The following is a 57,671-nucleotide window of genomic DNA, read 5'->3' as shown; positions in this document are numbered from 1 at the left end:
ACTTTCAGAAAAACCAATCAGATGGATTTTGGATGATGCACGAGTCTTCGTGCATCGAGAAATAAAACGAGGGAACAAGTATGATGCTATTATTATGGACCCTCCGGCATTTGGTCATGGGGCAGATAAAGAAGTTTGGAAAATTGAAGATGATTTACTTCCTTTGCTTGAAGAATGTAAACAAATCTTATCTGATCAACCGTTGTTTTTTATCATAAACGGATATGCTTCAGGATACTCAGCTATTGCATATAAGAATAATTTGGATGAGTTGATGAAAGCGTGGAAGGGTAAAATTGAGATAGGAGAACTCACTATTCAAGAAACTTCATCACAAAAGCTATTACCATCAGGAATTTTTGCTCGATGGTCAGCATAGATGGATACTGTTGACTTTGCTTAAAGACGTGGTAGGGTGTACACTTACTACCAAGACAATAAATATACATATTGTGACACCTAGTGCTGAAAAAACAAATGAATTCATAAAGCTGTATGACGAAATGGCCGATCAGCTATTTCGACATTGCTTTTTTAAGGTATCCAATCGAGAATTGGCCCTAGACCTCGTACAAGAGACTTTTGCACGAACATGGGAATATCTATCTTCAGGTAAAGAAGTAAACAATATTAAGGGCTTTCTCTTTAAAGTTGCCAATAATATGATCATTGATGAATACCGCAAGAAAAAAGTGGTATCTCTTGAGGCACTTCAGGAAGCTAGTGGATTTGATGCTCCAGTTCAAGACCATAAAAAAACTATTTTTAATGTAGAAGTAGATACAATGCTTTCACATATCAATAAGCTTGATGACAAATATAAAGAAGTTATTCTCATGAGATATGTAAAAGATTATTCTCCAAAAGAGATTGCAAGTATGCTTGGTGAATCTGAAAATGCAGTCTCTGTACGAATCAACCGAGGAATCAAAAAGGTTCAAGAAATGCTCAACTTAGCGACACCTTAAATATTAATTATGAATAGACGGTACTCATTACAAAAAGATGAAAAACAAGCAATTCGTGCATCACTCTTAGAATTTATGGAGCAGCATCCAGTGCAGGAAAAAAGCTCTAGATTAAATAAAAAGCGAACACTAGTGAATACTTCTTTTTTCGTAATAGCTACAGTTTTTAGTATTGTTATATTTGGGGGAGCGATTGTATATACAGCTTTCAGTGGACCTGGAGATATGCTCTATCCATTAAAATCTAATATGGCATCTATTTTTGAAGCGCTACAATAAGTTTTTTATAGTATAATTGCGCTTATATGCGCATCCGTTTATGGTTTTACAGTGCCCTCATATCATGCATTCTTTTTGCTGCTATAGCAGTTGCCGTAAATAGTGGTGGAGAAGTGACAGAAGCTATTCATTCATATGATGAATCAATTCGAAATTCTGTTATTTCTCATGCGTCACCCGAGCTCACTAAAATCGCGCTTTTCTTTACCTACTTAGCAAATCCAGAAGTTGTCGCTGCTGTTTTTATATTCCTTTTGATTCTTTTATTTATCGTACATGAATTTCAAATAATCATTTTCTTTTTGTTTGGACTTGCGGTAGGTGAGGGTGTTATTAGATTATTTAAAATTACCTTTGGAAGATTACGACCTGAAGATTTCCTCGCCATTACTCAGGGTGGCTATGCATTTCCTAGTGGACATGCATTTGCTGCTGCAATGTTTTATGGGTTTGTGGGTCACGGGCTTTTCCACCTATGTAAAACAACATGGCAGCGTGTGCTTGTGATTCTTGTTACAGCTGAACTCATTATTTTTATTGGTCTCTCACGTATTGTTCTTGGTGTTCATTGGCCAACAGATGTTCTTGCTGGCTGGCTTTTAGGTGTCGCATTCTTATCAAGTTCTATTGGTTTATTTCACTATTTTCGCAATAAAAATGGGCATAAAAAGGCGATATTTCAAAATAAAAACTATATACGTATTGGCATCATTTTTACACTCCTCATATTTTTTATTGGTTATTATTACGTTACTCAGTCCACTGAGCTGCGTAGTATAGGTAACAGCGAGGTAAAACAACAATAATTTATTTTTATGAACAATAATTCATGGCAGAGACCGTTGGTGATTGGTGGTGGTGTGTTTTTAGCGCTAGCCTCACTTTTCCTTTTAGTACTTACCGTAGGTACTGTTCGTGGATGGCAAGAAAATGATCTTTCTGCTGATGCAAAGCCTCAAATCACCGTAACAGGAGAAGGAGAAATGACTGCAGTACCTGATGTAGCAAGTTTTACGTTTACGGTAATTGAAACAGGGGCAACCCCAAAAATTGCTCAGGATAAAGCAACTGAAAAAACAAATAAAGCTCTCGCATACTTGAAGGATGCAAAGATAGAAGAAAAAGATATTAAAACTACTTCTTATAACATCAATCCACAATACGAATACCGACAGGCATCAGCATGTGTATCTGGATACTGTGCGCCAGGAAAGCAGGTACTTATTGGATATGAAGTATTACAGTCAGTGCTCGTGAAAGTAAAAGACACAGCACAAGCGGGAACTATCTTGGGTGGAATTGGAGAAGTAGGAGTACAGAATGTTTCTGGACTTCAAATGACATTCAACGATGATGAAGCTATCATGCGAGAAGCTCGAAAGGCAGCTATCGAAGATGCAAAAGCAAAGGCTGAAATTCTCGCAAATGATCTTGGAGTAAGACTTGTACGAATCACAAGCTTCGTTGAATCAGGATCAGGAATGCCATACCCAATGCCAGCAGCATACGAATCAAAGGTTATGAATCAGGCAATGGATGCACGAGGTGCAGCGCCATCACTTCCAGCAGGAGAGAATAAAGTAAATACTGTTGTAACTATTACCTACGAAATAAGATAAGGTAAGAAGTGGTTCTTGACAAAACTATCAAATAGAGTATTATATTAAAGATCGCCACCCGGCGGTTTTTAATTACCGGAATTTGAGATATAATCAATCCACTATGTCATTATTTAGCTACATCAGAGAAACACGAGGGGAATTAAAGCATGTAACGTGGCCTACACGACGCCAGGCTACAGTTTTCACCCTTGTAGTTATCCTTCTTTCACTCGGCCTTGCTATCATTCTTGGATTTTTCGATTATATCTTCTCAATGGGGCTTCAATATCTCATCAATAACTTTTAATATACATGTCAAAACAAAAAATTGACGAAGGACGAAATTGGTATGTGATCCACACCTATGCGGGATACGAAAATGCTGTTGCTCGAAATCTTCGACAGCGAATCGAATCTCTTGGAATGGAGAACAAAATTTTCCAAGTTGTTGTTCCTACTGAAAAGAAAATTAAGGTAAAAGGAGGCAAGCGAATTGAAGAAGAAGAAAAAGTATACCCGGGTTATATTCTCGTAGATATGATCGTTACTGACGATTCATGGTATGTAGTTCGAAACACTCCTCGTGTAACTGGATTCGTAGGTTCTGGAGTATATCCTGTACCTATAAACAAGCATGAAATTGATGCTCTTATGGGACGAATGGAAAATGATACACCTAAGCACAACATTGATCTTGAAGTAGAAGATCATGTTCAGATTGCTGACGGTCCATTTAAGGATCTTGAAGGTAAGGTAAACAAGGTTGATCAGGAACGAGGTAAGGTAGAAGTGCTTGTAAACATGTTCGGCCGAGAAACTCCAGTAGAGCTAGATTTCTTGCAAATTCGCAAGATTTAAGCTAAAGTCTTAGCACTGTTACGCTTCACACTAATATATATCTAAACAATAATTCGATGGCAAAGAAAGTTACAAAAATTCTAAAGATGCAAATTCCTGGAGGTAAGGCCGTTCCAGGTCAGGCTCTTGGTCCAGTACTTGGAGGCGCCGGAATCAACATTGGTGAATTCGTAAAGCGATTCAACGATGAAACGAAGGCACGAGTTGGGGAAATTGTTCCTACTGTTGTTGAAGTGTACGATGACCGAACCTACAAGCTTTTTTATAAGACTGAGCCTGCAAGTCAGCTCATCCTAAAAGCGATTGGAAAGGAAAAGGGATCAGGTAAGCCAAACACAGCAAAAATTGGTACTATCACAAAAGCTCAAATTAAAACTATTGCTGAAAAGAAACTCGTTGATCTAAATGCTGCTGATATCAATGCCGCAATGAAGATTATCGAAGGTTCAGCTCGATCAATGGGCGTAGATGTTAAATAATCTCTTTTAGATTACATAAACCAAAAAATCCCTCGCATTGCGTAGGGATTTTTTGTATACTTATTTTATTAAAAACTAGATATAACCTAATGAACGACGACCAAAATCAGAATCACAACGATGATGCTCAGCCCGTAGATGCTGGACCAATTTCAGATTTAGATGGCATTGAAATTCAAACATTACGACCTGCTTCTTTTGAAGCCGATGAAAGTACTGATACACCAGCAGATGATTCATCAAATGATGATGGAGGAAGTGTGGATGGAGATGATGATGAAAGCATGTCATAACTATTAAAAAACACCCTGAGATTAATCTCAGGGTGTTTTTTAGTAGGGAATTATTTAGAAGGTCTATCAGATAGTACTCCAATTTTCCGAGCAATATAAGGCGTGAGTGGAGGCTCAATAACAAGTGTAAGGAGAATTACCCACATACCAATCGCGATAACAAACTGTGAAGTGATGATACTGAATGTTGCGGCAATGATGAGAAGAATAGCTGCGATAATTCCAGTCTCTCGAATAAAACTTAGGAAAAGTAAATCTGAGAACGTAAACTGTTTGATCCAAGGTAATAGGGAAATAAATACAACGAGCGGACGAATGACAAACATAAATACGAATGCTGAAAGGATTCCAATTGGTGCTAGATCAAGCAATGTTGCTACTGGCACTAATGCACCAAGCATTATGAAAATAAATGGTTTGATGAGGTGATTCAAAAGACTTTCTGTAAATCTTGATGCCTGACGCAATCCAAGGCCAATATCAGAAAAGAGTCCAGCCATAAATGCAGCAAGGAATCCTGCACCTCCCAATACGTTTCCAAGTACAAAAGTAAATATTGGCACTGAGACTAGAAGTGCTGGATCGGCTTCTTTGTGGCCAGTTGAATGAGTCCCATTTTCTGAATAGAAGCGCTTGATGAGCATAAAGCCAATATAACCAACAATTATCCCGGTGAGGATCTGAAGTGCAAGAGCATCATAGGTAGTCTTATTAATGAGTGGGGTGAAATAGCTAAACAAACCAGTATGTGTGCTTGCAGCTGCACCAAGCATGGCTAAAAGTAGGAATCGTGTGAGAATACTTCCACTCACGTCAGTAAGAGCACTTTCTGAAATTGCAATTTGTTTGATATAGCTTCGCTTAAATCGGAGCGTAGCAAGGGTTGGAATAATTGCTGTAGGATCGGTAGATGCAAGCGCTGCACTTAATATAACTATAGATGGTAGTAATTCAGGTGTGAGAAGTCCAAACCAGCTCGCAATGTAGCTTAATGCAACTGCAAAAAAGACAGATGATAAGATCACTCCAACTAATGAGAGAGATGCAATAGGGAAGAACCATTTTTTAAAGTTCTTAAACGGAATATCAAGTCCTCCAGAAAAGAGGATAATAGCAGCAAAAACTTCCATTAAGATTTTTACGCTATTAAGTTCGCTTGTATAGGTAGCGAGCATTGGTTGCATTGCCATACCAGCAAAGATTGCCCATACAAAAGAAGGAATTGCAGTATGTGGCGCAATCCGGTTTATGTAGTATCCAATAAAAAGAACTCCTCCTAATACCAACAGTTGAAGATCGATATCGTGAATGAGTGACGGTGCGTAACCAAATGCCCACTGACCTAATGATGAAATAATTACTAAAAATATAATAAGTGTTGCGTAGGGTAGAAACTTTTTCATATTAATAGTATATCAACTCATGCATTATTTGCCCTGTGCATAATAATTTTCATTGCAGAGAAATTTTTTTCTGATACAGTGGCGGCAGGGGGTAACCTTTTTGAGGATTGTTTTATGACGACTGTTTATGTTGGTTGTGCACTCACGTTTGCATCCCAGGCCTACCGGGACAGCATCACTGCTCTTAAGTCGTTGTTGCGGGAACGCGGCTACGAGGTGCTCGAATTCCTCGACATGACGAAGGGCACATGCCACGACGTTTGGGTTCAGGACATGAAGGTGTGCGTTGCCAACTGCAAAATCCTGCTTGCTGTGGGCGACTTCGCTTCAACCGGCCTTGGCATCGAGATTGGCTTGGCCATCGGCCGACACAAGACGCCAGTGCTCATCGTCGCGCAGGACGAACTACTCGTCACTCGGGCCATCCAGGATCCCGACGAGGAGAATGTGTGGTTCAAGCGCTACACCGATCTCCTTACGGATGTCCCGAGGCTACTCGACGAGACAGTGAGAGATCTTAAGGCTCGCCATATCCTGACGTAATTGCCCAGCATGCGTCGGGTTTTTTTATGCATATAAATTGATCACTTGCCTAGCTTTGCATTTTCATTAAGAGGACGTATCATTAAGCTACATGAACAGCAGAAATTCAGAGAAAAAGGGAGCATTACCTAGTCAGTCTATTTTAGAACTAATAAGTGCCGGATTTATTAAAGGAGCTAAGGAAGCCAATGTCCGACCATCGTCATTGGATCTTTCTATTTCAGATGAAATTTATAGCGTCGAGGGGATTTTTCAACCAAAGAAAAATGAAACCGTTCGACAAGTTTTGGATATCATCAAGAAGAAAAAACATTCTCTCACCAAACCTCTAGAGCGAGATTGCATGTATATGATCCGTCTTAATGAAACGATGGAGCTCCCTGAATCTGTCTACGGTTTCTGCAACCCAAAATCTACTTCGGGACGAATTGATGCCCATGTTCGTCTGATTGCTGACGGCGTCTCACGATACGATTCAGTAAATCCTGGATGGAAAGGTGAACTCTGGATTTCGATTGTGCCAAAAACATTTCCTATTAAATTATATGAAGGTGTGAGTTTAAACCAACTGCGATTTTTCAATGAAGACAAACGCTTGAATGATGCCGAGCTTGAGATTGCAATGAAAAAGTACAAGCTTTTATGGCGACAACGAGATAATACTCCGTATGAATATTCGGATCTAAAAGTACGTGATCAGGATAGTTCTGTTATTCTTACTCTGGATCTTGCTGGAGAAATTCTTGGCTATGAAGGTGTGGTTTCAGACAATGTCGTAGATCTCGAAAAGATAAACTTTTATGATTACAAGAAATTCTTCAAGCCTATAAAAAAGAAAGGTAATTATGTGTACTTAAAAAAGAATGCTTTCTATATTCTTTCAACTCACGAAGCTATTCGTGTGCCTCCAGAACTCGCATGTGAAATGGTGCCTATGGATGAACGCTCTGGAGAATTCCGTTCACACTACGCAGGTTTTATTGACCCAGGATGGGGGTGGGGAATGGAAGGTGAAGGTAAGGGCCGTCCGCTTACGCTTGAGGTACGACCCTTTGAGGATTTAATTGTGCGTCAGGGTCAACCAATTGGTAAGATAAAGTTTGAAAAAATCACTGAAAATCCAGACCTACCATACGACGCATACAATTCAAATTATATTAAACAGACAGGTCCAAAATTGGCAAAACACTTTAAGCAAAAATAATAAATACCCATGAAAACATTCATCTACGACGAGTTTAGTCCCGAAGATATGGCAATGATGCAGGCTTTGTATTCTCGAAGTGCCTCGTCGGTAGAAGAACATGCAAAGAAAGTGCGCGAAGTAGGTTCTGGAAAATTTATGGAACGCTACTATGTAGGGTATGGCCATGCTTCTATTGCAGATTGCGGATCTACTACTGTGTTTATCGAAGGAGTATCAATGCTTGTAGCAAAAGCCGTCCAAGACTGGCCGCTCTACTCAGGACAAGAAACAAGTTCTCGCTACATTGATATGTCAAAGCAGGAAATTATTGATCCTGTAAAAACAAAAGCTTCAAAGGCTATTATGCAAAAGTGGATGGACTTCTATTTGGGAAGTCAGCCTGCACTTGAAGAACACCTTCGAGGTAAGTATCCAAGAAAAGCAACAGAAGACGAAGCTGTATATACACGTGCGATCAAAGCTCGTGTCTTTGATATCCTACGAGGATTTTTGCCAGCAGGAGTGACAACACAGCTTTCATGGCACACAAATTTACGCCAGGCTCATGACAAGCTTTCACTTTTGAAATATTTCCCATTGCCTGAAGTTCAAAAGGTTGCGAAAGAAATGAATGATAAGCTCTTAGAAAAATATGCTCATAGCTTTGGGCATAAGACCTATCCAGAACAGGAAGCATACCGAAAGCTTTCAGTAGAGAAGTATTCATATTATACAGAAGCTCCTAAGACAAAAGGATTTTCAACATTCACTACTATTAAGAATGATATGTTGAAGCCATACAAAGATTTGATTAAGAAGCGCCCAGTAAAAACCAATCTCCCTCATTTCCTTACTGAACTTGGAAGAATTACCTTTGAATTCTTAATGGATTTCGGATCATTCAGAGACATTCAGCGACATCGAAACGGAGTATGCCGCATGCCGTTGCTCACTACAAAATTTGGTTTTCATGAATGGTACATAGAACAGCTCCCAGCAGATCTTCAGAAGCAAGCAAAGCAACTTATCAAAGAACAAGTTGCAGCTATTAAAGCGCTCAAAGCCACAAAAGAAATTACTCAGTATTATGTAGCCATGGGCTTTAATGTATCATGTAAAGTAACCTATGGGCTTCCAGCAGCTGTGTACACAATGGAACTTCGTTCTGGAAAACTTGTGCATGCAACCCTTCGAGAAGTGGCGCACAAAATGTATACCGGTATGAAAAAGGTTCTCCCTGATTTAGTGCTTCACCCTGATCTTGATAAAGATGATTGGGATGTTCGCCGAGGATTGCAGGATATTAAAGAAAAGAAATAATTCTACATACCAATGAAAGATACAGAAATAAAAAAGCTTATAGAAGGGGAAAAGAAGCGTCAGAAAGAAGTGACCAATCTTATTGCCTCTGAAAACTATGTGTCAGCTGATGTGCTTAAAGCTCTTGGCTCTGAGCTTACTAATAAATATGCAGAGGGATACTCAGGTAAGAGATATTATGGTGGGCAAAAGTTTGTAGATAAAATTGAAGATCTTGCTCAAAAGCGAGCCCTCAAGCTTTTTAAGTTAAAGCCTACGCAGTGGCATGTAAACGTTCAGCCTCTTTCTGGTTCTCCTGCAAACGTTGCTGTGTATTCTGCTATCGTTCCCAAGGATGGAAAAATTATGGGCATGGCACTCGATAATGGAGGTCACCTTACTCACGGACATAAAGTATCTATTACTGGAAAATTTTGGCTTCAAGTGCCATACGGAGTTCATGCAGAAACTGAGCAGCTAGATTATGAAGAAATAACAAAGATTGCAGTAGAAAATAAACCAGTGCTTATTGTTGCTGGTTTTACTGCGTATCCACGAAAAATTGATTTCAAAAAGTTTAGAGATATAGCTGATGCCGCAGGTGCAATGCTTATGGTAGATATGTCTCACTTTGCAGGGCTTGTTGCTGGCGAAGCGTATCCATCACCATTTGAATATGCAGATGTTGTCACTACAACTGTACACAAAACATTGCGTGGCCCTAGAAGCGCAATGATTTTCTCACGACTTGATAAAACTATTGCTAATGCAAAAGGTGAGCAAAAAAATATTTCAGAACTTATTGATAAATCAGTATTCCCAGGTATGCAGGGTGGTCCTCATGTAAATCAAATTGCAGCAGTAGCTGTTGCACTTAAAGAAGCTGATACTCCAGCATTTAAAAAATATGCAAAGCAGGTAGTGAAAAATGCACAGGTTCTTGCAGATGAATTGCGAAAGCGAGGATGGAGAATTGTATCTGATGGAACAGATAGTCATATGGTGCTTGTTGATACATGGCTTGGTGGAAAGGGAGTGGGAGGTAAAGATGCAAGTGATCGTTTAGAAAAAGCAGGAATCATTGTAAATAAAAATACTATTCCAGGAGAAACACGAAGTGCTATGGATCCATCGGGTGTTCGATTGGGAACTGCTGCAGAAACTACTCGAGGACGCACTGAAAAGCATATGATTCAAATTGCTGAGAAAATAGATAAGACCCTAAGAAAGAAAAAGAAATAATCATATGCCAACAACCAAAGGAAAATTTATTGTTATAGATGGTATTGATGGATCAGGAAAGGCTACACAGGTAGGGCTACTAAAAAAACGACTCTTAAAAGAGAAAGTAAAAGTGAAGACTATAGATTTTCCTCGTTACTACAACAACTTTTTTGGAAAATTAATTGGAGAATATCTTTCTGGAAAGTATGGAGACTTTATCGAGGTAGATCCTCGTATTGCCTCAGTGCTCTATGCCGCTGATCGACTTGAATCAAGCAAGGATATTAAAAAGTGGCTCGATGAAGGATATGTAGTAATTGCTGATCGCTATGTGAGTGCCAACCAAATTCACCAAGCTGGTAAAGTTGAAAATCTAAAAGAGCGGCAAGAATTTTTAAAATGGCTCGATACTATGGAATATAAAGTATTTGGTATTCCAAAGCCAGATAAAGTTATTTATCTCGATGTTCCCTATGAAGTGAGTAAAGAGTGGCTACAGAAAAAAGTGAGTCTGCGAAAAAAGAAGTATTTAGATGGAGGTAATAAAGATGTTGCTGAAGACAATCTTATTCATCTAAAAAATTCACGGGCTAGTGCGCTTTTATTGGCTGAAAGTAATAAAAACTGGACTCGTATTGAATGCTGCGACGGTATGGTATGTATGTTGCCTGAACAGGTAAATGATGAAGTATACAAAGTAGTTAAAAAAATCATTAAGAAATAATATATTTAAATATTAGTATGGCAAAAGAAGTAGATCTCAAATCAAGTGCAGGAAGTCAGGGGAAAACCACAACCCAGATTGTTACCTTTATGGGTGGAACAAAAAAGACTATTAAAGGTGTGATTTCATCTACCATTATGCAAGGCCAGTTTACGAAATTTAATACTACTGACGGCCGCCTTATTATGGTTAATGATCCTAATGTACTTTGTATTGAAGTATTTAAAGAAGAGTAATGAAAATATATTTTGCAGGATCAATACGTGGCGGACGTGATGATAAAGAACTCTATTTGGAGCTCATAAAAAAGCTGGGTTCTTATGGCACTGTGCTTACGGAACATATTGGAAAAGTAGATCTTGATGTAATGGGAGAACAGGATCTTAGTGATGAACAAATTTGTGAACGTGATCTAAATTGGATTAAAGAATCTGATGTACTCGTTGCAGAAGTAACTACAGCCAGTCTTGGAGTGGGTTATGAAATTGGTTTTGCAGAAGCTCATAAGAAGCCGATTTTAGCTTTATATCGCGAAACAGAAGGTAAACGACCATCAGCTATGATTAGTGGAAATACGTATCTAACATTTAAAAAATATAAGAATGTAGAAGAAGCAGATATGCTTTTTAAAGAATTTTTTGTTGAAGAATAATATGTCATTTGTACCATTAGTCTTAAAAGTAAAGAAAATGCATCCTCATGCAACGATGCCTACTACAGCAATGGTAGGGGACGCTGCTTATGATTTATATACATCTGTTCCTATTGAAATTAAACCAATGGAACGAGCACAAATTCCAACAGGTGTCGCTATGGAAATTCCGTATGGATATGTTGGACTCATTTGGGATAAAAGCGGGCTTTCACATCGATCAGGGTTAAAAACACTTGGAGGAGTTATTGATGCAGGATATCGTGGAGAAATTATGGTTGGAATGATCAATCTTGGTGATCAACCAATAATATTTGAGCGCGGTCATAAGGTTGCCCAAATGATTATTCAGCGACGAGAAGAATGCGTGATAGAAGAAGTAGAAGAACTTTCAGAATCAGATCGTGGACAAGGAGGCTTTGGAAGTACAGGGAAAATATAGTAGAGTAGGATTACATGACTATTCAGAGTACGCTACAAGACCTAATACAAAGAGCCTGTGAATCTCTGGGAGTTCCCAAAGATATGGCTCCTATTGTGCTTGATCATCCTGCTGATCAAAAGAATGGCGATTATTCTACCAACATTGCTATGGTGCTTTTCAAATCTTTGGGAGCAAGCTCAAAGAGCCCATTTGATTTGGCTGAAAAAATCACTGCTCGAGTTCATGATCTGTTGAAAGAAACAAAGCATCCCTATATAGAATCAGTACAAGCTGTGCATCCTGGTTTTATAAACTTCAGACTCACTAAGAAGTTTTTTACAGAATCTCTTACAGAGATATTAGATCAGACAGTATGGTATGGAAAAACTAAAAAGTTGTGGAATAAGAAAGTAATTATCGAATATACAGATCCAAATCCATTTAAGCAATTTCATATTGGGCACCTAATGTCGAATACTATTGGAGAGGCCCTTTCTCGTGCATTTGACTTTCAAGATGCAAAACTAACACGAGCTACATACGGTGGAGATGTGGGACTTCATGTTGCAAAGTGTATTTGGGGAATCATGAGACTTCGTGATGAATTTCCTCAAACTAACGAACGTGCCCAAGTGGCTTTTTTGGGTAAAGCATATGTGTATGGTTCAAATGCCTATGAAGAATCTGCAGATGCTCAAAAAGAGATAAAAGACCTCAATAAAAAGATTTTTGAGAAAAGTGATCCTGAAGTACAAGAGATCTATGATTGGGGACGGGCGATAAGTATCAAGCATTTTGAAGAAATTTACCGAAAGCTTGGCAGTCGTTTTGATTATCATTTCTATGAAAGCGAAGTTGCTGAAGAAGGGAAAACTATTGTTCAAGCATTTCTAGATCGAGGTGTGTTTGTGTTGAGCGAAGGGGCCGTAATATTTCCTGGTGAACAGCATGGATTACATAACCGTGTGTTTATCAACTCTCAAGAGCTACCAACATATGAAGCTAAAGAATTGGGACTTACTAAGCGTAAATTTGAGCTTCATGACTATGATCTTTCTATTGTCATTACTGCCAGTGAGCAAAATGATTACTATAAAGTAATTCTTAAAACTCTGGAATTTATATATCCAGAAATTGCGCGACGAACCAAACATTTTAGCCACGGTATGATGCGATTTGCTTCAGGTAAAATGAGCTCACGAAAGGGTAATGTTATTACTGGTGAATCACTTATTGAAGATATCGAAAAGATGGTCTATGAAAAAATGGCAGACAAAAACTATCACGAGATTGAGAAAAGAGAGATCGCAGAGAAAGTAGCTATCGCTGCAATTAAATACACAGTTTTACGCCAGACAGTTGGAAAAGATATTATCTTTGATCCAGAAAAATCACTTTCATTTGAGGGTGACTCAGGTCCCTATATTCAGTACACCTATGTACGAACAAAATCAGTATTAGCAAAAGCTAAAGACGAGGGAATAGAACCTAAGATTAAACTAAGTACTATTCCAGATGAACTTGGAACCTTAGAACGAATGCTCTATAAGTTCCCAGAAGTAGTTGAGCGATCTGCAAATGAATTTGCGCCGCATCATATTGTGACCTACATTACAGAGTTAGCAGGAGCATTTAATGCTTACTATGCAAATAATAAGATCGTTGGAAAGCGCGACTCAGAATCTCCTTATAAAGTTGCCCTTACAGAAGCAGTATCATGGGTACTAAAAAACGGAATGTATCTCTTAGGAATTGAAGCTCCAGAACGAATGTAATTTGATATTAGCCTAAAAAATGCTAGTATTTGAGCCACAATGGCTGATAAAGAACAACCTCAAAAACCAGCAGTAATGCCGGAAAAAAGTGCTTTAGTACAACGAGAAGAAGAGCTTCTTGCGTTTTGGCAAGCAAACAACATCTTTGAAAAAACATTAGAGAAAGATTCTCCACAAGGTAATTATATGTTTTTTGATGGTCCTCCTTTTGCTACAGGTGCTCCTCACTATGGTCACATTTTACCTGGAACAATGAAGGATGTGATTCCTCGGTATAAAACTATGAATGGCTTTCATGTACCTCGACGATGGGGATGGGATACGCATGGACTTCCAATCGAAAACTTAGTTGAAAAAGAATTAGGTCTTAAGAGTAAAAAAGATATTGAAGAATTGGGAATAGAAAAGTTTAATGATAAAGCTCGTGAAAGTGTGCTCCGGTATGATCATGAATGGAAAGCAATAATTCCTCGAACAGGCCGCTTCATCGACATGGAGAATGCCTATAAGACTATGGATTGGAAGTATTCTGAATCTATCTGGTGGTCTTTCAAAACGTTGCATGATAAAAACCTGATCTATCAAGGATTTAAATCAATGTCGCTGTGTCCTCATTGTGAGACAACACTTTCAAACTTTGAAGTAACACAGGGATATAAAGACATCACAGATATTTCTGTGTATGCAAAGTTTGAACTTGTAGATGAACCAGGTACATTTGTGGTGGCTTGGACAACAACTCCATGGACACTTCCAGGAAACGCAGCACTTGCAGTAAAGCCAGATGTAACCTATGTAAAAGTAAAAGATACTGATCCTGAATCAAATAGTAAAACTCACTATATATTTGCAAAAGATTTATTAGAAAAATCTAAAGATAAATTCAAGAGTAAGAATCCAGAAATAGTTTCTGAATTTTTAGGCGCTGATTTGCTAGGAAAAACATATAAGCCTGTATTTGATTATTACGTAAACGCAGATCTTAAGAACAAAGAAAATGCATGGAAAATAGTAGGAGGGGAATTTGTAACTACAACAGATGGAACAGGAGTTGTGCATATTGCTCCAGCGTTTGGAGAAGATGACTATCTTTTGTCTGTTAAAGAAAATTTACCTTTCATTCAGCATGTAAACACTGACGGGACTTTTAAAAAAGAAGTAACAGATTTTGCTGGCACAAAAGTTAAAGCAAAAGCAACAAAAGAGGATCCTATAGCTCATCAAAAGGCGGATATCGAAGTTATAAAATATTTAGCTGGAAAGGGAACACTTTTTGCAAAAGAAAAGCTTATTCACTCATACCCACATTGTTGGCGATGTGATACACCACTTCTAAACTATGCTTCTAGCTCATGGTTTGTAAAAGTCACTGAATTTAAAGATAAACTCGTAGAAGAAAATAAAAAGGTAACCTGGGTGCCACCAGAAATTGGAGAAAACCGCTTTGGAAAATGGCTTGAAAATGCTCGTGATTGGGCAATTTCACGATCTCGCTATTGGGGCGCGCCACTTCCGGTATGGATCTGTAAAGAATGTGGAAAAACTGAAGTAATGGGATCACTATCTGATCTTAAAAAGAAAACAAAGCGCAACACCTATTTTGTGATGAGACATGGAGAGGCTGATCACAATGTAGCCAATATTTTGAGCTGCGATCCAAAATTTCCACACCATCTTACTGATCATGGTAGAGAACAAGCACAACTTTCAGCAGAAGCGCTTAAAGATAAAAATATAGATATCATAATCGCATCACCATGCGTACGTACTCAAGAGACAGCCGATGTCGTTACTGAAACAATTGCATTTAAAGGAGAACGACTTTCCGATGATCGAATCCAAGAATTTAATTTTGGAGATTACAACGGTAAAACTGTTGAAGAATATCATCGGTACTTTGGCTCTGTAAAAGAACGACTTACAAAGTCACTACCTGGAGGTGAAAATCTCACTGATGTACGAGCACGCATTGGTGATTTTATCTATGACATTGATGCAAAATATGAAGGTAAAAACATTTTACTTGTAACACATGATGGTCCTGCAACTATGCTCTTTGCGGTGGCTGAAGGAGGACATGATGAAAAGATTATTGAACTATGGGGAATGGATCGCAACTTTCTTACACCAGGTCAAGAATCACCCTTAGATTTTGCGCAGCTTCCACATAATAGAGCGTATCAAATAGATCTCCATCGACCATTTATCGACGAAGTAGCATTTGCCTGCGACTGTGGAGGAACATTTAAGCGAGTGCCTGAAGTATTTGATACGTGGTATGAATCAGGATCAATGCCGTATGGTCAGCTTCACTATCCATTTGAAAATAAAGAGCTTATAGATTCTGGTAAACGATTCCCGGCTGATTTTATTGCTGAAGGCCAAGATCAGACTCGAGGATGGTTTTATTCATTATTGGTGCTCTCAGTAGCTTTGTTTGGAAAAGCTCCATATAAGAATGTAATTGTAAACGGAATTGTGCTAGCAGAGGATGGCCAGAAAATGTCGAAGAGACTCAAGAACTACCCTGAAGTTAGTTATATTTTCGATAAGTACGGGGCTGACGCAATGCGTTACTATTTACTTGCATCACCTGCAGTACGTGCAGAAGATTTAGCTTTTACAGAAAAGGGTGTTGATGAAATTTCAAAGAAAGTATTGATGCGCCTTCAAAATGTGTACTCATTTTTTGCTACCTACGAACGTGACTACACAGGTACAGGAAATTCTACAACTAATGTATTAGATCAATGGATTCTAGCTCGACTTAATGAAGTGTCTCAGGAAGTGACGACAAATCTTGAAAGCTATAAGCTCGATCGTGCAGCTCGACCATTTATGCAATTTGTCGATGATCTTTCAACATGGTATCTCCGCCGTTCTCGTGACCGATTTAAGGGCGACGACGCACAAGATAAAGAAAATGCTCTCTATACCACTCAGTATGTTTTGCGTGAGCTGTCGAAGCTTGTAGCGCCTTTTATGCCGTTCCTAGCAGAGGACATCTATCAGAAAGTGAAGGGAACAGATGGTAAAGAAAGTGTGCATTTAGAATCATGGCCGGGAAGTAACGTAATTAATCAAAACGTTATTGTGCAGATGCAAGAAGTGAGAAATCTTGTTTCTACAGCTCTAGAGGTAAGATCAAAAGCAGGAGTTAAAGTGCGTCAGCCTCTCTCAAAACTTACAATTGCAGAAAAATCATTAGTAGATAATCAACAATTCAAACAAATAATTGCTGATGAATTAAATGTGAAAGAAGTGATATTTGGGGATGAATTAAATCTTGATACAACAATTACTCCAGAACTTAAAGAAGAAGGTTTAGCTCGAGATTTTATGCGAGCACTACAAGAAGCTCGAAAGAACGCAGGATTAAATCCACACGACTTTGTGACCCTTACAGTAGATACATCAGACACGGGGAAATCTATAATAGAAAAATTTAAATCAGACATAATGAAAGTTGCTCAGGTACGCGACGTCGTATTTTCTGAAGTAGAAGGTGAAGAATTAAAGATCGAGGATCTTACATTCAAACTTTCGCTTCAGAAATAATGGCTCATCATGTTTATACTACACTTGGATTTATTTTAGATAGCCAGCCCTCTGGTGAAGCCAACCGCGTATATTGGGTATTTACCAAAGATTTGGGAATGGTCCGTGCTACGGCTCAAGGTGTGCGACTTTCTAAATCTAAATTAAAAGCAGCATTACAAGACTTATCATTAGCGCGAGTTTCTATTGTACGTGGTAAAGATATTTGGCGTATAACAAATGCTAAGGCTGAAGAAAATTATTATCATACATATCTTGATAAGAAAAATATAATTCTTGTGTTTGCTCATGTTTTTTCACTTTTAAAAAGATTTATTCCAGGAGAGCAAAAGGATGAAGAGTTATTCGTTATGTTGCAACAAAGCTTTGAATTTTTGGAACAGCAAGAATTGTTTGAAGAAGAAATAAAGGCTTTTGAAAGAATTTTAGTACTCAGAATCTTAAAAGAACTTGGATATATGAGTTCACAGGCAGAACTTGTGCAGTTTCTTTCTAGCGTTTGGAGTAAAGATTTATTAACAGAGATGATCGATAAGAAAAAAATAGCTCTCAACGCAATCAACAGTTCTATTCGCGAAACACAGCTCTAGTCGTGTATACTATAGGTATATGGAGGATCCTAAAAAGAGTCACAGCGTAGAAGATCTTGAACAAAAGATCTATGAACAAAAATTTACTAATGATGTCACTGCACGTTCCGGTTTTTCCCATCCAGATCTTAATGTTAATACAGAATGGCAGCATGAGCAGCCAAAGAAGTCTGAATATGTAAGCACTGTTCCTCAAGCCCGAGCAGGATCTTTCTTTAAAAAGATTTTTATTATTTCTGTATTATTCTTCGTTATATCTGCAGGTGCTGCAGCTTTTGTATTTTATGGAGGTTTTAATATTGTTTCGTCAGATAAAGTAAATGTTGAATTTGTTGGCCCTGTATCAGTTGGTGCTGGTGATGAACTAGCATTTGATGTGATCGTAGATAACCAAAATGCCACACCACTTTTAGATGCTCAGGTATATATTGATTATCCCAATGGTACTAAAAATGCAGTTGATATAACTCAAGATTTACTTCATACCAAAGAAGAATTGGGTGATGTAGCAGCAAAGACCCAGCTACGAAGAACTGTTCGAGCTATCCTTTTTGGACAAGTAAACGATATGCGAGATATTAACATTACTCTTGAGTACGGGGTTAATAATTCAAACGGACTATTTAAGAAAGAAAAAACCTACAAAGTAGCAATAGTATCAACACCTCTTACTATTACCGTAAATAATCCTCCAGAAGTACCTTCAGGTCAGGAACTTACATTTAGCATCGATGTTGTTTCAAATACGAGTGTTCCAATAGACAATCTGATTGTTCGAGCAGATTACCCATTTGGATTTGAAGTTGTTTCAGCAAGTCCCGTTGCTACATTTGATACAAATATTTGGAAATTTGATCGATTAAAGCCAGGAGAAAAACAAACTATTACAATTACAGGTCGCGCTGAAGGTGAAGAAAATGATGAGAGAATATTTAGATTTACAGCAGGAACAGGAAATGCTGCTGATGAAAAAGCAATTGTAACTACGTATTTAGCGTCTTCTGAATCTGTATTTATTAAGAAGCCGCCATTGGCGATGCAAATCACACTTGAAGGATCAACTGGAAAAGATGTTGTGATAGCACCATCAACAAGTGTCGGCGGAACTATTAGAATCACAAATAATAATGCGACGCCACTTATTGATGGAAAGATAATGGTTACGTTTAGCGGTTCTGCATTAAACCCTCAGAGTCCAAATGGTAGAGGTGCTTTGTATAATCTCACGACAAAAACACTTACATGGGATAGAACAACCTATAACGAACTTGATGTTATTGATCCGGGTGAAATGATTACCGTTGGGTTCAATCTTGGAACACTTTCAAATTCTGCATTAGCTGCACTAAAAAATGGAACTATCACGATGAAAATGACATCTACTGCAAGTACAGTGGGAGCTGAACGACTTATCACTTCAGTTGGGTCACGAAATGTAAAAGTCCAGTCTCTCATAAATCTTTCTCCACGATTGGTGTACTCAATTGGTCCATTTAAAAATAGTGGACCTATTCCAATGCGAGCTGATCAAAAAACAACGTATACCGTGTATCTTACGTTGTCTCAGCCAGCAAACGGAGTGCGAGAAGCGGAGGTTCGAGGATTTATGCCAAGTTCTGTCCGCTGGGTTGGTACTACAAGCCCAAGCAATGAAAATATAACTTTCATTCCTGAGCGAAATGAGGTAGTCTGGCGAGTAGGCGATATTCCAGCTGGCGAAGCTGGAAAACCTTCACGAGAAGTCGCTTTTCAGGTAGAGTATTCGCCAGTATTTAGTCAGATCAATTCAACCCCAGTAATCATGGATGATATTACGTTTAAGGGTATTGATGTGTTTACATCTCAACAAATTAATGTATCGGGACTTAAGCTTAATAGTTCACTTATAGCTGATCCAAATTACAGTACAAGAGACGGTCCAGTACGACCATAATAATTACTTCAATGGCAGAAAAACAAGAAACAATAATGGAGAAACTCATATCGCTTGCGAAGCGCCGTGGTTTTATTTACCAAGGCTCAGAAATTTACGGTGGTCTTGCTGGTACCTGGGATTACGGGCCATTAGGCGTAAAACTAAAAAATAATATTCAGAATCTATGGTGGAAGCGCTTTGTAGATATGCGCGACGATATGTATGGAATGGATGCAGCGATTTTGATGAATCCAAATGTATGGAAAGCTTCAGGCCATGTTGATGGGTTTTCTGATCCATTGGTAGAGGATGTTAAAACAAAGAAGCGTTTCCGAGCAGATCATCTTTTAGAAGAGACTGGAGTAGATCCAAAAGGAATGACGTTGTCACAGATGGATGCACTTATAAAAGAAAAGGGAATTAAGAGTCCTGATGGTAATGCTCTGGGCGACGTTCGGCAGTTTAATATGATGTTTAAAACACATATTGGTGCTATGGAAGATGAATCATCAATTTCATACCTTCGACCTGAAACTGCTCAGGGTATGTTTGTAAACTTCAAAAATATTTTAGATACCTTTCATCCAACGCTACCTTTTGGTATGGCACAAGTAGGAAAAGCATTCCGTAACGAAATTGCACCTCGAGATTTTATTTTCCGTGTGCGAGAACTTGAACAAATGGAAATTGAATATTTCGTGAAGCCTACTGAATGGGAAGGAATTTTTAAAGCGTTTCAGAAAGAGCAAGTTGAATTTCTCACTGAGGATTTAGGCCTTACAGCTGAAAAGATTCATCAAGTTGAAATCCCAGAAGCAGATCGGGCACACTACTCTAAATTTAGTGTTGATACCGAATTTGATTTCCCAATTGGCCAGAAAGAACTTTTAGGTTTAGCTTATCGAACAGATTACGATTTGAAGAAACATACTGAACATTCAAAAGTAGATCTCAGCTACTATGATGAAGAAGCAAAAGAACGATATATCCCACATGTAATAGAGCCTACATTTGGTCTGGGAAGACTTTTGCTTGCCGTCCTTGGTGATGCCTATACTGAAGATGAACTTGGGGGCGAGAAGCGTGTGTATCTCAAACTTTCTCCAAATGTAGCTCCTGTGCGAGTTGCTGTATTTCCATTGCTTAAGAATAAACCTGCGCTTGTAGAAAAAGCTCGTGAGGTCTATATGAGCTTGAGAAAAGCAATGCCAGGTGTTGCATTTGATGATAACGGGAATATTGGAAAGCGATACCGCCGACAAGATGAAATTGGAACTCCGTGGTGTGTAACTATTGATTTTGATACCCTTGAAAATGAGACTGTAACGGTAAGAGATCGTGATACAGGAAAGCAGGAGAGAGTCGCTTTAACTGAATTGCTAAAGTATCTCTAATTGACCTGAACTTAGAGGTAATGTAGGCTCTTAATAGGACTCGACCCATACCTCGTACAGGAGAAATCTCCATGCCCACGTTCGTCCGAATGTTCCTCGTCATTCTCGGCTGCTTCGGTTTGATCGCGATTGTGGTTGGGGGATATTACGTAATCGACATGATGATCGATGACCATCCCCAGGCTGAGCAGGTTGCGCAGCCAATTGTGGCACCAGCTAGTCAGCCTGCACCAGCAGCGACAGCACCAATATCACCCGAATTTGACCCAGTTACTGCATTTAAGCAGAACCTGGAAGCCCGGGTAAATGCACGTCGAGCTGCTACCAAGCCGGCAACCAAGCCCAACCCCTGACACGCTCGTGTTGGTGGTTTTTTTATACTCAATTTAAAATGGGTTGTGACATTCTAAAATTTCCGTATGATAGAGAACAATGAAATATAAAAAGAAAATTCTGGAAAACGGTTTGAAAGTGATTACCATTCACATGCAAGATAATCCAACAGTAACAGTGCTTGTTATGGTAGAAGCGGGTTCTGAATATGAAGCAAAAGAAAAAAACGGTATCTCACACTTTTTAGAGCATATGTGTTTTAAGGGTACCGAAAAACGACCTACAGCTTTGGATCTAAGTCGAGAGCTTGATTCTATTGGAGCTCAGTATAATGCATTTACTGGAGAACAATACACAGGCTATTATGCAAAATCTGCACCAAAGCATGTGCACAAAATATTTGATGTGGTTTCAGATCTCTATTTGAATCCCAATTTTGATCAGAAAGAAATAGAAAAAGAAAAGGGCGTGATTGTAGAAGAAATTAATATGTACAAAGACATGCCACATCGACATGTTCAAGAGCTTTTTACCGAGCTTATGTACGGTGATCAGCCAGCTGGATGGGGAATTGCTGGGACACGAGAAACTGTTATGGGAATGAAACGTGATGACTTTGTTGCTTATCGAAATCAGTTTTATGTACCAGAAGCAACAACGGTGATTGTCGCTGGAAATTTTGATGAGAAAAAAGTCTATCAAGATATTATGAAAACATTTGGTCACTTGCCGAAAACAAAAAAAGGCAAGAAGCCAAAAGTAGTAGAAGCTCAAACTGCTCCGGCAATTAAATTAGAAGATAGAAAGACTGATCAAGCTCATCTTGTGCTTGGTGTACGAGGTTTTCCAATTGCCCACGCTTCAACTCCTGTATTTAGAATGCTCACAGCGGTGCTTGGTGCTGGTATGAGTTCACGTCTATTCCAAAAATTACGTGAAGAAATGGGTGTGGGATATTATGTACGTGCATCACTCGATTCATACACTGATCACGGATGTTTTTCTGTATCAGTTGGATCTGATGTAAAGCGAGTTGAAGAAGTGATTAGTGCAGTCATGATAGAACTTAATCGTTTAAAGACAGAGCTTGTTTCAGATGCTGAATTACAGAAGACCAAAGATTATTTGATTGGTAGTTTGTATCTTGGTTTAGAGTCTTCTGATTCTCTTGCTGAATTTTATGGTTATCAAGAAGTACTGCGCCATGAATTGCGATCTCCTGCAGATGTAATTAAAGAATATAAATCTATTACTGCACAAGATATTCAAAAGCTAGCAAGAAAAGTATTTGTAGATAAAAGCCTCAATCTTGCTATTGTTGGACCAACACTTGATGAAGAAAAACTAAAGAAAGTGCTGACGTTTTAAAAAAGGTAGAGTATACTTATGGTATGAAGATTGTTGCTACTTCGGGATATTTTAATCCCCTTCATAAGGGCCATGTTAGATTGATTCAAGAAGCAAAAAAGCTGGGTGACTATTTGATAGTGATCGTAAATAATGATGAACAAGTAAAACTTAAGGGGAGTGTGCCATTTATGACTGCCCACGAACGTGCTGAAATAGTAGCAGCTCTCAAAGCTGTGGATGAGGTTATTATTGCTCTTGATGATGATAGAACTGTGAGAAAAACCCTTCAGCACATTAAACCTCATGTTTTTGCTAAAGGTGGGGATACGATGTCTCCCTTAGATATTCCTGAAACTGAAGTGTGTTCGGTCCTTAATATTGAAATGGTGTTTGGAGTTGGGGGCGGTAAAATTCAAAGCTCTTCGTGGCTTAAAGATGGGATTAAAAAATAGAAGGTGCTTTATGATAGTATTACTTCATGCAGCTACCTCCTCCTTCAACAAATATTACAATTAGTACAGGTACTATAATAAAGGTATTGGGTATTCTTTTTGTTGCTTTTGCGCTCTATTATTTACGAGATATTGTTCTTATTGTACTAACGGCTGTGGTAATTGCTTCTGCTATAGAACCTGGTACCAAATGGCTTGTACGGAGAAGAATCCCACGATTGATTTCAGTAATAATTATTTACATTATTTTACTAACATTTATTGGAGCATTTTTCTATTTTATTGCACCGTCTTTTGTACAAGAATTGTCTGATGTGATGCAAATGTTGCCGACTTCAGTATCAACAGTTGATATTGCAGCTCATCCTGTCTTAAGTCAGAATTTCTCACCAGTAGAATCAATTGGTACTGTACTTCAAGATCTGATTGGTGGAATGACAAGTGATAGTGGTGCTGTGCTTGCTACAATTATTGCGATATTCGGAGGAGCCTTAAGCTTTTTATTAACCCTTGTTATCTCTTTCTATCTTGCGGTGCAGGAAAAGGGTGTAGAAGACTTCTTACGTCTTGTATTACCACTAAAGCATGAAGAATACATAATTAATTTATGGCATCGTACTCAGCATAAAATTGGTATTTGGATGCAAGGACAGCTCATCCTTGCTGTCATAGTGGGTGTCCTTGTATTTATCAGTCTAACTATTCTTGGAGTAAAAAATGCTTTGTTTTTGGCATTTGTTTCAATGATATTTGAAATTATTCCTGTGTTTGGCGGTATTATTGGCGCATTACCGGGCGTGCTTGTTGCATTCCTCCAAGGAGGACTCACATTTGGTATAATTATCGCATTGGTGTATCTTGCTATACAGCAAATTGAGAGCAATATAATTTACCCGGTTGTAGTTCGTAAGATTCTCAACGTTCCACCGCTTGTTGTCATTATTGCCTTATTAATTGGAAGTAAAGCTGGAGGATTTCTAGGTGTACTTATATCAGTGCCAATTGCCGTAGCATTAACCGAATTTATGAGTGATGTCGAAAAAAATAGAGGTGTTGCTCGAGAAAAAAGATTAAACGTATATGCAGAACCAGAACAATAAAAACGCATTTTATATAACGACGACTTTGCCGTATGTGAACTCAGATCCACATATTGGTTTTGCTTTGGAAATAGTGCAAGCTGATATTATTGCTCGATACAAACGCCTGATGGGATACGATGTTTTCTTTAACACTGGTACCGATGAACACGGCCTCAAAATACACAGGAAGGCTGAAGAAGCAGGTATAGATACTCAAACATATGTTGATGGGTATGCTGAGAAATTTAGAGGTCTTAAAGATAAATTAGGTCTTTCAGAGTTAAATTTTATTCGAACTACTGATGTTCATCATAAAGCAGCTGCACAAGACTTTTGGAAGATTTGTGATAAAAATGGCTATATAACTAAAAAGAGCTATTCGGTTAAATATTGCGTTGGTTGTGAGCTTGAAAAGACAGATTCAGAATTAGTAGATGATAAGTGTCCTATTCATCCTAATTTACAAATAGAATTAATAGAAGAAGAAAATTACTTTTTTAAATTTAGTGCATTTAAAGAAAAGCTAGAACAGCATTATAAAGACAATCCTGAGTTTGTTGTTCCAGATTTTAGATTTAATGAAATAAAAGCTTTTATTTCTCGAGGGCTAGAAGACTTTAGTATTTCACGTCTCAAGAGCAAGATGCCCTGGGGTGTGCCTGTACCAGGTGATGATAGTCAGGTTATGTATGTATGGTTTGATGCTCTTGTAAATTATATATCAGCGATAGGCTGGCCAACCAATCTTGATAAGTTTAATACCTATTGGCCTGTAGTCCAGTTTGCTGGAAAAGACAATCTTCGGCAGCAATCAGCGATGTGGCAAGCCATGCTCATGGCTGCAGATCTACCACCTTCAAAACAAATAGTAATTCACGGCTTTATTACTTCTGGTGGTCAAAAAATGTCTAAATCTTTAGGAAATGTGATAAACCCATATGACATTGTCGAAGAATATGGCATAGAACCACTTCGATACTACTTAGCACGACATATTCATCCGTTTGAGGATAGTGATTTTACAATGGATAAATTTAAGACTGCATTTAATGCTGATTTAGCCAATGGTCTTGGAAATCTCACCTCTAGAATCTTAAAAATGACAATAACAAACGAAGTTGCATTAACAGATGATGATTTAAAAACTACTGTGTTTGGTGATGGATCTCCGATTGAGTTCTATGAACATTATCAAATTAACAAAGCTCTTGAAGCAATTTGGAAACAAATTTCAGATCTTGATGGATACATTCAAACAGAGCAGCCTTTTAAGAAAGTAAAAGTAGATCTTGAGGCAGGGAAGAAAGATATTCATCATTTACTATTTAGTCTTTATAAAATAGCTCAGCAATTAGAACCAGTACTACCAACAACTGGTGCTGCAATTCAAGCTCTTATCAAAGAGCGAAAGATGCCAGAACAGCCGTTATTTATGAGAAAAGATTAAATAGTATATATATGGAACAACCTAGAAATAATCCTTATGAAGGTGAAGCTCGTGACATGATCACTAGTTTTTTACTTGATAGCATGTCTGGATATAATGACAAAGCTGTAATTCAACTTATATTGGATAGAAATGATCCAGTCTTTAAAGAAGCTATTGAACAGGAGGTTAAAGACAGTATTGATGATCATACAGAGATAAAAAAAGGTTTATCGGACCAAGGTGCTCAAATTCAGTTTGAAAGCAATGAAGACTTAGATCTCGAATTAGAACAGCTGAGACAACTTCAGGATAAACTTAGGAAAATGATAATTTAAATGTACGACTATTTTGATATTCATTCACATTTGGATTTTAAAGATTTTGATCTAGATCGAGATCAGGTAATTGAAGAGATGCGAAAGCAGAAGGTTGCAACAATAACTATTGGAGTTGATCTTCAAACCTCACGAAATGCCGTAGAATTGGCAACAAAACATGCACATCTTTATGCTGCTGTTGGTCTTCATCCTGCAGATAATGCCACTGAATCTTTTAACGAAGCAGATTACTTAGTGTTGGTTAATCATCCAAAAACCGTAGCAATAGGGGAATGTGGTCTTGATTATGCGCGGCTACCTGAAAGTCCTGACATAGAGAAACAGCGACAGAAAGATGAATTTGAAAAACAAATTGCTTTTGCTGTTGCTCATAGTAAACCTTTAATGATTCATTGCAGAGATGCATACCCAGATGTTCTTGCCCTTTTAGCCTCAAAAAAGAGGGAATATGGAGATGTCTTACGAGCAAATTTTCATTTTTTTACTTCGCCGTTAGATATTGCTGCTCAGATATTGGAATTAGACTTCACGATGTCATTTACTGGGCCTATTACATTTGCTCCACAGTACCAGGAAGTTGTGCGATATGTGCCTTTAAGCCATATGATGGCTGAAACTGATAGTCCATTTGCTGCTCCCGTGCCTTATCGAGGAAAACGAAACAGTCCGCTCTATGTTGAGGAAATAGTGAAGAAAATAGCTGAAATTAAAGGTAAGGACCTTGAATCTGTTAAGCAGGCTCTCATGGAAACAACCCTTAAGGTCTTTTTTAGACCTTCTTAAAAACTATTTCATATGGCTATGCTAAGCTATTGCAAGCCACAGAGATATGTGATAATCTGTGGGTCATGGCAAAAAACGAAATGAAAAACGATAACGGGATGAAAGTCTACGAGATCGGCTATCTCCTCGTTCCTACAATTGCGGAAGAAAACCTTCCACAAGAGGTACAGGCAATCAAGGCAAGTATTGAAAGCCGACAAGGAACCTTTATTACCGAGGACTTTCCGACACTACGACCACTCGCTTATGAAATGGTTAAAGTGGTAGGAAGCAAGCGATCAAAGTATTCTGAAGCCTATTTTGGATGGATTAAATTTGAGGCAACCTCACATGCAATTCCACTCATTAAGGAAGATCTTGATAAGATGGAAACACTTATTAGATTCATGACTATCAATACTGTTCGAGAGAACACTATGGTGGCTCAGAAAGTACTCTTTAAGCCAACTGATGCTCCTGAAGGAGTAGAAGGTGAAGCTAAAGATGATGCAGAAGCTCCAAAGGTAGAAGGAGAAGATATCGACAAAACAATAGATAATTTAGTCGTATAATAATCAACTATGTATCTCAACCGAGCAATTGTTATAGGAAATCTCACACGAGATCCGGAGCTTAAATCACTCCCATCAGGTATTCAAGTGGCAAGTTTCTCAGTAGCAACCAATCGAGTTTGGAAAGATAAAAGCGGAGCTCGACAAGAGTCAGCTGATTATCACAACGTAGTAGTGTTTGGCCGTCAGGCTGAAACAGCGGCTCAGTATCTTAAGAAGGGTTCATCAGTACTTGTAGAAGGCCGAATGCAGACCCGATCATGGGATGGTGCAGACGGAAAGAAGCTCTACCGAACAGAAATCATTGCAGATCGAGTTCAGTTTGGTAATCGAGCAAGTGCAGGTGGCCCTGGTCCTGCCTCAGCTGGAGCTCCTGCTTCACAAGGCAACCAAGCAAGCCCAAAGGTTGACAAAAACGAAGGAATTGATACCATCGAATATCCAGAGGAAGAAATCAACCCAGAAGACATTCCATTTTAAACAACGTGCAATCAAAAACTACACAATACAATAAGCCGCAAATTATCATGTCAAAGCAGTGTTACTTTTCACAGAATAATATAAAGCATATCGATTATAAGGATATTGAGATTCTCAAGAAGTTTCTTAATCCTCATGCTCGAATGATTTCACGAAAGCGAACAGGCACAAGCTCAAAGAGCCAGCGCCAGCTCGCAACAGCCGTGAAGCGCGCACGATTTATGGGACTCCTCCCATTCGTGTCTCGATAAAGACTATAAACAAAAAACTCCAGCATAACGCTGGAGTTTTTTTGTTTGAGTTTATGCTGCTTTTCTTTTTGACTCTTCAAGAGTGTGTTCCAATTCCCGTTGCATACTTTCCATTTCACGGGCATGATGCTCGAGCTCGGAATGAATATGTTCGATCTCTTTCTTCATTCGTTCTATCTCTTGTTCCATCTTTGTTTCTTCTTGTTTTTTACGATTTATCTCCTCTTCCTTCTTTTTAAGTTCTAATTCTTTCTTTTGTTGCTCTGCTTTAAAGTGCCCTACGTCCTGTTCCATTTTAGCGACTTCTGCCTTGAGTCTATTGTGTTCATCTGCTTTTCTTTTTAGGTCGGGCTCTTTACGTTGGATTTCGCGTTTAGAGGCTTCAATTTCTCGTTTAAGGGTTTCTAGGGCTTGTGCTGATGCGCTCATGTAATAAATAATTAACGTATCTATAAGTATACAATAAAAAATCCCTACTAATTAGTAGGGATTTTTTATTGTCAGGAGGGAGATCTTAGAAACTATTTCCTCCAACTCGTTCTACGTATTCACCAGTTTCAGTATTGATTCGAATGATTTCATCTTGATTGATGAACATAGGGACGTTTATTGTTGCTCCGGTTTCAAGCTTTACCGTTTTTGATCCACCTTTTGCAGTATCTCCTTTAACGGCTGGAAATGCCTCTGTAACCTTAAGATCAACTTTAATAGGTAAAGTCACACCAATGATTTCCTCATTGAATACAAGCGATTCTACAAGGGTATTAGCCTTCATAAACTTACCGTTCTCTCCAACCATTACAGCAGGAAGTTTAAATCGCTTCGCTGGGTCGTTTACTTCACAGAACCACCATTCACCTTTATTCGTGAATAGGAATTTAACATTTCTTTTTTCTAGGTCAGCAGATTCAACTTTTTCTGATACGTGGAAAGAGATTTCCTTAACGTTGCCAGTAATGAGGTTTCGTAGCTTTGTAGCATTTACGGGCTTTCGCTGCTGCTTTCGGAATACATGAGAATCAAGTACTACGTATGGCTGGCCTTCAATGATGATAAATTTATTAACGGTTATTTCGTTGTATTCAAGCATGCTCATGGCAGTGGTGTACTAAAAATCGATAATACTAATTAAGTACTATCGATTCTAGCTTAGGTTTGGGAGAAAGTCTATCTATTTGAGAAGTCCAAGATCTCGTAAAACGTCTTGTTTTAAGCTTCTTACAAAACCCGTCACAGTATCTTGAGCTGCAGAATCTATTAAATCAGGATGATTAAGTCTAGCTGACTCAGAATCAGTGAGATCAAATGGACTATACTCAGCAACATAAGCATTAATAGCCTCTTCTACAGTTGAAGCATCGGGTTGTTGATTCATTGCTCGGAATTGATCTACCATTCGGGTCGATAAACAGTCTTTTATTCCATCTAATCGTGCTGAACCATCCTTACCTTTTGTGAAACCTTCAGGAATTTCAATTTTGGTTAATAGGGAAGGTCGATCCATATTATTTACCATCAAGAGACTATCAGGGTTATTTTTCATGATTTTTATTAAATAAGAATTTATTCTGCATCATCTGTTGATGAATCTTCGGGTGCGCCCTTAATCATAAGAACATCATCGTTTTTGAGATTGTCTCGGATTAACCCTAAGATTTCATCTTTCAACTCCTTATTCTCTTTGAGATATGTTCGAGTAGCATCATATCCTCGGCCGAGTTTTACATCGCCATAGGCATATGAAGTACCTGACTTTTGAATGATGCCCATCTTTTCTCCAAGAGCAATCATTTCACCTTCTTGTGAAATTCCTTCGTTATAAATCAAATCAAATTCTGTTTGTCTAAATGGAGCAGCAACTTTATTCTTAACGACTTTAACTCGTACTCGGCCTCCTACAATTTCTTCACCTTTCTTAATCTGAGCAATTCGTCGGATATCGATACGTACGGATGCATAGAACTTGAGGGCCTTTCCTCCAGGAGTTGTTTCTGGGTTACCAAACATCACACCAATTTGCATTCGGATTTGGTTGATAAAGATCACCATGGTCTTTGATTTTGCCACGATACCAGTAAGCTTTCGAAGAGCTTGTGACATCAATCGAGCTTGTTTACCCATGTGCTGAGCACCCATATCTCCTTCAATTTCATCTTTAGGAGTAAGGGCAGCAACAGAGTCGACAACTACAATGTCGATTTTTCCAGATCGTACGAGACTTTCTGTGATTTCAAGACCTTGTTCTCCTGTATCAGGTTGAGAGATAAGAAGCTCGTTAATGTTTACACCAAGCTTTTGAGCATAGGCAGGATCCATTGCATGTTCTGCATCGATGTAAGCACAAATACCTCCTTTCTTTTGTGCTTCAGCAATTACGTGTAAGGCAAGGGTAGTCTTACCAGATGATTCTGGTCCAAAGACTTCAATAATTCGTCCTCGAGGAAGACCACCTACACCAAGCGCTGCATCAAGACCTATAGATCCTGTGGGGATTGCATCCACATCAACCTTGGGTTTATCTCCAAGTTTCATGATTGCTTCATCACCGAACTTTGTTTTTATTTCTGCTAACGCTGCATCAATACCTGCATTTCCAGACTTCGGTTCTTTTTTATCTTTTTTTGCCATATATTCGTATCTTACCCGGCGTTAATAAAATTTCTATAAAGCTTTGTTCAAGACCAATTCTATCTTCTTGACGACGTTCCTACCAAACTTATCTTTCGCTTCAAGCTTCCATATATTATACCCTGGAGCGAGTAATAATTCCTCATTAAAATTTCCATCTTTATCGACAAAGATCTGCCGGTCATTAAGACTAATGTATGCAATATTCTTTGCCATACCTTTAATAGCTACGGCAGGATTATCAAGTGTAGCTCCATTTTGAGGCCATGCAAGACTAATTTTCGGTCCAGAGATAAGATTTTTTGCTTGATAGAGAGAATATCCTCCAATACCAACAATAATAAGAATGATTACAATTATTTTTATGAGTACTTTGCCGTCTTGATGATACATAATTATATACCTTTATTTATTATTGGCCTGATTCATCGCCAGATGAGTCAGAGTTTGCTACTGCACCTGCTCCCATAACTTCTCGTGGTTTTGATCCTGATCCAGGGCCGATAACTCCGCGCTCTTCAAGCATATCTATGAGTCGTGCTGCGCGAGCATATCCAATACTTAGTTTTCTTTGGAGATATGATGTTGAGGCTTTACCAGCGCTTATTACAATCTCGCGAGCTTGCTCATACAGGTCATCGTCGTCACCTCCATCATTGTCATCAAATGATGATTCAAATATTGAGTTCTTTTCACCAGCACCTTCAGTAAGGTTAATTTCATTTGGTAGCTCATCTGCATAATTATCGATAAGATACTTTACGACAGCTTTCATTTCTGTTTCTGATATAAAGGCAGATTGAATACGTTGAGGTTTGGACATATCTGCAGATTGGAAGAGCATATCTCCGGCACCAAGCAATTTTTCAGCTCCTGCAGCATCAAGGATAGTTCGAGAGTCTATTTGTGAAGACACTTGAAGAGCAAGTCGGGAAGGAACGTTTGCTTTAATAAGACCTGTAATAACGTTTACCGATGGTCGTTGTGTTGAAAGAATAAGATGAATACCAACAGCTCGACTCATTTGAGCAAGGCGAACAATGGCTGATTCTAATTCTCGAGGGAATGCTTGCATAAGATCTGCCAACTCGTCGATGATAATCACAATATAAGGCATTGCCTCAGGAATTTTTGCCGCCTCCTCACCTTCAATCTTTGGTCCTGCTTTCTCAAGTTTCTTTAAAGCTGGAGTGAGGATGTTTTTATGATATGAATCAATATCTCGGACTTTATGTTCCTGAAGGATGTCGTATCGTCGATCCATTTCTTTTCCTGCCCACTTCAATGCCAAGATAGACTTTTTTGCTTCAGTTATAACCGGAGTTAGAAGATGGGGAATATTATTATACTGGGTAAGTTCGACTCGTTTTGGGTCGATCATAATAAACTTAAGGTTTACTGGAGAGTTTCTATATAAGAGGGAAGTTACTATTGTATGAACAGTAACTGATTTACCAGATCCTGTTGCACCGGCAATAAGGAGGTGAGGAGCTTTTGCAATGTTTGCAAAATGTGCCTTTCCAGAAATTCCTTTACCGAGTCCAACAAGAAGTGGTTTGTCTGAGTTTTTAAACTCATCATTCATAAAGAGTGTTCCGAGACCAACCATTGTTTTTGTTGTGTTTGGAATTTCGATACCTACGAGTGACTTACCAGGAATAGGTGCTTCGATACGGAGAGGGTGAGCTGCAAGTGCTAGCGATAGATCATTTTGTAGGCCAACAATTTTTGAAAGCTTCACACCTTCAGCTGGTTTTAACGCATATCGAGTTACTGATGGTCCGATAGAAACTTCATCCATTTCAACATTAATGCCAAAATTTTGAAGAGTACGCTTAATAATATTTGCATTTGCTTTTACGTCTCCAACAACAGGCTTTCCTTTATCTTGTTCCAAAAGTGAAATTGGAGGGGGATTGTATGGCTTACCAAAAAATTTGCTTACATCAATAGCGAAGTCTGCATCTTTTGGTTTTGTTTCTTTTTCAAATCCAAGAACTTTTTTGAGACCCTTTGGCTTATCAAGTTCTTCTTCAGAACGAGCAACAACGGGAGCAGGAATAGGTTCATGTTTTTTCTCCTCAATAAGTACCGGAGTTCCATCATCAATCTCTATATCTTCTTCAAATTCAGCTCCATCTTCAGTAGGCTTCCTTCTCCAAAATGCAATGCTATTAAATGTTAGGTGTGTATCAAAAATAATGATAGCAGAGATGATTAAGAAGCCACCTAATATTACAAGTGTAACGGTTATATCAAAAAGGGAGACCAGGGGATTAGAAATAAGATTACCAAGAAGCCCACCTCTGCCTAATCCTTCTAGATCTTTCATTACGGTACTTATAATTCCTAATGCAGAGAATAAGAATAGAAAAGATCCTATAATCTTTGGCCATGCAATATTCTGTTTAATAGACTTTAGGAAGATTATTCCAAGCACCGATAAAAGGAGTGGTAATAAGAAATATCCAATACCTAATAAATAACTAAGTCCTCCGTATAATTGTTCACCTACAATACCTGCCTGATGAAGTGATGAAAAGACAAGAACTATAGCCGCAATAAAAAAGATTATTGCATAAATAAATCGTACTGTTTCTTCTTTTAAATAACTTCGCTCTACAATCTCAACTTCTTCTAGTTTCTCTTTGTTTTTCTTTTTATTATTTTTCTTAGCCATCTTAAAAGGAATTTCAATAAGTATGTGTCTATTTTAGCATAGACATGGGAAAAATATCATATAAGTCATAAAAAATAAGCGCTCTAACCAAGGATTTTTTGACAAAGACACTGTCCCATATATAATGGACAAAAATACATGTCTTATATAAAGGACATGCTAAAAGACAAGATATGTCAGAATTCAAAAAGGACAATAATTACCAAAAGGACAATCAATCAATGGGACTCGTATATGATCCAATTGCCTTTAAAGGTGATTATGATATCTATATTCTCTATAGAAGAGTGGAGAATGTTGTAGCTGCTCTTTTCCTTGTGACTAATGAGTTGCCTGACACTGAAATAATGAAATTGTCTTTGAGGGAAAGTTGTTTAAAATGCTTGAACGATTCCGTGTCTTTTATTGCTTCGTTAAAGTCAGAGCAGCATTTGCTTCAAATTCTCTCTGCCCATGTCCTTGAGTTGGGATCATATCTTTCAATGGCATATTGGTCGGGGATAGTTTCAGAAATGAATTCGAATGTCCTCCAACGAGAAATTTCAAAAGTGAAAGATCTCATTTCAAAAGTTTCATCTCGATATGCTTCAAAGATGGTTATTGATACAACTCTATTTGCAGATATCGATTTACAGATGAAGCATCATCAAGCTGCTGTAGCTGCTAGCCAAGGGTTTGGAAGTAATCGAAATACAGGAGTGCGAGAATCAGTAGTGCCCACTTATGATAAAAAAGTAAGTAGGCCAGATGTAACTGTTCAACAGCGATCTCAGCACACTGTAGAATCTCAGGATAATTCCCCCGTAAAAAAAAGTGAGCGTAGAGAGGCAATTCTTGCGCTGCTACGACAGCAAAACAATCTCAGTATTAAAGACTTCCTTGCGGTAGTAAAAGATTATAGTGAAAAAACTATCCAACGAGAACTGCTGACTCTGGTTGAAGAAGGTCTTATTAAAAAAGAGGGTGAGAGACGTTGGAGCACATATTCATTACCTCAATAATGTAAGTAATCAAGTAAAAATTCTTAGCGTAAGTTACTAATCTCTTCGTTCGTCGTAGTAAATGTAGGACTGGGAATTATAGCTATATATTTATTGACTTTAGTTGATCAGTATGTAATTATACGCCAACTGGATGCTGCCAGGATTATCGATATAAAATTCGAAATTAGGCTAGTTATCCACAAACCAGGTCCTCACATCGTTGTTGAGCATGAAGCTGTTTATGCTATACTACGATGCATACTGAAATCGATCGGGTTTGAACGAATAAGAACATTGAAAATTGAATAGAGAGTGTGCACTTCCGAATTACTTTTCCCTCTACTGTTGCTAACGATAGAAATTCAGACTTACTCACAAAACCTACTTTTTTGTCTTGAGTCGATCAAACAAAAGACAAAAAAATAGTGTAGATGCTGCGACAATTGTTAGGCTTCAGTTGTTGTAGTAAAACGTTCGATCTTTAAAAGAAAGTCGATGTTCTTTAAAGAAAGAACACAAAAAGTCAAAAACATGTTTTTCTCTCATTCTATATATATTAATAATAAAGAGGGAGAAAAATGTGACAGTTATATATAACTTATTTATTATGTCTATCAAATCATCACAGAAGATTGTTGCAGCGCTCTTGAGCGTAGCAATGGTACTCACCCTTGTAGTAGGTCTTACTACTGTCTCAGCTAACGCTCAGACAACAACATCATTCGCACGAAACCTTACAGTAGGTTCACGAGGAGCTGATGTTACAGAATTACAAACAATCCTTTCAACTAAGGGATATCTTTCAGTAGCCCCAACAGGTTACTTCGGATCTCTTACAAAGGCAGCTTTGGCAGCATGGCAGGCAAGTGTTAACATTTCACCAGCAGCAGGATACTTTGGACCTATTACACGAGCATACATTGCTACAATGGGAACAGGATCAACTGGAGGAACAACAACACCTACACCTGGATGCGCAACAGGAGCTATCTACAATTCAATGACAGGAGCACTCTGCTCAACAGGAGGAACAACATCAACTCCTGGAACAGAAGGAACTCTTGAAGTGAATCAGGCAGCAACACCTTCAAACAATGCAAACATTCAGTCAAGTACTGATGTTCAGGTATACGGACTTGACCTCCGAGCAAAGCTAGGAGCAGTTAAGATCGACCGAGCAGACCTTGAAGTATCTGTTTACAACACAACAACAACTTCTTACGAAAACCCAGGAAACTTCGTGAACACTATCAAGGCATGGGACGGATCAACCCTTCTCAAGTCATGGACAGTTGGTTCATCTGACTTTATCAAGGACTCATCAAATGTATACTACATTCGATTGTCTGACATTGGTCTTACAGTTCCAAAGGATGGTATGAAGAACCTTGTATTCTCAGTGAACACAAACGCTGGAATTGACAACGACCGAACAGTTGTAGTTTCAGGTTACGGATCAAACTCACTCCGAGTATCAAGTGGAAATAACGTAGTATCATACTACAATATCGACACAGTTACACGAACACACACATTCAAGAAGCCAGGAGCAGCTACATTGACCCTACAGGCCGATGCAAGTAATCCTTTCTCACAGACACACCGAGTAACTTCAACTTCAGGAGCACAAGGAGTAACCCTTGCAACTTTCGGAGTTCGAGCAGTTGACGGAGATGCTAAGGTAACTGGTGTAACTCTAACAAGTTCATCATCAGCAACTACAGCAGCAACATTGTACTTGTACGATGGATCAACACTTGTTGACTCACGAACAAATGCAACAACAACAACCTTTAGCTTCAGTAACTCTTCAGTTAATGTAGCAAAGGACGCAACAAAGGTGTTCACAGTTAAGGCTGATTTCCCAACAGGAACAACCAACGGAACAATCGCAAGTACAACAGTTAACTCTGTAAGCTACGATAAACCAAATGGTTCAACTGCTACAGCTTCAGCAACAATTGCTGGAAACAATCAGTACTTCTACTCAGCAACACCAGGATGGTCATCATCTTCAGCAACAGCAGCAGTGCTATCTGGAGGAAATACTGCATCATCAACAGGTATCACAGCAACATTCAACCTAAAGGCTAAGCCAGTTGGAGGTTCTATGACACTTCCTGTCGCTTCAGACTTTACAGCAACTGTTGCTTCATCATCAAGTGCAGTAAGTCTAGGATCAGCTGACAGTGTAACAGTTTCTGGAAACCCATCAGTACTTGCTGAAGGATCAGAATACACAGTTACAGTTGTATTCAACGTAAGTACTGCAGATCTTACAGGTCTTGGAAACGGATCACTTACAAGTGAAGTGGTTCAGTTGACTCAGGCTCAGGCTGTTGTAAACGGAGTAACCGTTACACAGACATGGGGATTGAACGACTTCAAGACAAATCCAGTTACATTCGTAAAATAATCTCTTAGCGCAAGCTAAAGGATCTGGATTAGTTAACAAAACCCCGCCGAAAGGCGGGGTTTTGTGTTATTATAATTTCATGTTCGATAAAGATTTTTTTAAATTCCTCACGGGATTTCTTACTGTATTATGTGTAAGCTTTCTTATCCTCTTGATGGTAAATAAGTAATTCATAGTATCTTTAAGAAAATTTGATCTATCGCATGGTGTTATATACCCATGCGATATTTCATTTCTAAAATTTCTTTATTTTTTATTCTTACTGGTTCATGTATTTTAATTGCACCTGTATCAGTATCAGCAACCACATATATAGACTCACGAGTTACGCAGAGTATGGAATGGACTAAGGATAATAGCCCGTATGTTATCCAAGGAGATGTCTATGTTCCAAAAGATGTGATTATTACTGTACAACCTGGAGTTATCATAAAATTTGATAATGGTAGTTTAGATATGGAAGGAAGCCTTTATTTACTAGGAAATGAAAATGACAAGATTATCGTCACTTCGTTTAATAATGATATTGGTGGTGATACAAATGAAGATCTTAATAATTCACTGCCATCACAAGATGATATAGGTGGTATTTTTTTTCGTTCATCACAACCGTCAATCCTTAAAAATATAGTAGTTCGATATATAAACAACGGCATTTCAGCAAAAGATACCCAGCTGACAATACAAAACATGCTTATGAGTGATAGTAGAAAGGGTATTCAAGCTGATAACTCACGTGTGCATCTAATAAATTCGAGTATAGAGAATATTCCTACGTATGGCTTAACAGCTTTCAATCACAGCAGTGTAGACATTGCCTCGACGACAATTCAGCATTCAGACGGAGGAATTACTCTCTATAATTCAAGTGAATTAAATTGTATTGCCTGTATAGTTGATGTTGGGGAAGAAGATAGTCTTAAAGATGGAATTAATGTGTTTAATAATAGCATCGTAAAGATTTCTGATTCCACGATTTCATATCATGGAATGGGTTCTGCACTTGCTGCATTTAATAGCAGTAATTTTAATCTTACTAAGGCTACACTTTTAAATTCAACGATAACTGGAAGCCTCCAAAATGCAGTTCTAGCATATAGTCAAACAAATATGATTATAGCTTCAAGTACCATTCAAGATGCTCAAGAGAGTGGCTTAATGAGCTTCAACGGTGCTCATATCACTGTTACTTCAAGTATCTTTCAAAATAATAAAAGGGGAATAGAACTACATGGTGTAGTTGGTGGCTCTATTTCACATAGTTCAATAAAAGATAATCATGAAGATAGTATTTTAAGTACCACTGAGCATGCATTTGATGCTCGAAATAATTGGTGGGGAGATTCAACAGGCCCAAACCCTGAACCTGCGAATGTGCTGTTTACTCCATGGTTATTGGAAGATCCAGAAAAAAAAGATATATGTTGCTCTAATGTTTTGTTTTTACCGGGACTTCAAGCTAGTAGACTCTACAAACCAAGAGTTTTGACAAACGGAGATCAGTTGTGGGAACCAAACATCGATACTGATATATTTGATTTATTGCTAAATGAAGATGGAAAAAGTATCTACGAAAATATTTATACCAAAGATATTGTGGATGAAATAAATATAATTCCATTTCATCGTCCTACAATATACAAAAGTTTTATGAAAGCTATGGATGACCTGGTGGATAAAAAGCTCATTAATCAATGGAAAGCAGCTCCATACGATTGGCGATTAGACTATACCGACATTATTTCCAAAGATATAAAATTAGAAAATGGAGCCAGCTATAATCTTATAGCTCTATTTAAATCTTTAGCAGAATCATCTAAATCTAAAAAAGTGACTATAGTCGCACACAGCAATGGGGGATTACTATCCAAAGCACTAATTGATGAGATCAGGAAAGAAAATCTTGAATATTTGCTTGACGATGTAATATTTGTTGCTGTTCCTCAACTTGGTACACCTAAAGCTTTAGCATCGCTACTCCATAGTGATGAGCAGGTATATCTACAAGGATTCATTATGAGCAAAAAAGGTTCACGCCTGTTAGCTGAAAATATGCCAAGCGCTTATAATCTTTTGCCCTCAAAAGTATATTTAGAACGTAGTACTATTCCAGTTGTTCAAATAGCTTCGGGTACAAGTTTGTCTGTATATGGAACAGAAATTAATGATGCATCAACATTTAGAGAATTTTTGCTAGCATTTCGAAAAGATCGGAAAGACCCTGGAGTAAATGATTTTTTAACTCCAAATATTGCTAATCCGACATTGCTTATTCGTTCAGAAGTAACTCACGAAAGACAAGATGAATGGCTCCCACCACAGGGAATTACTGTTCATCAAGTTGTTGGTACTGGTCTTGATACGTTAGCGGGAGTTAAATATTCCATTGAGCGTACTCAGGCATGCAATATTATTTGTGGAGACAAAGATTATTTAATTCATAATCCTACATACTCTCGAGATGGAGACGGTACCGTTATTGCTCTAAGTGCTGCAGCAATGCTCGATCAGCCGACCTATTATTTCAACTTCCCGCTGTATCATAATTCTGGTGCCACGCATACATCGCATGCAAATATACTTGAAGCTTCTCCAGTTCAAGATCTTATAAATAATATAATTACTGATAAAAAGATAATCTCTCGTTACTTTTCAACTTCAACGCTTGAGACTGATCAAAATCAGATTCGAATTAGTATTCATTCGCCCGTAAGCATAGATGTGTATGATACTTTGGGAAATCATCTAGGTATTTCAACATCATCTGTATCTAATTCTTCTGTTAAGTTTATAGATGAAAATATTCCACAAGGCGCATACCAGGAATATGGAGAAGGGAAGTATGTGAGTATTCCTTATAATCCTAATCTAGAACTTACTTTTAAAGGCACAGATTTTGGTACTGCAACAATAATTGTTGATCATGTAATTAATAATGCAGTTGTTTCTCATCATGAACATAAAGATATTCCAGTTGTTCCTGATATGGTAAGCAATGTTCAGCTTGGAAATTTAGTGCAAGATAAAAAGTTACCAATAGACTTTGATAACGATGGTATTGTGGATATTCAGCTTCAGTCAGGACAATCAACACAGCTTAAAAAAGTCTTAGAAAAGCTTGTACAACATCCAAATAAGGGACAGTTTATTAAGCTAGAAAGACTACTTTACAACTTTCTAAAATAGTGTATTATATCGACATCGGCTAAAGACAAGAGGCAGTAGGGAGAAATCCTACACAAGACCTCTCGAGGTACGAATATATACAGCGATGTATATATTCACTCTATTCGGCCCGATGGTCGATTTTATTTTTTAGGTTTTTAAAACCTCATGCCATTACCAAAAAGCAAAAAGAAGGAAGTATTAGAGAAAGTATCAGAAGTTGCAAACGATGCTAAAAGTGTCGTGTTTGTAAACTTTCATGGTTTGACCGTAGGTGATTCAACAGCTATGCGTCAGCAGCTTCGAAAAGCAGGAGTAAAATATACTGTTGCTAAGAAGACTCTCGCAAAGAAAGCTTTCACAGAAAAGGGAGTAACAGGTGAAATGCCTGAACTTGATGGAGAGCTTGCACTTGCATATGGAGACGATCTCCTCGCACCTGCACGAGAAGTGTATACATTCGAGAAAAAGTTTGATGGCAAACTTTCTATCCTCGGAGGAGTATTCGAAGGGAAGTACATGACCAAGGATGAAATGACTGCTCTTGCAGCTATTCCTCCTCGAGAAACTCTCTATGGAATGTTCGTTAACCTTATCAATTCTCCAATCCAGCGTGTAGTTATCGCATTGGATCAGATTGCACAAGGAAAGTCAGCATAATAATTACTAATTAAATTTCAACATTATGTCAGAAGAAGTACAGAATGCAGCTCCGGCAGAAGTGCCAGCTCAGTTCAAGGATATGGTTGAGAAGATTGAGAAAATGTCAGTTCTCGAACTCAATGACCTTGTTAAAGTATTAGAAAAGCGATTCGGAGTTTCAGCAGCAGCAGTAGCAGCAGCTCCAGCGGGAGGTGCAGCAGCAGCGCCTGCAGAAGAAAAGTCAGCATTTACCGTTCACCTTAAAGATTTCGGAGCAGCAAAGGTTGCAGTTATCAAGGTAGTTAAGGAAGCACTTTCACTCGGTCTTGCAGAAGCAAAGACTCTTGTAGAATCAGCACCTGCTAACCTTAAGGAAGGAGTAAAGAAGGAAGATGCTGAAAAGATGAAGAAAGACATCGAAGCAGCTGGAGGAAAGGTAGAATTGAAATAATTTCTAGATTTTCTAACACAAAAGCTCTCACATTATGATGTGGGAGCTTTTGTTATATATATCAGGCAATACATAGAAATATCGTCAATTTTCCAGAACCCAAGAGAATGCTATACTAGCCAGTAATCATAACCGATTTCATACATGCTCGACATTCTCGAAAAACTATTTGGTTCAGCAGCAAAGGTAAAAATCATGCGACTTTTCTTGTTTAACAATGAAGAAAGCTATGACATAGATCATGTTATTGAACGATCAAAAGTAACTCCAACAGCGGCACGACAAGAACTCTCATTGCTTGAAAAAATGGGCATGCTTAAAAAGAAAAGCTTTTTTAGAGATGTAGAAGTTGGCCGAGGAAAAAATAAAAAAATAGAACGCCATCGAGTAATGGGCTGGACGCTTGATTACACATTTGAATATTTAGACCCACTAAAGAATCTTTTGGTGCATGTTAGTGAACAGCGCAACCAGGAGTTATTACGAAAGCTTGCTCGTGTTGGTAAACTTAAGCTTGTTATTATTTCTGGATTTTTTATACAAAATTGGGATTCGCGTGTTGATCTCCTCGTTGTTGGAGATAATTTACGAAAGGGAACACTTGAAAATGTAGTTCGAACTCTAGAATCTGAGCTTGGAAAAGAAATTCGTTATGCCTCTTTTGAAACTGCAGATTTTCAGTATCGATTAGGCGTCTACGATAAGCTTGTTCGGGATATTCTTGATTATGAACACGAAATTATTCTGGATAAGATTAACGTTGCTGCCCGATAAATCCCGACGAGATATCCGTTGACAAAACTAGTATTTATTCTATTATATCCAACGGGCAATCCCGCCGGCATGTGTCGGCGGGACTTCTGTTCTTAAACCTCAGGCATTCATACGAAAGGATTCGTATGGAAAAGATTGTGGGAACCGCGGTACTTCAAGTGCTAGTACCGGTGGTGATTGAGATGACGAGCTCGGGTGCTGCTCCAAAGCCAACCGACGATTCGTGGGGCGTGCAGTGGAGTCCTCGGATTGCGCACGGTGAGTACCGCTGCGCTAAGCGGGGATGTAGCTTCGTGCTGACAGACAGTCTCGGACGATTTGAAGATGTAGTAGGCTACTCCACGTGTTGTCCTCCTCGAAGCGGGGATAGGACAGCCGATTCTGGCTGTATCATCAAGCAATGTCCAGTATGCCTCAAGTGCTACTGGCATCACATTGATGCAGTGGAGAAGAGAATGTACAAGTTGAGTTGTCCCAACTGGCCGAAGGCCATGTGAGACATGGTCAGGTTTCCTCCGGGAGACCTGACCATTTTTTATATAAAATTTTGTAGATTACTAAAACGTAAGAGCCCCGGCACCAGATGTAAGTCTCTGGTGTCGGGGCTCGGTTGTTCGCTTTTCTATATGCCTGCGAAGATGGGCATGTACTTTCAGACTGTGGATTCGGGGTGCATCACACCGGCCAGCTCCGGGATTCCGGCTACGATCGACTTTGCTCCTTCACGGATGCAGGTCAACGCGCGGTGGAGCGTGTCCTCGTGGATGACGTTGTAGTGATCACCTTCGATGAACACGAGCTTGATGTCGCGCTCGATGTTCTCACCGAAGCCGTTGGCGGTCTGGATGAATGCCCAGGCCAACATCTTGATCGCCGGCTCCAGGCACTCGTGGTCGGTGACTGTCTCCACGTTGTAGTGCCGGAGGACATCGAACGCGCGCTGGAGCTGCTGGTTCGTGAACATCACGAACTTCGACTCCCGCGGCTCGCGTTGAGCCATGGAGAGTGCGATCGCTTGTGCCAGTGCGAACGCTGCCGACGCACGGTTGCGCGTGCTGGAGCCTTCGGGCATCGTGTTGATGTACGCTGCCGCACGGCTCATTAAAGTGTTCAACATATCAGGATCTCCCAGGTATACATTGGATTAAAATAGGGACCACACGTGTGGATCACCACTACTCGAACCCTTTGTATGTCTGTGCTAATTATATCATAAAAATACAGAAAGTCAAACTATGGGTTTGTATAAAATAGTGAACCCCGGGGCGTGCTTTCGCAGGCTCCGGGGCTCGGGGTTCTTAATTCACATTCCCGGTGAATTGTCGGGGTACATTATTTTAGGCCGCGGCGGCCTTGAGAATCTCGTCGATGGCGACGATGTTCGTTCCGCGTTGACCGTAGGGCTTGTTGCTCATCCACAGGATCGCCGTGATGCCCTTGCGGGTGATCGCGAAGACCTGCTCGGCCCAGACTGCGGGGACGAAGAGCTCCAGCTGGTCGAACGGGATGTTCCTGGGCGGGATGCCGCGGACGATGTTCTCGTACTGGGGCTCCTTGTAGCCCTCCATGACAAACCAGAAGGTCTGGATCCGGTTGATCTCGGCAAACGTGTTTCCGAGCTCCTTGCCGGTCCAGATCTTCTGGTCGAAGGGAGAGAGCTCGGGGTGGGCGCTGTTCACCGCCTGCACAAGGTCACCCATCCGCACCCACATCCAGCTGGGCTGCCACCCCTGCCGCCTCTGGGTGAGGTCGAGGCTGGGATCGTTGCTGGTGAGGGCGAACTGACGAAGCGTGCTCTGGATCATTCCAATCACGATACCTTCTCCTCCTGCGAAATTCGCAGGTAACAGGAGTCTTGGATTAGCGTCGCTCCCGGAGACCGAGAGTAACCGAACGCTTTTCCTTAGTATGTATTATATCATATAAATAAATAAAGTCAAATAATATATTTGACAAATTTGTATAAATATGATATCATATACCCAGGATGTGTTATTGCCGGACAGTCCGGTCGTATGCACGTCAGCTCTCATTTCAAGGACGGTTCCCATGTTCCGCATCAAGTCCTACGTGTTCGCTCTCCTGGTCACGCTCGCGATCGCCAGCATCTGGGGGCTCGTGATCCTGACCTTCGGCACGCCGTGGCTCTGGAACAACGCCCGGCCGAGCCGCTTCTTCATGGAGGCGGTCAACGGCCCCCGGTTCGTGGACCTCATTACCCTCGGGTTGATGGCGTTCATCGGCCACTGGTCGTTCTGCTACGGCATGACCCTCCGCAAGGAGAAGGACGCCGCCGGCCACGACACCTACGGGCGCCGCATGCTCTGGGGCAAGTCGTTCAGCTACGACCAGGTATACGTGTGGATCGGCATGGTCTCCTTCCTCTTCATGGGGTTCGGGACGCTCGCCGGCCAAGGCGTGAGCATGGCGTTCTTCGGGGGGATTGGACTGATCATTCTCGGCGTCTGCTGCTTGGTCATCCACTACGTGGACTGCAAGATGCCGCGCCTCCGGGCTGCGGTCATGAAGCCCAAGATTTTCTTGAAGGCCCTCAAGCGCCGCGCGATGCACGTGATCATGCGGCCGGCCTGATTGACAGGGCATAGTAGCGTAGCGTCATGAGATTTGATCTTTATCGGTGAGCATTTTCCACCGTTCTCGAAATGCAAGGGCCCCGCACGACATAGTTGTGTGGGGTCTTTTTTATTTGACTTTATGTATAAAATATGGTAATATATACACAGCGTGGATATAGGCCGAATCGTTCGGTTTAGTATCCATTAGTTCTCAATCAAGGACGGTTTACAATGTCTCGAATCTTTTTTTCTACCGTGTCGTTCCTCTGGTCGCTTCCGGCTTCTGTCTGGGCGCTGTTCGCGCTTAGCGTGAGCCTGGTGTACTGGGCCAACCAGTCGGAGGTGCCGATCGAGGCCTACCGCATGTCGTTTGATCTCTCCCTGGTTTCGGCCGGGACGGTGATCAACCTCTCGCGGTGGTTCGATTCGCTGTTCCTGTTCCTCGTGATCATCGTCTGGATGAAGATCATCAAGGCGGTGGCTACGGAGATCGAGAACGGCACGTCGGACGACGAGGTCGGAGTCTTCATCTGCTGGTGGTTTGCGCTTCTTGGCTCGGCGTTTGCACTCGTCAGCGGGATCTACGCAATCGTCCTCGGGGAAGCATTGGTGTCGCTACTGCCGAGCATCATCGGCATCCTGATGGCCGTGGCGTATGCGCTGTACCAAGAGGAGATTTTGACGGGAGGATCGCTCATGCGGTTTCTCATCGTCATGGCCTTCTCGAAGCGCGACGAGGATGATCAGCGGTTCGCTGGGGTATCCATTCCGGTCCCGGACAACTCCGCGGTTACCGGGATGCGAGTGACCAGCCTGAGGGTCGTGAGCATTACCCACGATCCCTATCCCGACGCTGTCGGTGACGGTCAGGGGTTGCTGCTCGACGTCACGCACGAAAGTGATGAGCCGATCGACCTCGAGGCCTTGGGTAGCAGCCTCTACGGCCTCCGCGCTCCGGCCGACTGGGTTCCCACGGGTACCGACGGGAAACCCATCGACAGCTACGCCTGGGAGTCCCCGGACCCGACCCGTGTGGTCGCCCCCGAAGACGGACATGCTGGGCCGTCGGCGAAGGGCTGACCTGACGTCTGAGGTCCTGAACTGAGTCACATTTGATCTTTCGCGAAGAAATTCGCCCGGTGTGCTACTACCGAATAATAAAATGAGCACGAAGCCGCACCAAACAGTGCGGCTTCATTCGTCTTTAAATACTAATCTTAGCTTGATTTATATAGGTGTTTCATTTGTTTTAAATAATCTCTTGACTCTATTTTCTCGGTGTGTATAATAGGCATCACTACTGAAATTATGTTGTTAACAAGAAATCTTAATCGGATATAGATAAGCCCTAGCAATAGAGTGTATCTACGATCCGCGCGAAAGCGGATTTTTTGTTAAGAATATAAGTCCGAATAAGTCATTTGAAAATTTAATTCTGTTCCATCACTAAAGAACTTACGTGCAGGAGTGCATATGGGTCTTTTCGGGTGGTGAGGACAGGCAAGAGCTCTGGTGATGTTTGATAAGAACATCATCAGAACAAAAACTTCACTATTGTCTTGTAGGGCAATAGTGATTAAACAGGTAAACAATACATTAAAACTTGTTACTGAAATCGAAAGATTACATGTAACAGGATAAAACAAGATTGTGGTTCTTACATTTCCTAATAGGGAATGTAAGGGCATATGGTGGATGCCTTGGCTCTGAAAAGCGATGAAGGACGTGGCATGGCTGCGATAAGCTTCGGGGATGTGCCTGGCAACAGTCGATCCGAAGATTTCCGAATGGGGAAACCCCTCAACTATAAGTTGAGACTAATGCGCTTGACGCATTTAGAGCATACCTAGGGAAGTAAAACATTTCAGTACCTAGAGGAAAAGAAACTAATAAGTATTACGTAAGTAGCGGCGAGCGAAAGCGTAGAAGCCCAAACTCAGTCTTCAACTTAGTGGGGAAGCAATTCTCTTCTAAGTTGACGACTGGGGGTTGTAAGGTGATAACGTTGCTTTTTAAGCAAGAAAAGTTACAAAATGATTCATTAGCGCAAGCTGTTGGAAAGCAGCGCCCTAGAGGGTAATGGCCCCGTACGTTAAAATGAATTATCTTTTTTGTTGTCATTCTTGAGTACTTCGAGACACGAATGGCTCGGAGGAATCTGCCGGAACTAACCGGTAAGGCTAAATATTTTCAGAGACCGATAGTGAACTAGTACCGTGAGGGAAAGGTGAAAAGTAGTCCGGTGAGGACAGTGAAATAGACCTGAAACCATATGCCTACAAGGAGTCGGAGCGGGTGCGCAAGCATCCGTCACGGCGTGCCTATTGAAGAATGAGCCAACGAGTTGATGCATGCTGCATGACTAAGAGCGAGAGCTTGGAGTCCTAGGGAAACCGAGTGTGAATAGCGCGAATAAGTAGTATGCATCAGACCCGAAACCAGAGCGAGCTTGCCATGAGCAGGGTGAAGTTGTTCGAAAGAACAATGGAGGCCCGAACCCGTAGACCGTTCAACATCTTGGGATGACTTGTGGTAAGAAGTGAAAAGCTAACCGAGCCTGGTAATAGCTGGTTCTCTCCGAAATAGCTTTTGGGCTAGCGTCATGTGTTCCCTTTGGGGGTAGAGCACTGGAAGGTCTCGACAGGGAGAAATCTCGCGAGACCTATCAAACTCCGAATACCAAAGATCAAGAACATGGCAGTTAGACTGTGGGGGCTAAGCTCCATTGGTCAAAAGGGAAACAGCCCGGATCTCTATTTAAGGTCCCTAAATTTACGCTAAGTGCACTCAAGGAAGTGGAAACTCTCAGACAATGAGGAGGTTGGCTTAGAAGCAGCCATCCTTTAAAGAAAGCGTAACAGCTCACTCATCGAGAGTTTCCGCACCGAAGATAATCGGGGCTAAGCGTAGTACCGAAACTGAGGATTATAATTATTTTCGAATAGTTATACTGGTAGGAGAGTATTCGCATCAGCGATGAAGGTAAAGGGGTGACCCATACTGGAGCGTTGCGAAGTAAGAATGTTGGCACAAGTAACCACAATGTATGTGAAAACCATACACGTCGAAAGATCAAGGTTTCCTTCGCGATGACAATCAGCGAAGGGTTAGTCGGGCCTAAGGAGATGGCAAACGCCGCATCCGATGGACACATGGTTAATATTCCATGACTTTTATAGTGTTTGATGGGAGGACGGGGTGTAGTATCAAGATCATCTTATTGGATTGATGTTCGTGTCTTAACTGGGAGTTCTAGGTAAATCCGGAACTCTGCCTTCAATGGCGACTGGAAATGAAGCGACGATGCAAGGGGCAACCCAAGCTAAGTCTTGAAAGCACGCTCCCAAGAAAAACCCCTAAAATTATCACTATGAAAACCGTACCGCAAACCGACACAGGTGATCAGGTCGAGTAGACCAAGACGAACGGGTGAGAGGTCCCCAAGGAACTCGGCAAAAAAGCAGCCGTAACTTCGGGATAAGGCTTGCCTACGCAAGTAGGCCGCAGCTAAAGTATGCTTGGCAACTGTTTACCAAAAACACAGCTCCCTGCGAACTCGAAAGAGGATGTATAGGGGGTGACACCTGACCAATGCCAGAAGGTCAAATATTGGCGGTGATTGGATCGCAAGATTTAATTGCTGACTGATATAAGCCCTGGTGAATGTCGGCCGTAACTATAACGGTCCTAAGGTTTAGGACTTTTCGCAAGAAGAGTCCTGAACGACTGGGACTGTTATAAGGAATTTTTGAGTAAATACAGTTAAATTATTACATCTAAAGCTACCTTGCTCTCTAGCAATAGAGAGTGTAGTCAATATGCGGTTATTAAGAGACCAACGCCGCACATCTCTTTTCCGAAAGTGAAGAGATGAAGATAGAGTCCATCAGTGTTAAAGGAATTGATGAGCGAAATTCCTTGTCAGGTAAGTTCTGACGCGCACGAATGGTGTAATGACTGAGCAACTGTCTCGGGGACTCGCCCGGTGAAAATACAATACCGGTGAAGATGCCGGTTACCTGCAGCTAGACGAAAAGACCCTAGAAGCTTTACTGCAACTTGATATTGCGTGTACGTTGTTACTGCGTAGCATAGATGGGAGACTTTGAAGCTATCCTCTCGGGGATGGTGGAGTCGTCAGTGAAATACCATTCTTTATAGATGTACACTCTAACCTCAACGGCAAAAACGATGAGAGACAGTATCTGGTGGGCAGTTTTAGTGGGGCGCTATCCTCCTAAAAAGTAACGGAGGAGTTCATTAAGGTAAGCTAGCCGCGAATGGAAACCGTGGCGATAGTGTATTGGCATAAGCTTGCTTGACTGTAAGACGTACTTGTCGAACAGGCGCGAAAGCGGGACAAAGTGAACCGACGGTTCGCATTAGATGCGGCCGGAGATTATCGGATAAAAGCTACTCTAGGGATAACAGGCTGGTACTACCTAAGCGTCCAGAGCGACGGTAGTGTTCGGCACCTCGATGTCGGCTCATCTTATCCTGGAGGTGGAGAAGCTTCCAAGGGTATGGCTGTTCGCCATTTAAAAAGATACGCGAGCTGGGTTCAGACCGTTCAGTAGATAACGTGAGTTGTCTCTTGAACCGTCTGAACCCCAACAGAGGAAGAAAACATTAAAGTGTTTTTTCGTTTAACAAAGTCGAATAGGTGAGTAACCTATTCGCAAGATATGAAACTAACCAGTATACAGAAGTATACTAATCACGGCGGTCATGAATAGAAATATTTATGAATCAAACTGACTAATTTCGGTGGAATCTTGATTGATGATCAAGGCTATACCGAGGGAATTTAGAGAAATCTAGAGCCCGTAGAGACTAATCGTCAGTAGTCCTTCTTTAAAAAGGGGATGAAGCTATAGTCCAATACACACAGTGATGTGTGACAAATATGCGTGAGACAGGTTGGTCTCCTATCTGCTGCAGGCGTTGATTTTTGAGGAGATTTGACTCTAGTACGAGAGGACCGAGTTGAACTGACCTCTGGTCTATCTGCTGTCCTGCCAAGGGCATCGCAGAGTAGCTATGTCGGGAAATGATAACCGCTGAAAGCATCTAAGCGGGAAGCATACTCCAAGATTAGAAATCGTTTGAGATTCGTAAGAGATGATTACGTATATAGGCATTAGGTGTACGCACAGTAATGTGTTGAGCCGAGATGTACTAATTAATCGATCCTTATTAGGAAATGTATGAAGCACCGCAATTTAAATTGCAAAATCTTGATTTTATCCTGTTACATGGAATTTTTACCCCGAGTGAAATCGAGGGGTTCCATGAACAGTAAGTATTGTTGTTTGTAAAAGCTCTTGTAATTGAAAGTTCCAAAGTGGATCATGTTCTTTAGCTCTTCGGAGCGAAGCGTGGTCTTCCAGTAATAAAGTGGCCGGCTTGTTGTTCAGGTCCCCCACTTCCTGGTAGCCGCGCCCACTTTAGAGCTTTCAATTGATTAAATTTGAAAGTAGTACATTGAATGTTTCGTTCTGGTGGTTTGTCGCGGGGGCCACACCTGTTCTCATTCCGAACACAGCAGTTAAGCCCCGTTGAGGCGATGATACCCTTCTGGGGGGAAAGTAGCTAGCCGCCGGTACGAAGTATTTAATCAAAAAACCACTTTTTATAAGTGGTTTTTTGTTGATTTAACAGTAAGTATTGTCTATGATAGTAGTAGTATTTTGTTGGAATTGATGTGTTCATACATAAGGAGGCGAAATGCTGCGCGATACACCTGAAGCAGAAGCATTTCTCGCTCGTACAAGGGGCGCATGGGGAGATGAAATTGCAGATGAGTGTAGAAGAATTATCAACGATAAAAAAAGTAGGGTATTTCTCGCTGACAATGTACTCGAGAAAGCCCTTGAAAAACTCGATCCGAATAATACATCTCAAAAGCAATGGGAATCATTTTTTAAGATTCGATTTGACACAGCTCTATGCTAGGTTGAATTCGGATCTTTTTTATTTTGAAAAATAAGCGTTGCAGACATACTAGTAATGAGCATAAGTATAAATATGTATACAAAGAATAAAGGCACATGATCTTGTAGCATAGTTTTATATACAAAACTGTTACTCTTATTTGATATAAGGTGTCCAATATTCATGACATATGTACATGTAGAAATAGTGGCTGGAGCAACACAAGGGACATTAATGCTTTGTGTAATGGCTCCTAGGAGTGCTATCGCTTGTGAATAACTTAACGTTATAAACAATGCAATAGTAATTATTTTGTTTTTAAGACTATCAATATATTGAGCAACAAACAGAGATAAAATCGCCATTATGGGTACTAAAAACCTAGGACCATAAGAAAATCCTCCTGATGCATCACCATAGCTACCATACAGCAAGAGGAAAAGAATTACGGTAAGCCAAAGTATACATTGCTCAGTCGTTGCATTTTTAAAGAATCTTTTTCGTAGCGTAAAAAATATGAAAATAAAAATAGGAGAATATAGGAATAGTCCTCTACCTGGGGAAAACAGCAGAGTGTAGAGTCCTTTCGGCAATCTATCTAGCACAAATATATATGAAACAGCTGATCTCCTAACGAGTTTTTCTTGTTCGGCGACTCCTGCTTCTTCAACTTCAAAAAAGTGAGGCAGTCTATTTTGCAAGATTCTCCAATCGCCAAAAAGTATATGGTTGTATAAAGGATAAGACAATAAAAGAATTCCAAGTACTGCTAGCAACTTAAACATAAGAAATGCTTTCTGGATACGAGGAGCTGCTGCTTTACAAATTACTACCAACAAATAGACCATCATTGGGGAAAGGAGTACTAGATTGGGATAATCTATATGCCCAGAAAGCCCGTATAAAGCCACTGGCACATAGGTATACTTCCAATGTGGTAGACTTGTCTGTGATCCTTTCCAGATAAGCCAAAAACACAGTAGGAGCAGTGTGGTGCTTACCTGATGTTGAAAAAATGTAATGCCATAGGACCACGCCGTTGAGCTTAAAAGGAAGATAACCGGCGTTATGAGTGATGCACGTGTAGATAGCTTAAATATACTTCGCGAAATATAGTATAAAAGCAACCCATTAAGAAGAGCACAGATCATAACAAATGAGAATGCAAAAAGTTGGCCTACATGAAATGCATGGCCAAGAAGATAGAAAGGAATGGCTAGGATGGCAAGACCAGGTGGAAATAGACTATAAAAATTCCCTTGATAGAAACCAACATCTATTCTCCCAAAAACAACTAAGTTTTTATCTAATGAGTTTGATCCGTAATAGATAAGGCTTTGCATGTTTGCAAATGGAGCACACTCATGTGCAGATTCAAACGGGCAGTAAAGCTGACTAATAAACGGTTGATCAAAATTACCTTTAAGTGTAAATAAATAGAGACCGATGATACATAAACTAACTATAAGATAAATTTTTTTTGAGAACATATGTTATGCGTTGTTTTTTGTACTTGCTATGTACTCCCATGTTGCTGTTCGTAAATATCTTTTTGCTAACACGACAGCTTTTAAATATACCAAAACAAATGCGATACTTAAAAATGGATGTCTCAGTGATTTTTTAAAGAATATTGGGTATATATGTTGTAACGTACGGGTATCTTCACGTTGAGTTACTTCTTTTGAAAAATATATATGATGATTGGTATGCAAGTGTCGTTTGTATTGCTGCACAATATCATGAAGTGTTGAGGGAAGTCTGAAATATACAGCTGCTTTCGGTTCAAATGTAATGATACGATTTTTGAGCTTACTATAATAGTAGATATATACATCATTTGATACATCAAGCGGAATCACTAATCCGTTAAGTGATTCTTTCGTGCAAGAAAAGATTCTACCAATGAGTCGGTATCGCATAGCTTTATCTTCAAGCTTGGCTTTAACTGATTGATCAACATCTGCTCCAAAGAAAGCCACTTTCTCAATGAAATTGCGTGGCGCAAGTGGTACTGGGTTTCCACACACAATATCAGCTTTATGTACGCTATGCGCGGTAACTAAGTGTTGAAATAAATTTCTATCACTGATTTCAATATCTCCATCAAGAGTAATAATAATAGTCCCACTACATTTACTATATGCAAAATTTAGTCGAGCATTTTGTCCTTGTTGATCAGTATAGTCGTAAAGAGTTATTCGCGAATCTTTAACTTTTCTAACTTCAGACACACTTGAATCAGTGCTGCCATCAGATAAAACAAGTATTTCATGGAGTATAAAATCTGAAGTATTTTGCTGTAAAATACTTCTAAGAATCGATTGGATACTAGACTCTTCATTATAAATAGGGATGACTACAGATATACGGGGTTTAATATCATTCATGATCTCATCTCAATAAGGTTTTTCAGTACTTTCTATTATACACGTTTTGAGCTTGAAATGTGCTCCCATACAGCAACACGTTTATAGCTTTTTGAAGCATATTTAGAGTAAAAATGCATAAAAATAAGACATGTTGCTCTGAGTGGATGCACAACAGCCTTTTTAAATAACAACAATGTCCACGGTATAGTTGGTTTTATGTCTTCTTTTTCTAAAAACTCTTTAGCAAAATAGAGATGGTAGTTTGGTCGTTCATATCGTTTGTGTTGTCGAATATAATCTTTCATTGTTGATGGCAAACGAAAGAGTACGCTCGCTTTTGGTTCAAATACAACGTTATTATTATTTAGCTTAAAATAAAAATATGTGTACGTATCTGTAGCCGAATTTGCCGGAATTTCAATGTTTTTTATTGATTTTGCAGTGCAAGAAAATATTCTGCCATCTATACAGTTTTTACCCATTTTCTCTTTAAGTTTGTATTTACTTTGTACATAGATACTTGATCCTAAAAATGCCGCTTGTTCTACAAACGTTTGTGGTTCTAGAGGTAACGAAATACCACACACGACATCAGCATTATCTATCATATGTCGGTGTATGAGATTTTTAAAAGTTTCAGTATCTGTAATTCTCACATCAGCATCTAAGTTAATTATAAGATCTGTTGTGATAGTTTTATAAATAGTATTGAGCCTTTGCGCTTTTCCCAGTCGGTCAGTATATGCAAAAATAGTAACTCGAGAATCCTGTATTGATTGAGCTTCTGAGACTGTAGCATCAGAGCTACCATCAGAGATAATAATAATTTTCTGAAGATCAAATGTATCTGCGTCTTGTTTTAGGCAATCCTGAATAAGACGTCGAATATTTGCTTCTTCATTGAATGCAGGAATAAGTACTGTTGTGGTCGGTCGGGTATTCATGGTTTATGTTTTTAAGTATACCGTAGCTGTCTGTTTAGCAATACTATCCCAGGTTGTTTGGGTATAAGCTCTCGTATAGTCCTGAGTGAATTTTGGAGCATCGCATAATGCTTCATATAATCCATGAGGATTTGCAGAATCATAGAGAAGAGCAGTATCTTTAAATTCTTTGAGAGCATTGATATTTGGCGCAATAAAAGGTTTGTTGAAAGTTAATGCCAAGTGAGCAATACCTGAAGTAAATACATCACGATAGGGAAGTACAATCACATTCGCTGCATTCATATAGATCTGTACAGTATCATTAGGAATAAATTCATATACACAACGAATAGTAGGGAGCGATTCTATGGCTTTCTCTATGAGCTGTTTTATTTCTGAATTTGCGGGGTTGCCAACAATATAAAGGAGAGTATTAGTTTGTTGTAGTTTTTTGAATGTATGAATAAGCTTGGGTATACCTTTGTATGATCTAATATTTCCAAAAAATAAATACACATAGGTTTTAGGATCGATATCTAATAGTTTCCGTGCTTCTTGAAAAGACATTGTGTTTTTGTAATATCCTGAGTAATCCCCATGAGGAATTATTGAAATCTTTGCTCTATCAATAGAATATGATGTGTGAATAAAATCTCTAGCTTCATTAAAATGTGCAAATATATTTGATGACATATGGAGAATCCTATGTAGTACTAAACGCTCTATTTTTGGATAAAATTGCTCATGACTGAGATTATTATGAAATGTGTATATTATTTTCGCTCCCAGTAGCTTTCTATATCGTATAAGTACTAAGAATACAAAAGCTGCAGACAGGGCAATAATCAATGGGCGTTTTTTATTACTAGAATTTTGAAATAAAAAATGGGTAAAATGAATGTGAATAATATCAGCTTTAGCAAAGGCTATGTCATATATAAACGCTACTATGCCTTTACGTACTACATGAGTATGTACCCCCACAACCTCAAGATGTGAAGCTAAAAGTGTTTGGTAGGGGTTATGATCCATCCTAGGAAGGCTTAGAACATCGATTTTATTCATATACTTTTTGCTTGAAACGCTCTATACGTTGAAGCATTTCTTGAATGACTTCATTATATTTAGTAGTAGAACTAAGATATGTAGGTGACAGTTTAATATTTTTAAAATCAGCTTCGGTTTCTTTTAACTTTGATTTGAAAAAAAAGCGATTAAGATTTCTAATGTAAGAAAGTTTTTGTGGGGCATATGCAATATCAAGTGATGCACACCAATCTTGCCATTTGAAAGAAAGTATCCTATCGCTTGAAGTGACTGGTATCCAAGGTACACGTAAAGCATCTGCCACAATAGCTCCATGCATTGCCTCTGCAATGAGTACTTCTGTTTGCGACAGCATTTCTAAAATTGTAGTAACTGGTAAGCGTGGGTCTATGTAGTGTATGCCAGCTCGTTCACACACCAGTTTCCAAGCTTTATCTCCATTACGTGCTTGGTACACATGCGGCATAAATGACCATGCATATTTTTTTACGTTAGCTTGAGGTTTATAGAGTTGTCCTATAAGCATTGCTCCATCACTAACTGCCGTTGATGGTGGTAATCCTAATACCTGTGCTGAAAGTGGACCACGTACCCAGTGTACATTCCATGCATCATCAATAAATGGTAAATCTTGTAAATGGTTTCCAAGTCCAACTCCAGTCCCAAAAACATGTATTGTATGAGCTTCTCGAATCCTCCCTAGTAATTTGTCATTTATAAGTGTACCAATTCCTAAGACCGTGGTTTTTGGATCAGAATCTAGGTGATTATTTAAATAATGATTCCATACCAATGGGTTTAAATCATCACCAAAGTTGCCGCCTTGCATCTTCCAGTAATACAGTTTCATGTCATTTTAGTATAGCGTATTTTTTGCTATACTGTACGTATTATGGATTGGGCATCTAAACGAAAGCTGTGGTATAGTGGCGGTTTTTTACTGGTTCTTATAGTGTTTATTGGTCTCCCAGCATTTGCAGTTTTATATAAAAAACCTAGCTGTAAAGACAGAAAGCAAAATCAAGGTGAACAGGGGATAGACTGTGGTGGTCCATGCGTGTTGTTGTGTAAGCCTGCAGAGAATAATCCACAAGTACAGTGGCAACAGACCTTTAAAGTAACTGAGACTATGTATACTGCTGCTGCATATGTGCATAATCCCAATTTAGAAGCAGAAGCCTTCAATGTTCCATATACATTTAGTATTTATGATATTGATAATACGTTAATACTTGAAAAGAAAGGTGTCGCATATGTTCCTCCTCGAAAAAGCTTTCTCATTATGGAAGCAGGACTTGATATGGGGGACAAGGTACCAGCCCGGACGTTTATTGATATAGGCACAACGTTTTCATGGCAGCGTGCACCTCAGGATCGTCCTGAACCACTAATTGAAAATCAGCTTTTGACCCAAACACCTACAGGGCCAGTAATTACTGCAGATCTTAGTAATCCAACCTATAAAGATATTAGTGAGGTGATTGTGTTTGCTGTTGTATATGGCACAGACGGTAATGCATTTGCTGTATCTCGCACACTTGTTGATCAATTATATCGTCAAACATCAAAACCTATCGTTTTTACATGGCCTCGATCATTTGTTAAGGAAGTATCACGTATTGAAATTATTGCACTACCTCGATGATAGATTTAGTTTTGGGGCTATTTAAAGGATTAAAGAAAAAAACATATGGAGCCAAGGGGACTATCGATTGGATACTTCTTGGTGCAACCCTACCAATACTTGGTGCTGGATTAGTAACGATGAATTCATTTTCAGGTGATAGTACATTGTTTTACAAACAATTAGTATTTATTCCTGTAGCGCTAGTTATCTTTTTTGTTGTAAGTTATCTTGATTTGAGTTTTCTTAAACGTACCAATGTCATTGTGGCGTTATTTCTATTTGCTTGTTGTATGCTGACCTTGCTGTTTGTTGTGGGGCATGTAGCAAAAGGAGCACAAAGTTGGTTTCGTTTGGGTTTTGTTTCATTACAACCTTCAGATGTAGCTCAAATTTTTCTAATTCTTTTACTTTCTAAATATTTTTCTCGACGGCATATAGAGATCAGAAACATTCGACATATTTTAGTTTCTGGATTGTACTCAATGGTTATATTCTTATTGATCATTGCACAGCCCGATTTCGGAGGAGCTATCATCGTATTCTTTATATGGTTTGGTATGGTATTCGTTTCTGGAATTTCCAAACGACATGTTATTGCAGTGCTTCTCATTGGAGCGGTATCATTTGCTGGTCTATGGATGTATGTCTTTAAAGATTATCAAAAAGCTCGTATTATGACGTTTATCCATCCATTAGCAGATATTCATGGGGCTGGATATAACGCCTATCAATCAACAATAGCAGTAGGTTCAGGCCAAATGCTTGGAAAAGGAATTGGGTATGGAACACAATCAAAACTGAGCTTTCTACCAGAGTATCAAACAGACTTTATTTTTGCTGCATTTGCTGAAGAATGGGGTTTTATAGGAGTTGTCATTTTGTTTATCTTGTATGGAATAGTAATTTGGCGGATACTTTACAACAGTATGTATGGTGCCTCAAATTTTGAAATTTTGTATGGAATGGGTATAGCCATACTATTTATGACTCATATTATTGTAAATATAGGAATGAATATTGGGTTACTTCCCGTGACAGGAGTTACGGTGCCTTTTATGAGTTATGGAGGATCGCACTTGGTAACGGAGTTCTTGGCTCTCGGAATATTAATGAGTATGCGCCGTCATCGTCGTGCTGCTCACCGCGATGTTATAAAAAATGAATTCTTGGGAATCTAAAACTACAATAATTATACCTACGTATAATGAGCGAGAAAATATTAAACCCCTAGTGGAA

At 39.5% G+C, this 57,671-nt stretch carries 57 protein-coding genes and 2 rRNA genes (2 of these 59 cut by a window edge); 45 read left to right on the top strand and 14 right to left on the bottom strand.

All coding sequences use genetic code 11. The features are described from left to right. From V4519_05020 to V4519_04980, 9 genes are all read left to right on the top strand, one after another. Positions 1-379 carry the 3' portion of a class I SAM-dependent methyltransferase gene (locus V4519_05020; protein MES2437340.1) on the top strand. Its footprint begins 491 nt before the window's first position, so only the last 379 of its 870 coding nucleotides appear in the window; its start codon lies beyond the left edge, outside the window; the stop codon is at positions 377-379. Between the two features lie 73 nt (positions 380-452). Next, positions 453-968, top strand: coding sequence for a sigma-70 family RNA polymerase sigma factor (locus V4519_05015; protein MES2437339.1), 516 nt, complete (start codon positions 453-455; stop codon positions 966-968). A gap of 9 nt (positions 969-977) precedes the next feature. Further along, positions 978-1,247 (top strand): hypothetical protein, encoded by a 270-nt coding sequence (locus V4519_05010; GenBank protein MES2437338.1) that lies wholly within the window; start codon positions 978-980, stop codon positions 1,245-1,247. Positions 1,248-1,273: 26 nt separating this feature from the next. Beyond that, positions 1,274-2,053: a phosphatase PAP2 family protein gene (locus V4519_05005; GenBank protein ID MES2437337.1), complete on the top strand. Its 780-nt coding sequence runs from the start codon at positions 1,274-1,276 to the stop codon at positions 2,051-2,053. Positions 2,054-2,062: 9 nt separating this feature from the next. Beyond that, a complete protein-coding gene (locus V4519_05000; GenBank protein ID MES2437336.1) occupies positions 2,063-2,866 on the top strand; it encodes an SIMPL domain-containing protein in 804 nt (267 codons plus the stop codon). A gap of 103 nt (positions 2,867-2,969) precedes the next feature. Beyond that, on the top strand, positions 2,970-3,155 hold the full coding sequence (gene secE / locus V4519_04995; GenBank protein MES2437335.1) for a preprotein translocase subunit SecE: 186 nt from the start codon (positions 2,970-2,972) through the stop codon (positions 3,153-3,155). A 5-nt stretch (positions 3,156-3,160) separates the two neighbouring features. After that, the gene (gene nusG, locus V4519_04990; GenBank protein MES2437334.1) at positions 3,161-3,706 is read left to right on the top strand and encodes a transcription termination/antitermination protein NusG; all 546 of its coding nucleotides are present in this window, start codon (positions 3,161-3,163) and stop codon (positions 3,704-3,706) included. Positions 3,707-3,762: 56 nt separating this feature from the next. Beyond that, on the top strand, positions 3,763-4,185 hold the full coding sequence (gene rplK, locus V4519_04985; protein ID MES2437333.1) for a 50S ribosomal protein L11: 423 nt from the start codon (positions 3,763-3,765) through the stop codon (positions 4,183-4,185). A gap of 89 nt (positions 4,186-4,274) precedes the next feature. Next, complete coding sequence (locus tag V4519_04980) at positions 4,275-4,478, top strand: hypothetical protein (protein MES2437332.1); 204 nt, start codon at positions 4,275-4,277, stop codon at positions 4,476-4,478. Between the two features lie 50 nt (positions 4,479-4,528). On the opposite strand, the gene V4519_04975 is transcribed toward V4519_04980, so the two are convergent. Then, positions 4,529-5,881, bottom strand: a complete 1,353-nt coding sequence (locus tag V4519_04975; protein MES2437331.1) for a cation:proton antiporter — start codon at positions 5,879-5,881, stop codon at positions 4,529-4,531. 114 nt (positions 5,882-5,995) lie between these two features. On the opposite strand from V4519_04975, the gene V4519_04970 reads away from it, so the two are divergent. The 22 genes from V4519_04970 (at position 5,996) to rpsR (ending at position 28,214) form a co-directional block, all read left to right on the top strand. Beyond that, positions 5,996-6,424 carry a hypothetical protein gene (locus tag V4519_04970; protein ID MES2437330.1) on the top strand — a complete coding sequence of 143 codons (429 nt, stop codon included), beginning with the start codon at positions 5,996-5,998 and terminating at the stop codon, positions 6,422-6,424. A gap of 91 nt (positions 6,425-6,515) precedes the next feature. Continuing rightward, positions 6,516-7,628: a 2'-deoxycytidine 5'-triphosphate deaminase gene (locus V4519_04965; GenBank protein ID MES2437329.1), complete on the top strand. Its 1,113-nt coding sequence runs from the start codon at positions 6,516-6,518 to the stop codon at positions 7,626-7,628. A gap of 9 nt (positions 7,629-7,637) precedes the next feature. Beyond that, complete coding sequence (locus tag V4519_04960) at positions 7,638-8,930, top strand: FAD-dependent thymidylate synthase (protein ID MES2437328.1); 1,293 nt, start codon at positions 7,638-7,640, stop codon at positions 8,928-8,930. 12 nt (positions 8,931-8,942) lie between these two features. Beyond that, positions 8,943-10,151, top strand: a complete 1,209-nt coding sequence (glyA, locus tag V4519_04955; GenBank protein MES2437327.1) for a serine hydroxymethyltransferase — start codon at positions 8,943-8,945, stop codon at positions 10,149-10,151. Positions 10,152-10,155: 4 nt separating this feature from the next. Then, positions 10,156-10,857, top strand: a complete 702-nt coding sequence (locus V4519_04950) for a deoxynucleoside kinase (GenBank protein MES2437326.1) — start codon at positions 10,156-10,158, stop codon at positions 10,855-10,857. Positions 10,858-10,874: 17 nt separating this feature from the next. Then, complete coding sequence (locus V4519_04945; GenBank protein MES2437325.1) at positions 10,875-11,093, top strand: hypothetical protein; 219 nt, start codon at positions 10,875-10,877, stop codon at positions 11,091-11,093. Continuing rightward, positions 11,093-11,509 (top strand): nucleoside 2-deoxyribosyltransferase, encoded by a 417-nt coding sequence (locus V4519_04940; protein MES2437324.1) that lies wholly within the window; start codon positions 11,093-11,095, stop codon positions 11,507-11,509. Before V4519_04945 ends, V4519_04940 begins: the two co-directional genes overlap by 1 nt. A 1-nt stretch (position 11,510) precedes the next feature. Continuing rightward, a complete protein-coding gene (gene dut, locus V4519_04935; GenBank protein ID MES2437323.1) occupies positions 11,511-11,951 on the top strand; it encodes a dUTP diphosphatase in 441 nt (146 codons plus the stop codon). Positions 11,952-11,965: 14 nt separating this feature from the next. Continuing rightward, entirely contained in the window at positions 11,966-13,708 is a 1,743-nt protein-coding gene (argS, locus tag V4519_04930; GenBank protein MES2437322.1) for an arginine--tRNA ligase, read from the top strand. A gap of 39 nt (positions 13,709-13,747) precedes the next feature. Next, complete coding sequence (locus V4519_04925) at positions 13,748-17,266, top strand: class I tRNA ligase family protein (protein MES2437321.1); 3,519 nt, start codon at positions 13,748-13,750, stop codon at positions 17,264-17,266. Continuing rightward, the gene (recO, locus tag V4519_04920) at positions 17,266-17,856 is read left to right on the top strand and encodes a DNA repair protein RecO (GenBank protein MES2437320.1); all 591 of its coding nucleotides are present in this window, start codon (positions 17,266-17,268) and stop codon (positions 17,854-17,856) included. Before V4519_04925 ends, recO begins: the two co-directional genes overlap by 1 nt. A gap of 19 nt (positions 17,857-17,875) precedes the next feature. After that, entirely contained in the window at positions 17,876-19,789 is a 1,914-nt protein-coding gene (locus V4519_04915; protein MES2437319.1) for a hypothetical protein, read from the top strand. 11 nt (positions 19,790-19,800) lie between these two features. Continuing rightward, a complete protein-coding gene (locus V4519_04910; GenBank protein MES2437318.1) occupies positions 19,801-21,165 on the top strand; it encodes a glycine--tRNA ligase in 1,365 nt (454 codons plus the stop codon). 432 nt (positions 21,166-21,597) lie between these two features. Then, positions 21,598-22,866 (top strand): pitrilysin family protein, encoded by a 1,269-nt coding sequence (locus V4519_04905; protein ID MES2437317.1) that lies wholly within the window; start codon positions 21,598-21,600, stop codon positions 22,864-22,866. Positions 22,867-22,889: 23 nt separating this feature from the next. Next, the gene (locus V4519_04900) at positions 22,890-23,300 is read left to right on the top strand and encodes an adenylyltransferase/cytidyltransferase family protein (GenBank protein MES2437316.1); all 411 of its coding nucleotides are present in this window, start codon (positions 22,890-22,892) and stop codon (positions 23,298-23,300) included. Positions 23,301-23,326: 26 nt separating this feature from the next. Further along, positions 23,327-24,400, top strand: coding sequence for an AI-2E family transporter (locus tag V4519_04895; GenBank protein ID MES2437315.1), 1,074 nt, complete (start codon positions 23,327-23,329; stop codon positions 24,398-24,400). After that, positions 24,381-25,829 (top strand): methionine--tRNA ligase, encoded by a 1,449-nt coding sequence (gene metG, locus V4519_04890; GenBank protein ID MES2437314.1) that lies wholly within the window; start codon positions 24,381-24,383, stop codon positions 25,827-25,829. Before V4519_04895 ends, metG begins: the two co-directional genes overlap by 20 nt. An 11-nt stretch (positions 25,830-25,840) precedes the next feature. Then, complete coding sequence (locus V4519_04885; protein MES2437313.1) at positions 25,841-26,146, top strand: hypothetical protein; 306 nt, start codon at positions 25,841-25,843, stop codon at positions 26,144-26,146. Continuing rightward, positions 26,147-26,932, top strand: coding sequence for a TatD family hydrolase (locus V4519_04880; GenBank protein ID MES2437312.1), 786 nt, complete (start codon positions 26,147-26,149; stop codon positions 26,930-26,932). A gap of 65 nt (positions 26,933-26,997) precedes the next feature. Further along, positions 26,998-27,483, top strand: a complete 486-nt coding sequence (locus tag V4519_04875; protein MES2437311.1) for a 30S ribosomal protein S6 — start codon at positions 26,998-27,000, stop codon at positions 27,481-27,483. A gap of 9 nt (positions 27,484-27,492) precedes the next feature. Then, complete coding sequence (gene ssb, locus V4519_04870; GenBank protein MES2437310.1) at positions 27,493-27,963, top strand: single-stranded DNA-binding protein; 471 nt, start codon at positions 27,493-27,495, stop codon at positions 27,961-27,963. A 47-nt stretch (positions 27,964-28,010) separates the two neighbouring features. After that, entirely contained in the window at positions 28,011-28,214 is a 204-nt protein-coding gene (rpsR, locus tag V4519_04865) for a 30S ribosomal protein S18 (GenBank protein ID MES2437309.1), read from the top strand. A gap of 51 nt (positions 28,215-28,265) precedes the next feature. Here the strand turns inward: rpsR and V4519_04860 are convergent, their stop codons facing one another. The 6 genes from V4519_04860 to V4519_04835 all read right to left on the bottom strand — a co-directional run bounded on the left by V4519_04860 (position 28,266) and on the right by V4519_04835 (position 33,522). After that, complete coding sequence (locus tag V4519_04860; protein MES2437308.1) at positions 28,266-28,643, bottom strand: hypothetical protein; 378 nt, start codon at positions 28,641-28,643, stop codon at positions 28,266-28,268. Between the two features lie 85 nt (positions 28,644-28,728). Continuing rightward, entirely contained in the window at positions 28,729-29,310 is a 582-nt protein-coding gene (locus V4519_04855) for an elongation factor P (GenBank protein MES2437307.1), read from the bottom strand. A gap of 75 nt (positions 29,311-29,385) precedes the next feature. Next, on the bottom strand, positions 29,386-29,757 hold the full coding sequence (locus V4519_04850; protein MES2437306.1) for a hypothetical protein: 372 nt from the start codon (positions 29,755-29,757) through the stop codon (positions 29,386-29,388). A 20-nt stretch (positions 29,758-29,777) separates the two neighbouring features. After that, on the bottom strand, positions 29,778-30,842 hold the full coding sequence (gene recA, locus V4519_04845) for a recombinase RecA (GenBank protein ID MES2437305.1): 1,065 nt from the start codon (positions 30,840-30,842) through the stop codon (positions 29,778-29,780). 33 nt (positions 30,843-30,875) lie between these two features. Then, on the bottom strand, positions 30,876-31,235 hold the full coding sequence (locus V4519_04840) for a hypothetical protein (GenBank protein MES2437304.1): 360 nt from the start codon (positions 31,233-31,235) through the stop codon (positions 30,876-30,878). Between the two features lie 19 nt (positions 31,236-31,254). Next, complete coding sequence (locus V4519_04835; protein MES2437303.1) at positions 31,255-33,522, bottom strand: DNA translocase FtsK; 2,268 nt, start codon at positions 33,520-33,522, stop codon at positions 31,255-31,257. A gap of 173 nt (positions 33,523-33,695) precedes the next feature. Here V4519_04835 and V4519_04830 point away from each other — a divergent pair, with 173 nt between their 5' ends. The 6 genes from V4519_04830 to V4519_04805 all read left to right on the top strand — a co-directional run bounded on the left by V4519_04830 (position 33,696) and on the right by V4519_04805 (position 41,953). After that, a complete protein-coding gene (locus tag V4519_04830; GenBank protein ID MES2437302.1) occupies positions 33,696-34,523 on the top strand; it encodes a DeoR family transcriptional regulator in 828 nt (275 codons plus the stop codon). A 589-nt stretch (positions 34,524-35,112) separates the two neighbouring features. Then, the gene (locus V4519_04825; protein MES2437301.1) at positions 35,113-36,921 is read left to right on the top strand and encodes a peptidoglycan-binding domain-containing protein; all 1,809 of its coding nucleotides are present in this window, start codon (positions 35,113-35,115) and stop codon (positions 36,919-36,921) included. Between the two features lie 219 nt (positions 36,922-37,140). Continuing rightward, the gene (locus V4519_04820) at positions 37,141-40,107 is read left to right on the top strand and encodes a right-handed parallel beta-helix repeat-containing protein (protein MES2437300.1); all 2,967 of its coding nucleotides are present in this window, start codon (positions 37,141-37,143) and stop codon (positions 40,105-40,107) included. Positions 40,108-40,254: 147 nt separating this feature from the next. Then, complete coding sequence (gene rplJ, locus V4519_04815; GenBank protein ID MES2437299.1) at positions 40,255-40,746, top strand: 50S ribosomal protein L10; 492 nt, start codon at positions 40,255-40,257, stop codon at positions 40,744-40,746. A gap of 25 nt (positions 40,747-40,771) precedes the next feature. Continuing rightward, on the top strand, positions 40,772-41,179 hold the full coding sequence (gene rplL / locus V4519_04810) for a 50S ribosomal protein L7/L12 (protein MES2437298.1): 408 nt from the start codon (positions 40,772-40,774) through the stop codon (positions 41,177-41,179). A 144-nt stretch (positions 41,180-41,323) separates the two neighbouring features. Beyond that, positions 41,324-41,953, top strand: coding sequence for a hypothetical protein (locus tag V4519_04805; GenBank protein MES2437297.1), 630 nt, complete (start codon positions 41,324-41,326; stop codon positions 41,951-41,953). 652 nt (positions 41,954-42,605) lie between these two features. Here the strand turns inward: V4519_04805 and V4519_04800 are convergent. Together V4519_04800 and V4519_04795 are read right to left on the bottom strand one after the other, a co-directional pair. Next, positions 42,606-43,070, bottom strand: coding sequence for a hypothetical protein (locus V4519_04800; GenBank protein MES2437296.1), 465 nt, complete (start codon positions 43,068-43,070; stop codon positions 42,606-42,608). Between the two features lie 220 nt (positions 43,071-43,290). Then, complete coding sequence (locus V4519_04795) at positions 43,291-43,758, bottom strand: hypothetical protein (GenBank protein ID MES2437295.1); 468 nt, start codon at positions 43,756-43,758, stop codon at positions 43,291-43,293. A 244-nt stretch (positions 43,759-44,002) separates the two neighbouring features. Here V4519_04795 and V4519_04790 point away from each other — a divergent pair, with 244 nt between their 5' ends. The 5 genes from V4519_04790 to V4519_04770 all read left to right on the top strand — a co-directional run bounded on the left by V4519_04790 (position 44,003) and on the right by V4519_04770 (position 50,484). Next, the gene (locus V4519_04790) at positions 44,003-44,545 is read left to right on the top strand and encodes a hypothetical protein (protein ID MES2437294.1); all 543 of its coding nucleotides are present in this window, start codon (positions 44,003-44,005) and stop codon (positions 44,543-44,545) included. Positions 44,546-44,760: 215 nt separating this feature from the next. After that, entirely contained in the window at positions 44,761-45,609 is an 849-nt protein-coding gene (locus V4519_04785) for a hypothetical protein (protein ID MES2437293.1), read from the top strand. Positions 45,610-46,197: 588 nt separating this feature from the next. Beyond that, a 23S ribosomal RNA gene (locus V4519_04780) occupies positions 46,198-49,729 on the top strand. 297 nt (positions 49,730-50,026) lie between these two features. Beyond that, positions 50,027-50,134: ribosomal RNA gene (gene rrf / locus V4519_04775) — 5S ribosomal RNA — on the top strand. Between the two features lie 122 nt (positions 50,135-50,256). Next, on the top strand, positions 50,257-50,484 hold the full coding sequence (locus tag V4519_04770) for a hypothetical protein (protein MES2437292.1): 228 nt from the start codon (positions 50,257-50,259) through the stop codon (positions 50,482-50,484). On the opposite strand, the gene V4519_04765 is transcribed toward V4519_04770, so the two are convergent. The 5 genes from V4519_04765 to V4519_04745 are packed head-to-tail and all read right to left on the bottom strand — an operon-like array spanning position 50,481 to position 55,658. Continuing rightward, the gene (locus V4519_04765) at positions 50,481-51,953 is read right to left on the bottom strand and encodes a hypothetical protein (protein ID MES2437291.1); all 1,473 of its coding nucleotides are present in this window, start codon (positions 51,951-51,953) and stop codon (positions 50,481-50,483) included. The two genes, V4519_04770 and V4519_04765, sit on opposite strands and share 4 nt — an antisense overlap. Before the next feature lie 3 nt (positions 51,954-51,956). Continuing rightward, positions 51,957-52,853, bottom strand: a complete 897-nt coding sequence (locus tag V4519_04760; protein ID MES2437290.1) for a glycosyltransferase family A protein — start codon at positions 52,851-52,853, stop codon at positions 51,957-51,959. 35 nt (positions 52,854-52,888) lie between these two features. Then, a complete protein-coding gene (locus tag V4519_04755; protein MES2437289.1) occupies positions 52,889-53,779 on the bottom strand; it encodes a glycosyltransferase in 891 nt (296 codons plus the stop codon). A 3-nt stretch (positions 53,780-53,782) separates the two neighbouring features. Continuing rightward, positions 53,783-54,826 (bottom strand): glycosyltransferase, encoded by a 1,044-nt coding sequence (locus tag V4519_04750; protein MES2437288.1) that lies wholly within the window; start codon positions 54,824-54,826, stop codon positions 53,783-53,785. Beyond that, complete coding sequence (locus V4519_04745) at positions 54,819-55,658, bottom strand: polysaccharide pyruvyl transferase family protein (GenBank protein MES2437287.1); 840 nt, start codon at positions 55,656-55,658, stop codon at positions 54,819-54,821. The genes V4519_04750 and V4519_04745 overlap by 8 nt, the downstream gene beginning before the upstream one ends. Positions 55,659-55,700: 42 nt before the next feature. On the opposite strand from V4519_04745, the gene V4519_04740 reads away from it, so the two are divergent. The 3 genes in view from V4519_04740 to V4519_04730 are tightly spaced (each overlapping or abutting the next) and all read left to right on the top strand, a layout consistent with a single transcriptional unit that may run on beyond the window. Then, positions 55,701-56,453, top strand: coding sequence for a hypothetical protein (locus tag V4519_04740; protein MES2437286.1), 753 nt, complete (start codon positions 55,701-55,703; stop codon positions 56,451-56,453). Further along, positions 56,450-57,613, top strand: a complete 1,164-nt coding sequence (gene rodA, locus V4519_04735; protein MES2437285.1) for a rod shape-determining protein RodA — start codon at positions 56,450-56,452, stop codon at positions 57,611-57,613. The genes V4519_04740 and rodA overlap by 4 nt, the downstream gene beginning before the upstream one ends. After that, positions 57,594-57,671 carry the 5' portion of a polyprenol monophosphomannose synthase gene (locus tag V4519_04730; protein MES2437284.1) on the top strand. Its footprint extends 672 nt past the window's final position, so 78 of the gene's 750 nt are visible here — the first part of the coding sequence; it begins with the start codon at positions 57,594-57,596; the stop codon falls past the right edge of the window. The genes rodA and V4519_04730 overlap by 20 nt, the downstream gene beginning before the upstream one ends.

Source organism: Patescibacteria group bacterium, from assembly GCA_040387855.1.
GTDB lineage: Bacteria > Patescibacteriota > Minisyncoccia > Phycocordibacterales > JAKAEA01 > JAZKCY01.
Note: the sequence above shows the minus strand (reverse complement) of the source record. Positions and strands in the feature narration are given on the sequence as shown.

Coding starts and splice junctions, on each gene's coding strand:
- V4519_04860 (MES2437308.1), bottom strand. CDS start 28,643: ATGAGCGCATCAGCACAAGCCCTAGAAACCCTTAAACGAGAAATTGAA.
- V4519_04885 (MES2437313.1), top strand. CDS start 25,841: ATGGAACAACCTAGAAATAATCCTTATGAAGGTGAAGCTCGTGACATG.
- V4519_04875 (MES2437311.1), top strand. CDS start 26,998: ATGGCAAAAAACGAAATGAAAAACGATAACGGGATGAAAGTCTACGAG.
- V4519_04765 (MES2437291.1), bottom strand. CDS start 51,953: ATGTTCTCAAAAAAAATTTATCTTATAGTTAGTTTATGTATCATCGGT.
- V4519_04910 (MES2437318.1), top strand. CDS start 19,801: ATGGCAGAAAAACAAGAAACAATAATGGAGAAACTCATATCGCTTGCG.
- recO (MES2437320.1), top strand. CDS start 17,266: ATGGCTCATCATGTTTATACTACACTTGGATTTATTTTAGATAGCCAG.
- V4519_05010 (MES2437338.1), top strand. CDS start 978: ATGAATAGACGGTACTCATTACAAAAAGATGAAAAACAAGCAATTCGT.
- V4519_04830 (MES2437302.1), top strand. CDS start 33,696: ATGTCAGAATTCAAAAAGGACAATAATTACCAAAAGGACAATCAATCA.
- V4519_04905 (MES2437317.1), top strand. CDS start 21,598: ATGAAATATAAAAAGAAAATTCTGGAAAACGGTTTGAAAGTGATTACC.
- V4519_04755 (MES2437289.1), bottom strand. CDS start 53,779: ATGAATACCCGACCGACCACAACAGTACTTATTCCTGCATTCAATGAA.
- dut (MES2437323.1), top strand. CDS start 11,511: ATGTCATTTGTACCATTAGTCTTAAAAGTAAAGAAAATGCATCCTCAT.
- V4519_04750 (MES2437288.1), bottom strand. CDS start 54,826: ATGAATAAAATCGATGTTCTAAGCCTTCCTAGGATGGATCATAACCCC.
- V4519_04840 (MES2437304.1), bottom strand. CDS start 31,235: ATGTATCATCAAGACGGCAAAGTACTCATAAAAATAATTGTAATCATT.
- V4519_04925 (MES2437321.1), top strand. CDS start 13,748: ATGGCTGATAAAGAACAACCTCAAAAACCAGCAGTAATGCCGGAAAAA.
- metG (MES2437314.1), top strand. CDS start 24,381: ATGCAGAACCAGAACAATAAAAACGCATTTTATATAACGACGACTTTG.
- rplJ (MES2437299.1), top strand. CDS start 40,255: ATGCCATTACCAAAAAGCAAAAAGAAGGAAGTATTAGAGAAAGTATCA.
- V4519_04790 (MES2437294.1), top strand. CDS start 44,003: ATGTTCCGCATCAAGTCCTACGTGTTCGCTCTCCTGGTCACGCTCGCG.
- glyA (MES2437327.1), top strand. CDS start 8,943: ATGAAAGATACAGAAATAAAAAAGCTTATAGAAGGGGAAAAGAAGCGT.
- V4519_04945 (MES2437325.1), top strand. CDS start 10,875: ATGGCAAAAGAAGTAGATCTCAAATCAAGTGCAGGAAGTCAGGGGAAA.
- V4519_04855 (MES2437307.1), bottom strand. CDS start 29,310: ATGAGCATGCTTGAATACAACGAAATAACCGTTAATAAATTTATCATC.
- nusG (MES2437334.1), top strand. CDS start 3,161: ATGTCAAAACAAAAAATTGACGAAGGACGAAATTGGTATGTGATCCAC.
- rplK (MES2437333.1), top strand. CDS start 3,763: ATGGCAAAGAAAGTTACAAAAATTCTAAAGATGCAAATTCCTGGAGGT.
- V4519_04795 (MES2437295.1), bottom strand. CDS start 43,758: ATGATCCAGAGCACGCTTCGTCAGTTCGCCCTCACCAGCAACGATCCC.
- rplL (MES2437298.1), top strand. CDS start 40,772: ATGTCAGAAGAAGTACAGAATGCAGCTCCGGCAGAAGTGCCAGCTCAG.
- V4519_05000 (MES2437336.1), top strand. CDS start 2,063: ATGAACAATAATTCATGGCAGAGACCGTTGGTGATTGGTGGTGGTGTG.
- V4519_04980 (MES2437332.1), top strand. CDS start 4,275: ATGAACGACGACCAAAATCAGAATCACAACGATGATGCTCAGCCCGTA.
- rpsR (MES2437309.1), top strand. CDS start 28,011: ATGTCAAAGCAGTGTTACTTTTCACAGAATAATATAAAGCATATCGAT.
- V4519_04900 (MES2437316.1), top strand. CDS start 22,890: ATGAAGATTGTTGCTACTTCGGGATATTTTAATCCCCTTCATAAGGGC.
- V4519_04950 (MES2437326.1), top strand. CDS start 10,156: ATGCCAACAACCAAAGGAAAATTTATTGTTATAGATGGTATTGATGGA.
- V4519_04960 (MES2437328.1), top strand. CDS start 7,638: ATGAAAACATTCATCTACGACGAGTTTAGTCCCGAAGATATGGCAATG.
- V4519_04800 (MES2437296.1), bottom strand. CDS start 43,070: ATGTTGAACACTTTAATGAGCCGTGCGGCAGCGTACATCAACACGATG.
- V4519_04805 (MES2437297.1), top strand. CDS start 41,324: ATGCTCGACATTCTCGAAAAACTATTTGGTTCAGCAGCAAAGGTAAAA.
- V4519_04975 (MES2437331.1), bottom strand. CDS start 5,881: ATGAAAAAGTTTCTACCCTACGCAACACTTATTATATTTTTAGTAATT.
- V4519_04850 (MES2437306.1), bottom strand. CDS start 29,757: ATGAAAAATAACCCTGATAGTCTCTTGATGGTAAATAATATGGATCGA.
- V4519_05005 (MES2437337.1), top strand. CDS start 1,274: ATGCGCATCCGTTTATGGTTTTACAGTGCCCTCATATCATGCATTCTT.
- V4519_04895 (MES2437315.1), top strand. CDS start 23,327: ATGCAGCTACCTCCTCCTTCAACAAATATTACAATTAGTACAGGTACT.
- V4519_04965 (MES2437329.1), top strand. CDS start 6,516: ATGAACAGCAGAAATTCAGAGAAAAAGGGAGCATTACCTAGTCAGTCT.
- recA (MES2437305.1), bottom strand. CDS start 30,842: ATGGCAAAAAAAGATAAAAAAGAACCGAAGTCTGGAAATGCAGGTATT.
- V4519_04760 (MES2437290.1), bottom strand. CDS start 52,853: ATGAATGATATTAAACCCCGTATATCTGTAGTCATCCCTATTTATAAT.
- V4519_04825 (MES2437301.1), top strand. CDS start 35,113: ATGTCTATCAAATCATCACAGAAGATTGTTGCAGCGCTCTTGAGCGTA.
- V4519_04770 (MES2437292.1), top strand. CDS start 50,257: ATGCTGCGCGATACACCTGAAGCAGAAGCATTTCTCGCTCGTACAAGG.
- V4519_04835 (MES2437303.1), bottom strand. CDS start 33,522: ATGGCTAAGAAAAATAATAAAAAGAAAAACAAAGAGAAACTAGAAGAA.
- V4519_04880 (MES2437312.1), top strand. CDS start 26,147: ATGTACGACTATTTTGATATTCATTCACATTTGGATTTTAAAGATTTT.
- V4519_04915 (MES2437319.1), top strand. CDS start 17,876: ATGGAGGATCCTAAAAAGAGTCACAGCGTAGAAGATCTTGAACAAAAG.
- ssb (MES2437310.1), top strand. CDS start 27,493: ATGTATCTCAACCGAGCAATTGTTATAGGAAATCTCACACGAGATCCG.
- V4519_04785 (MES2437293.1), top strand. CDS start 44,761: ATGTCTCGAATCTTTTTTTCTACCGTGTCGTTCCTCTGGTCGCTTCCG.
- rodA (MES2437285.1), top strand. CDS start 56,450: ATGATAGATTTAGTTTTGGGGCTATTTAAAGGATTAAAGAAAAAAACA.
- V4519_04970 (MES2437330.1), top strand. CDS start 5,996: ATGACGACTGTTTATGTTGGTTGTGCACTCACGTTTGCATCCCAGGCC.
- V4519_04940 (MES2437324.1), top strand. CDS start 11,093: ATGAAAATATATTTTGCAGGATCAATACGTGGCGGACGTGATGATAAA.
- argS (MES2437322.1), top strand. CDS start 11,966: ATGACTATTCAGAGTACGCTACAAGACCTAATACAAAGAGCCTGTGAA.
- secE (MES2437335.1), top strand. CDS start 2,970: ATGTCATTATTTAGCTACATCAGAGAAACACGAGGGGAATTAAAGCAT.
- V4519_04745 (MES2437287.1), bottom strand. CDS start 55,658: ATGAAACTGTATTACTGGAAGATGCAAGGCGGCAACTTTGGTGATGAT.
- V4519_04740 (MES2437286.1), top strand. CDS start 55,701: ATGGATTGGGCATCTAAACGAAAGCTGTGGTATAGTGGCGGTTTTTTA.
- V4519_04820 (MES2437300.1), top strand. CDS start 37,141: ATGCGATATTTCATTTCTAAAATTTCTTTATTTTTTATTCTTACTGGT.